Genomic DNA, 53,517 nt, shown 5'->3' on the forward strand with positions numbered 1-53,517 from the left:
AAGCGGCCCGATGCCGCCAAGCTGCGCGTGCTGCAGGCAGTGCGTGAATTAGTGCTCTGAGCTAGTGGGCGGAAGCGCTGCAGTTGCGGCGCTGCTCTGGGTAGGCCAGCACGCGCAGGATCACGCTGCGCGGCACCTGCATGCTTTGCATATAAATCCAGGCATTGGCCGCGCCCATCTGCGCATGCAGCTCGATGCCCTTGTCGACCTGGACCGCCATTTGCTGGTCATAGCGTGTATCGCTCATGATGCTCGCTCCTGCCGGATTGTTATTGGGTCATTATCGAACAACGGGATCAGGCGAGCAAGCGCTGGTTTTCCAGGAAGCCAAGCAGTACCTGGTTGACGTCGGCCGCGTGGGTGATCGGCGCCATATGGCCGCCGGCAGTCAGCGTGAACTGCCCTTGCGGCAGGGCGGCAGCCAAGGTTTCGGCTACGCGGCGGGTGGATACCGGGCCTTTGGCGCCGGCCATCACCAGCGCCGGCAGGTCCAGTTGCACCATGTCGGCCACGCGCGCCGGTTCGCCCAGCAGGGCAACGAAATCCAGCTTGACCTTGGCGATACCGTTGGTGAAGCGGTGGCGCTGCACTTCCGGCAGGGAGTCGAAGGCGCCGGCGCGGTTCCAGTAATCGATGAAGGCGCGGGTCGCGTCTTCCGCGGTCGTTGCAGCGTTGATCTTGGCTACCACGGCCTCGATTTCCTGGCGGCCCGCATCGCTGGCCGGCAGCAGGTGGAAGGCGACCGGTTCGAACATGGACAATGACAGTACCCGTTCACGCATCTGGCGCGCCAGGCGCAAGGCGGTGGCGCCGCCGTAGGAGTGGCCGATCAGATGGAATTGCTCGCCGGCATCAAGGTGCGAGGCAAGGGCAGCGGCCACGGCGTCGGCTTCGTGCGCCAGGGTATAGCCGGCGGCAGCCGCTTCGGTCGGGAAGGCGGATTTGCCATAGCCCAACAGATCGATTGCGATGAAACGGTAGTTGGCTTCTTGCTCGGCCATCAGGGTGGTCCACTGGCTGCGCGAGCTAAGCGAACTGTGCAGCAGTACAACGGCGGGGCGGGTGTCTGGCGTAGTGTGCATCTTCTTCTCTGAAACCGATATCCAAAAGGCAAGCCCGCTATTATACCGCGCCGCAGCATTCGCCCTTCCGCTTCAACCGTTCGATGTCGAAATTCCTTACAGAAATCTACAAATTCCTCAACGCATGGGCGCGTTCCCCTTGACACATAAGCGTGGCACAGAACCTGCTTAGTTACTGTTAGTGACGATGGAGGCTAAAAGTGATCATGGAACGCTCTGCCTTGCCCGCGCTTCTGCTGACGCTATTGCTCGGGTTGCTTATGCAAGGGATGCTCGCGGGGGTGCATTTTTCCAGCGTGCGTTCCGAATGGGTGTACCGCACCCTTTATTTGGTGGCGTTGCTGCTGAACTTGCTGGCGGTGCGTCGCCTGAATCCTGCCACCGTGTCGGCGGCAGTACTGCCGCTGGCACCTATTGTGATGGCGGTAGCTATCACTTACTTTTCTGTCAGCGACCCGGATGCTCCGGCGCAGGTTACCCTGCTGCTGCTGCCGATCGTGCATGGTGCAGCGGCAGCCTGCATGCTCTTGCTTCCGCTGGAAGACGGGGACGGCCCGGCTTAGGCCCGAAGCTAGCGTGCGCTGGCGACTTTGTCGCGCAGCTCGAGGGCCTGGCGCGCCATGCGCAAGGTTTGCACATCGATTTTTGGCGATACATGGACCGGCGGCTTATTGACGAACTGGCTGCGCGCCTGTTCGGATGCCGGCAGCACGAAGTGCTCCTTTTCCATGACCGGCCGTGCACCGTTCGGCAGGTTCTCACAAGGACGGTCGGTCAGCATGACCACGCCTTGGCTGTCGACGCAGCGGAAAAAATTCTCCTCGGCGGTTGCCGGCAGCGCCATCGCGCACAAGGCGCAAGAGATCAGTAAGTGCCGCATGGCCCACCTCCTTTCGCTTGGTGGAGCCAGTATGCCGCGGACCCTGCTTATGGTCTGTGCGGCGCCTCACCGTGGGCGCACAGCACCGCTGCCCACGCAGGTATCGCCGCGCGCCAGAAAGCATCGATACTGTCGGCCCTGACCTCGAGCCCAAGGAACTGCGCGGCTGGCAGCAACGCGCTGCCGAGCAGGCTTGCGGCAGGGGCGCCACTGTCGAACGCCTGCGCACCGGTCTGCTTGGATAGTTTCTCGCCGTCGGCATTAACCACAAGTGGCAAATGAAGGTAGCGTGGCTGCGGCAAGCCAAGCAATTGTTGCAGGAAAATCTGGCGCGGAGTCGAGTCGAGCAGGTCGGCGCCGCGCACGATGTCGGTGATGCCCTGCGCGCCATCGTCCACCACGACGGCAAGCTGGTAGGCCCAGAAACCGTCGGCGCGGCGCACCACGAAGTCGCCCACGTCGGCCGTGATGTCCTGGCTGATGTCACCGGCGAAGCGGTCGTGGAAGTGGACCACGCAATGCGGTTCCTGCGGCGTGCGCAGGCGCAGTGCGCGTGCAGTGCGGCCGGGCGCCAGGCCGTTGCGGCAGGTGCCGGGATAGACCAGGCTGGGGTTGCCGGCCTGGCCCTGCCGAAGCTGGGAATCCGCAATCTCCTTGCGCGAGCAGCCGCAGGGATAGATGTTGTTGCCAAGCTGGCGCAGCGCCGCTTCGTACAGGTCTTCGCGTTTGGTTTGCCAGGTCACTTCGCCGTCCCACTGCATGCCGCAGCGCTGCAGCGACCCGAGGATGTGCTGGTCGGCGCCTTCCACGTTGCGGTCGCGGTCGACATCCTCCACGCGCACCAGCCATTGGCCGCCATGGGCCTTGGCGTCGAGATAGCTGGCCATGGCTGCCACCAGGGATCCAAGGTGCAGTGGTCCGGTCGGAGAGGGCGCAAAGCGGCCGATGTAAGGCGTGTGTTTCATACGGGGCGTAGCATACCATTCCGTATGCTGCGCTGCAGCTTGGCGCGCGCGGCAAATCCGATAGAATGCCCGCGCGGCCATCAGCCGTGCCCAATGGACAATCCAAAAGACAAAGACATGACTAAATCCATCACCTTCGTAGCGTCCACCTTGGCGGCCAGCATTGCGCTGGCGCTGTCCCCGGCTCATGCCGCAGGCGTCAAAGGCGGCAAGGCAATGCAGCCGACCGTGCAGGAAGCACCGCTGCGCGCTCACCTGGCGTTCCTGTCCAGCGACCTGCTGGAAGGCCGCGGCACCGGCCAGCGTGGCGGCGACCTGACCGTCTCCTACCTGGAAAACCAGGCACTGGCCGTGGGACTGAAACCGGTCGACGGGGTCACCTACCGCCAACTGGTGAAGATCGCCGGCGTCAAGACCGATGCAGCAGCGTCCAACCTGCGCCTGGAAGCGAATGGCGTCGCGCTGCCGGCGAGCTTTGGCAAGGATTGGGTGTATGCGCCGGGTGATGCGCAGTCCGCGCACAGCTTCAACGCCGACCTGGTATTCGTCGGCTACGGCATCACGGCATCGGAAGAGGGCTGGGACGACTACAAGGGCCAGGACGTGAAAGGCAAGGTCATTGTGATGATGGTCAATGACCCGATGCCGACGGCCGAAGCGCCAAACCGTTTTGGGGGCAAGGCGCTGACCTATTACGGCCGCTGGACTTACAAATTTGAGGAAGCCAAGCGCAAAGGTGCGATCGGCGCGCTGCTGATCCACACTGATGCTTCGGCTTCGTATGGCTACAGCGTGGTGAAAAACAGCTGGGATGGCGTAGAACGCTTCCAGCTCGCACAAGGCACGCCGGGCACTGAGCTGCAAGGCTGGCTGACCAACGATACTGCCGTGGCGTTGTTCAAGGCGGCAGGCCAGGACCTGGACCAGTTGCGCGCAGCCGCCGAACGCAAGGACTTCCAGCCGGTGGCGTTGAAGGCCAAGCTGGTGGGCGACATGAAGGCGGAAGTGCGCAACGTCGAACAGTTCAACGTGGCTGGCGTGGTGCCGGGCACAGATCCGAAGCTGAAAGATGAAGTGGTGATCTACTCTGCGCACTGGGACCACCTGGGCAAGCAGGGCACCGGGGGCGACACCATCTACAACGGCGCGGTCGACAATGCATCGGGCAGCGCAGCCCTGCTGGCCATGGCGCAGGAAGCAGTCAAGGCGCCGGCCAAGCGCAGCCAGATGTTCCTGTGGGTAGCTGCGGAAGAACAAGGCCTGCTCGGTAGCGCGGCCTATGCCGAAGCGCCACTGTGGCCGCTGGCTAAAACCGCAGCGAACCTGAACCTGGATTCGTTGAACTGGATCGGCACCACGCACGATATCGGCACGGCCGGCAGCGAGCGTACCGACTTGGGCAAGATGGCTGAAGCCGCGGCCAAAGGCATGAAAATGGTGATCGCGAAACAGAAGCCGGACCTGGCGGGCGGTTACTTCCGTTCCGACCACTTCAGCTTTGCCAAGGCAGGTGTGCCGGCGTTTTCGATCACTTCGGGTAGCGACTACCTTGGTGACAAGGAGAAGGCCGAAAAGATGCGCGCGGCCTATCGCAAGAGCTATCACCAGGTCAGCGACGAATACGATCCTAACTGGTCGATGGCAGGCATGACGCAGATGGCGCAATTCACCCTTAACCTGGGCCGAATCGTGGCCGATGCGCCGAAGATGCCGGAGTGGAAAGCCGGAGATGCTTTTGGCAAGGCTCGCACCAAATAGGGAGTATCAACGTCAGGGAAGAGGGGGGACGCCCCTTCCCCAATTCGGAGGAGATTCACATGGGAATCCTGACCTTCAGCCTCAACGTCACTTTGGACGGCTGCGTCGACCATCAGGAGGGAATCGCTGACGGCGAGACGCACGCCTTCTTCACGCGCCTCATGGACGAGAATGGGGTGATGCTATGGGGGCGTACTAGCTACGAGATGATGGAGGGCTACTGGCCGGCGGTCGCGCGTGGCGATGTAACGGCTCTGCCGGCTGTGCGTGAATGGGCGGCCAAGCTGGAGATCAAGCCGAAGTACGTCGTGTCTTCAACGCGAATGGACTTCCCCTGGACTAACAGCCACCACATCGGCGGCGACTTGCGCTTGGGCGTGCAAAAACTCAAGGATGCGACCCCGGCTGGCGTTCTCCTTGGCAGTGGGAAGCTCGCGACCGAATTGGACCGGCTGGATCTCATCGATGAGTACCTGTTCCTCATTCACCCCAGGATTGCCGGTCACGGTCCGACCCTGTACCAGAGCGGGCTGTCCAGCACGCGACGGCTTGCATTGCTCTCGGCGAAACCGCTCAACAACGGTGCAGTAGCCATGCATTACCGTCGCGAGCGCGGCTAAAAACCGGATTCAGCGCGAGCGAGTACTCGACAAGGCGGAAGCCGAACTTTCTGTGATGCCGCACAAATTTGCGGTCCGCCTTCTCTGCTCAGAGGTCGGTACCCGCGCTGCCACTTACAACGAAACGCGTAACAAATACTACGGCACTCTGGCGCCGGAGAAGTCGTCCGCAAAAGGAACTCGGACGGTCTGAATTAGACCGAAGTAGACGCGGCAGGTTTTTGACACTCCTACAAGTTGGCTGACAGCCGCCGCGTCGCAGCATTGCGGCGCTCTTCGTTCTTCAGGGTTTCGCGCATGGTCTGCTGCACGAAATCCAGATGCTGGTGGGCAGCGCGTGCCGCTACATCCATCCTGCGTTCCCGTACCGCGTCCCAGATCGCGCGGTGTTGCGTTTGAAGCTGCGCCCAGAGTTCCGGCCGGGCAGTCAGGTATTCCAGGTTGCTCTGCACATGGCCTTCCATTACCTTGTGCAGGCTGGAGCTCAGATGCCCGATCAGCACATTGTGCGAAGCTTCCGCAATCGCCTGGTGGAATTCCACGTCGGTCTTGATGCACTGGTCCAGGTCCTGCGCAGCAAACGCACGCTCCAGTGCTTCATGGCAGGTGCGGATGCGCTCGAAATCTTCTTTCGTCCCGCGTTCCGCCGCCAGTTGCGCTGCCTGCCCCTCCAGCATGTGGCGGAATTCCAGCATGTCGCCGTGGATATCCGGATGGTCGTTCAGCATCTGCTGCCACGGGTCGGTGAATGCCGCCTGCATCGAATCGGTCACGAAAGTGCCGCCGCCGTGGCGCGTGATCAGCAGGCCTTTGGCTACCAGCGATTGCAAGGCACCGCGCAGGGAGGGGCGCGATACGCCCAGCTCCACCGCCAGCTCACGCTCGGAAGGCAAACGGTCGCCGGGTTTGAGCGAACCTTCGAGGATCCGGGTTTCCAGCTCGGTGGCGACGACATCTGACAAGCGTTGGGCGGATTGCATGGCGGCTGTTGGATGAGTGGTAAGACCGCCGGATGCTACCACAATTGACCTTTTGCGGCGCCGTGGTCTATATTGCAACGCATGATTGGTTTCCTGATAGTGCTGGCTGCAATGACAGCGACGCCGGACGGCATTGGCTATAGCTCCGCCCCGGCAGCGCTGGAGGCGTTGAAAGCGCGCGGCGGTGTCACGATCTCCGAGGGCGGCGGCTGGACTACCGTGGACGACAAGGTAAATGGCACCCTGTGGTCATTCACGCTGCCGGGCCATCCGGCGCATCCGGCGGCGGTGCGGCGCACAGTAGTCATGGAAAATGGCTAGCTGTCGATCAAAATGAATTCGTTGTGCGAGGCGAAAAAGGAAGCCTGCGACAGCATGCTGGAGGAATTCCGCCGCATGAATACGGCGCTGCAGCAGTCGCTGGCGCCACCCATGGCCGCTGGCCCTGCGCCATCGTGGCAGCCAAGCACTTCGCAGAAAACGCGCGTCGAGGAGTTGAGCAAGGCTTACTTTGCCGAGAAGGACGCGGCGCACTATGCCAGGGCATGGGAGCGCCTGGGCGCGGGCTTACGGCAGCAGTGGACCTTCGAGGGATGGCGCGATGCTGCAGTCGCCAGCGCTGCACGTGCAGGAGCCATGCAGCAGCGCGAACTGAAAAAAGTGACAATCTATCGTAGCTCGCAAAGCGGCACGCCGGGCACCTATGCTGCGGTGGACTTTACCGGCCGCTTTGCCAATGCCGACACCTATTGCGGCTACCTGGTCTGGAGCGAGCAGGCGGACGGCAGTTTCCTGCTGATGCGGGAAGAGGAGAACTATATCTACAACGCGACGGCTGCGCGGTTGACCGCCGGGCAGCGCGCGAACATGAAAGGCGTGTTCCGTTGCGTTGATTGATGCGCTGCCGCGCCTATTTGGCGGCTTGCGCGCGCAAGGCCTCCAGCGTGCGCGGTAGGCTGCGCTTGCTCATCATCTCGACGATCCAGCCGAAGCCGTAAGGCACCGGGCCGGGATCGGCATAGACATGGTACTCGATCAGCGTTTTGCCGCTTTCGCCTTGAATTGGCGTGAAGAGCCAGTAGCCGGAGGTGTCCGCAATGGTGTCTGCGGGTGCCACGCCGCTTGGGATCAGCTGCCAAGCCAGTTTGCATTGGGCTGCGTCAGGCTGCTGTTGCTGTTCCAGGCGCAGGCGGTATTTCTTTTGCTGTCCTAGCGGCAGGTCCAGTGTCATGTCGACCAGGACGTATCCTTCAACTTCGCCTACCGGTAGCGCGCTTTTTGTGTTCGGCATGTAGGAAGGGTAGGAAGCGTAGTCCTGCACCATCGCGCACAGGCGTGGGACGGTGGCGGGGGCCAGTGTCCAGGCGGTGAAGGCCTTGCCGGGATGGCCGGGACTGGGCGCTTCCGCCACGTGGATCGTGCCGCCGGTCAGCGAGGCCAAGTCGGGCACCGGCGGCGCAGCGGTACTCGCAGTTGCGGCGGCGGCGGCGAGAGCTGCGATCAGGGGCGACCAGCAAGCCAGGTGCGCGCGCGTTGTGGAGGGACTGAATGCGGGCTTCATCGTTTGAGCGCCAGTGTGATCACGGTACCGGTCAGGTCGATGCCGCGGATGGAGATGCTGCCGAAGGATGGTGCGCCGGCTGCCGCGCCCTGCACGCGAATGTTATTAAAGTTGATTTCCCCGATGGTGGTGGGCAGGTTCAGCGACAACGAGCCGTCGGGATTGACGGTGGTCGCTGCGCGATTCGGTGCGTACACCACATTGTGCACGCTGGCGTCCGATTCCACCACGCCGAGGATAGGATTGACCAGCTTCGCCAGGTCGCCGCTCACTTCCACCCCGTTGCGCTTCAACTGGTCGCGCACCTGCCGCACCAGGTCATCGTCGAGGCCCTGCGCGGTGACCGCGTCCAGCTCGTGCTCCGCCAGCGCCGCAAGGGAACCTTCGCGCGGCAGGATCGCTGCTTGCGCGCTGATGGCTGCAGGTGCAGCCGCCAGCGTTTCGGCCGCATAGGCCTCCAGCGGCGCGAAGATCGCCCCGATCAGCGCAGCGGCCATGCGCACACGGCGCTGCTTGAGCAGGATGTCCTGCACATGCTGGTGGGTTACCAGCTCCCATTCGGCGAAGATCTCGCCGAGGCGCTGGCCGGTCTGCCGCTGGTGTTCGATTGCGCGCTGAAGCTGCTCGTCGGTGACCAGCTTGTGCTTGACCAGCAATTGGCCAAACAGTTGCGCAGGATGCTCCGCTTTATACCATGCCATGTTTCTCTCCATGATTGGCGAGGTCGGAAGGCGTCATGCCGAACCAGCGCTTGCATGCGCGGTAAAACGCGCTCGGTTCGGAAAAGCCCAATTGGAAGCTGAGCATCTTCAGCGACAGTTCGCCAGCTTCAAGCGATTGCCGCGCCAACGCGCGCCGCGTGTCGTCCACTACGTTGGAGAAACTGGTGCCTTCCTCGGCCAGCCGGCGCTGCAAGGTGCGCTCGCTCATGGCCAGCAGACCGGCGACGGCGTCGCGGTGCGGCGGACCTTTTGGCAGCAGCGAAGCGAGGATTTCCTGCACGCGGGCGGTGAACGCCGGCGGCTGCGCTTCCGCCAGTTGCGCCAGGATCGGCTGCGGGCCACCCGGGGGCGGCATACCGCCATGGGGCAGCGCTGCCACCATGTCGGTATCGGAAAACTCCATCACGTTGTGCGGCCGGTTGAAATGCACCGGGCAGCCAAAGGTGTTTTCGAAGTACGCCGAATTGGCGGGTTCCGGAAAGGCGTATTCCACCTTGACCGGCACCGCGTCATCGCGGCCGGAGGCGCAGCGCAGGGTGCGCAGCAGCACGCACCACACAAAATCGTAGCGTTGGCGCGGCACTACGCGCTGCAAGCCGGGCAGCAGGATGCCCACGCGCGTGTGGCCGTGACAGCGCTCGATCGTGCTTTGCACGGTCGGCGACAGCAGCATGATATGCCCCATCACGCCCAGCCAGCCCAGGCGGTGCGGGGTGGAGACCTTCAGGCCGATCAGCGGATCGCCTGAATGTTCAACCACCAGCTCCCACAGGTGGCTGAGTTTGTCCGACAGCGCCAGCGCATCGCAAGCCAGGCCGTCGCCTTCATTCAGGCCGGCCTGCTCGAACAGCGCTTCCGCTTCAACGCCGGAATGGGAGAGGCGCGATTTCACACCGCGCACCAGGTGAAGAGCCGAAGAATAGCTCATGGCCTGTGCTCCCGCTTAGGGCGACACCGCGCTGCGCAGGCGCATGCCGATGCGCTGCTGCAGTTCCTGCAGCTTGGGGTCCATCACGGCACGCGTATCGGCGGCAACGCCTTCGCCCAGTTTTTTCTGCAGCTCGGGCACCATGCCTTCGAATTTCTTCTTCACCGGCGATTCGAGGATGGTGATGATCTGGCGCAGTTCTTCTTCCGTAAAGCGTTCCGCAAGCATCGGGGCCAGCGTGGTTCCCACCAGCTTATGCGCGCTGGCCTGGGCCAGCGGCTTGTTCTCGTCCATGAACTGGCGGGCATCGGCCACGATCTCCTTCAGCGCGGCATCGCGCTTCTCCGGCGACACGCGTCCCTGCAGCACGGCGCGCGCCTGTTGTACCGCATCGCCTACCGGCGCCTGCAGCATCGATTCTCCGATGCTTTCCGGGTGCCATAGTTGCAGCACGCGGTTGACCAATTCCTGTTTCGCGGCCGGAACCGGCGCTGCATGCACTGAGCCCCCGATGGCCAGGGCGGCGATCATTGTCGCGAGTTTTTTCATCTCAAGCGCTCCTAGAAATGTTCAACAAGACTGAATCCGGCGTACCGGACTTTGATATCGCCGGCCACGTCCTGGCCGGCATAAGGGTTGTAAATAATGTTGAGGAATTTGCTGCTGTTCATATTGTCCGACGATTCGGCTGGCGCATTGAACTTGCCCCGCATGTAGGAAGCAGCCAGGTTCAGCTCATACTTCTTGTTGATGCGCCAGTTCATCCCGACGCTGAAAAGCTTCGTGTCCGGCAGCGGCGCGATCAGGTCGATCTTGTTGGCCGGGACCGACGTCTTGCGCGGCTCGTAGCCAAAGCGCAGCGCCAAGCGTTCAAACGGGAATAATTGCAGGCCGTAGCCCATATTCAGCACGCTCTTGTAGCCGCGCGGTATCTTCAGCTTGCCGGAGTCGGGAACGCCATACAGGCGCGCCACTTCCAGCAGCTTGATGCTCTGGTCGAATTCGAACACGAGCTGGTTCCAGTCGCTCCAGCGCGTATAGCTGGCATCCACATTCAACTGCACGTAGCGCATCGGTTTGAACTTCACGCCGACCTGCAGGTGCGCAGGGAAGGGGATGCTGGCCGACATATTGCCATGCTGGACTTCCGGGATCGACTGCGGCAAGCCAAGGATGGCGCCTGCCACGGGACCGAACAGGCTGGAATTCAGGCCTTTGACGAAGTTGCGCAGCATCGGTTCGGTTTCGAAGGTGTAATGCCCGGTATAGCGGGTCTTCGAGCCGCCCTGGTAGACCACGCCCAGCGCGAACCATGGTTTTGGTTCCCACAGCACGCCAAGGTTCAGCGTTGGATCGACCGGCGCAGTCATTTCCAGACGCATCGCGGCAGCCTTCTTGAAGGGATTGACCATGCCGGCCTTGCCGCCGCCGCACAGGCCAAAGCCGAAGGTATCGATGATGTTGCCCCCTTCTTCCGGGCACCAGCCTTCCTGCAGTTTGCCGAAGATGCCCAGCAACTGGTTGGGGAAGCGCATATGCGTGTCGACGACGAAGGCCGAGTGGGCGATCGGCACGGCGGCGCCGAAGCGCAGCGTGTCCGAAAACTTGTAGCCGACGGCAGGCGAGGCCCACACCAGCCTTTGCAGCTGGATCTGGCGGCCGTCGAAGCGGCCCGGGTCGTCCGGATCCTTGGTGCGGTCAAGGCTGATCGCCTGCGCCATATAGGAATTGGTGGCGAAGGTCCACGGCGAACCGGGATTGTTCCAGGCGAAACCGAAGGTAGGCACGATCACGCCAGGCAGGCGCCACCCCGGCATGCCGTAACCGGGCACGTACATGGCTTGCCGCATCGGTCCGGTGTGGGTGCCGCTGAGCGGGTCGTCCTTCCAGCCGCCGATATCGAAGCCGGCCGGCGCGGAAAAACCGGCACGCGCGCGGATCGACGCGCCGAACGCGGTGTGCTGCATGCTGTCGCCCTGCAGGCGAGCCAGGCCGGCAGGGTTGAAATGCACCGAGTCGATGCCGGGCGGGTCGGCCGTGACGGCGTTCCCGAGCGACATGGCCACCACGCTGGTGGTCAGGTTTTCCACCAGCGCGGCGTGCGCGGGCAGAACATGGGCAAGCGCGGCGGCACATGCCGCCAGGCGGAACGGGGCTCGCATTGCTGCCTCGTCAGAAAGCCAGCGGCAGGTTCAGGCCCACCGAGAAGTTCGGCGAGTCGCTGGTGAGGCCAATGCCAACCGACATGTTGACCGTGTTCTTAGGCGACATGCGGTAACCCATGCCGAAGTTCAGGATCGCTGAAGTCTGGGTGTTGGTGCGCACGTTCAGGCCGTCGGCAAAACGCAACTTCGCGCCCTGCGCAATCGCACCCTGGAAGGACATCGTTGTAGAAATGCCATACGACAGGGCATAGGCGAAGCCCATGCCGAAGCCAAACTGTGTGCCCGGCGCTACACGGGTCAGCACGCGCGTGCCGTTGACCTGGTGCAGGCCGGTGGCCTGGGTGCTGGCCGTCAGCGACAGGGAGCCGAACAGCGCTACCGGATCGACGATGCGGTTGACGTTCATGCCGAGCGAGAGCGCAGCGACGCCACTGCCGGTTGCTTCGCCGCTGCCTGCGATGATCTTGAACGGGCTGCGGCCGGTGGGCAGGCGCAGGTTGCTGGTGGCGGTGAAGTTGGCGCGGTCGCGGCGCGCTTCCCATGGCTGGTAACGGGCGCCGATGGCGACGTCGCCCAGCGAGAACGAGGTGTTGTTGCCGTTGCGCGACTCGGCGAACTTGCCGATCACGGGCAGGGTCACGTTGGCGGTCAGGTTGTCCCACACGCCGTAGTCGACCGACAGGGTGTTGGTGACGACGTGGGCCGACACGTTTTCGATTTCAAACAGGGTCAGGCCTTCGGCCGTAATATCGGTGACGAGCTTTTCCTGGCCGATGTAGGTGTAATTCAAGTCGTAGGTGTACTGCGATTTGCCTTTGCGGATCAGGGAATACTGCTTGTCGACTGCGGTCAGGGTTTCTTTCAGCAGGGCGCTCTGGTCGCCTTCGCCCTCTTTTTTCGCCAGCGCATCGCGTGCCGCGGCGGTACTGGTGGCTGCCGTGCTTTCCTGCGCGCCGGCGGTCGAATGCACCAGCAGGGCGGTGGCAAGCATGAATGGCAGGTACTGATATTTCATTCGCGTTTCCTTATTGACGGTGCATCCAGGTGCGGGCCGGGCCGGAGTTGACGGCACGTTCCAGCAGTTGCGTGGTGTTGTTGAAGGGATCGAGCTGGCCATGGTTAGTGACGCGGTCCATGTCGACCACGCCCAGTTCCTGGTCATTCAGCGCCAGTTGTGCCGGTGCTTTCTGCCCGGCCGGTGCGGACAGGATGAATAAGGTGTTCTTGTCCCACAGCGTGGCGAATTCCTGTACCGAGAAGGCCAGGTTGCCGGCTGAGGGATCGGCGATGTAGACCACGCCGTTGCGTATGCCGCGCAGCACCACGAAGTGCTTGGCGCCGGCGTAGTCGATCGGCACGATGGCCGGTTCTTCCAGCGTCAGCAAGTCCTTCACTTCGGCCTTGTAGCCGGCGGCGGGCACGTTGAGCGAAGCGGCGTAGCGCTTCATGTCCAGCAGCGAAAAGCCGCGGCGCTCGATGATCTTTTCCTTTTCGCCCTTATCCAGCATGCCTTCCATGGCTTGCTGTTCGGTGACGTCGAGGCCGAGGTGGAATTTGAGGATGGTGACCAGCGCCGCCGAACCGCAGCTGTAGTCGTAAGCCTGGCGCACGATGTGGCGGTATTTGAGCTCGGAGAACGGCTCCATGCTCACGGCCTGCGAGTAGCTGCCGCCGCCGAGCATGGTTTGCGGCATCTCGTACTGGTCTTTGGGACGCTCCTGCACGTCGTGGCGCGAGAGGGCGGCGGAACCGCCAATCAGGGCTGCCAGGACCCCCATTAACAGCATCAGCATGGCAGCTCCCGATCGTTGGGGTAAGCGCTGCCCTTGCGCTTCGCGCGCGCGTCGAATTCTGCACCCATGGCGTCTCCGTTATTAATTTGGACGAACGTTCGTCCTTGCTCTTTTGTTATTTATTTACGCACGTTTCACGCAGCGCACGTTGCATAAAAATTAGATGCACACCTCTAGTTCGCACACGAAAACTTATGCTAATGCAGGCAACATGCGGCGAACGGCGCTCTTCCTCTGGCTGGCTCCCCAGGACAAGCGTTTGGCCTGTGCGGTCAGTGTGAAACGCTAGACCCTTTCCGGTGGCGCCACCTATCATAAATTTAATTAATATTGCGACAATATTAAGACGGTGCCTCGCTGCACCGGGCCCACCAGGCCCGCGACCGGCAAGGAGGCATACAGGAGCAAGACCAAACGACAATTCTTATTCGAACGGAGATCAACGATATGAAACGCATTACCACCGCTGTAGCAATCGCCCTGTCCACCCTGGCCCTGTCGGCATCGGCCATGACCCCGATCAAAGACGCAGAACTGAGCGCCGTTACCGGCCAGGACGGCGTGTCGATCGGCGCCAACCTGAACGTCAAAGTCGAATCCTTCGTCTACACCGACACCGACGCAGTGGATGCCAACGGCCTGGGCGGCGGTTCGGTGAGCTTCAACGGCATCAAGGTCAATGGCCTGATCGCTGCGACCATCGACATCCTGTCGCGCAATTCGTTCCTGCAGGCTGCCGGCGCTGCCGGCGTGACCAACCCAGGCACCTTCTACAACCCGGCAACCGGCGGCGACGTGGTGCAAATCGCGATCCCGGCCGACGTGCAGGTGGCAGCAGGCAAACTGCTGAACATCTCCGTTGACGCAATCAAGATGGGCGGCAGCAATGCTTCCTACGGTTCGATGGCCATGAACCAGCTTGACCTGCGTGGCACCCAAGTGTGGATCTGGGCACACTAATCGCAGTTGCGGCCGTGGGAGCGGCCGCTCTGCGACTTTCCTGATGATGGAATCCCGTCTCTTTGCGGCCGCCCTGGCGGCCGTCTTTTTCTGCGCACCGGCTTCTGCGCAGCTGCGGCCCATGAGCGACGACGACTTGTCGCGCGCACGCGGGCAGGGCTTGCTGGCAGTGAGCAACAGCACGCTTGGCGGCTTTGATTTCACGCGCATCGCGCTGGATGCGGACGTGGAATTGAATGCCAGCCTGCGACATATCCGCCTGGGCGATTACCGCTTTCCTTCGCGTGAAGGGACCGGCGCCGATATCGACATGCCCTCGCTGCAGTTCGGGCAGAACGGCAGCAAGGTCTCGATTACCGATCCGTACTTCGAAGTCGTGTACCGCAACACCGGTGATACCGCTGCACCGCGCGAAGTGGTGGGCATGCGCATGGGCTTCGACAGCATCAAGGGCGATGTGGGCCTGAAGGTGAACGGTCTTTCCGGTTCGCTGCTGGTGAGCGGCGTCGACGCGAACGGCCAGCCGGCAACCATCGATTCGCATGCCGATGCGGGCGGCGGCAAGCGCTGGGATGGCGCCAGCTCCCTGGTCGGCGTGCGCGCGGGCGATGCCTCCGGGCCGAGCCGGGATTTCTGGATCTCCGTACTGAAGTCGGGTGTGCAGTTCCAGGCGCCGAGCGGCACGACGCAGATGCCCGATGCAGCCCAGTCGGGCGTATGGCTGAACTGGCGCGACAAGCTGGTGTCGCTTACCAACCTGCCTGCGGCACCGGTTCCGGCACCGGTAGCACCGCTCATGCCGGGGGGGCGCTGATGCTGGGCGCGCGCAGCTCCCTGCTGGCCGCGTGCATCGCGCTGGCGTCACCGCTGGCGCTGGCCGGCGGCCTGCGCCCACTGAACGACAGCGCCCTTTCCGACGTGCGGGGGCGCGACGGCGTCAGCTTCGACCTGAATGGCTTTTCGATGAATGGCGACCTGCGCGTGACGTATACGCGCCCGGACGGCGCCAGCATCTGGGCTGGTAACCCCAGTGCATCGCGCAGCGACAGCGCGACACCATTCTCGGATCCCTACCGCTTCGACATCTTACGCAGCAATAACGGCCTGGCCGACGTCGCGCAATTCAGCCTGCCGCAAAACGTCAACGGCGAGCAGAAATGGCAGCTTGCCCACGACTTCGGCGTCAACGCCGATGGCATCGACCGCGATGGCGGCGCAATTGTGGTGAGCGACCTGGCCTTGTACGGGGGCGGCTGGCAGTTCTCCACGCCGCGCACCCAGGACGGCCTGGCCCTGGGCGTGGCGATGCGCATGGAAATCGGCCAGTGGGCGCTGCGCCCGAACGGACGCGCCAATACGGTAGGCCAGCTGGCGCTCGACAACATCCGCATTGGAGCCACCGACGAAAACGGCAACTTCACCGGACAGCCATGGGTAATCGCCGACGTCGCGCGCCAGCCGGCGCTGGTCAATGCCCTGGCCGACGAAAATGGTCCGCGCCTGCACATCGGCATCGGCGCGCCGGACGCGCAGTACGGCACCGGCCAGGCAGCCAGCGGCGGCATTGAGATCGGCAAGATCAGCTTCACAGCGCCAAGTGGCAATATGGACCTGGGTTCTTCCCGCATCGGCAATATCCAGATCAACTACCTTGATATCAAATTCCGCCAATGACGAGACTCGCCGCACTGTTGCTGCTGCTTCCGGCCATGCTGCAGGCCGCGCCGCCCAAGCCGCTTGAAGACAGCGAACTTTCCGGCGTCAGCGCCCGCGACGGCATCAGCTTCGCGGCCCACGTGGTGGTGAACGATCCGACCCTGGTCGGCGCCGTAACCGACAGCCGCCTCTCGCTTGGCTTCCATGATGGCGCGCAGCCGCGCTACATCGTGCTGCGCAATGTGCGCGGCACGGTCGACATGTTTGCCGTCGGCCTCAATGTGCAGGCAAGGCCCGACGGTAACGGCGACTACATCGCCATTACGCTGCCGTCGCAAATGCGCTACACAAATTTCGGCTTCGAATCAATGAGTGTGCAAAACGACCCCAATGCCGCCGTCACCGGCAATCTTGGCAGCGTCAATATCAACGGCAGCCTGCAGATGCAGGGCGAGTTCCGGATGTGGGCGCATTAATCGCGACGTTCGGTGGCAAACAGCGCCAGCGCCAGCAGCGGGAACGACAGGCCTGCCAGCAGCACGCCATTCCAGCCATGATGCGCCCAGGTCCAGCCGCCGAGCCACGAGCCGAAGGCTCCCCCGGCGAAGAAGATCGAGATATACAGGCCATTGAGGCGGCTGCGCATTTCCGCGCCCAGGGCAAAGATGGCGCGCTGTCCCAGCACCAGGTTGCCCGAAGCTCCCATGTCCAGCACGATCCCGCAAAACACCAGCAGCACCAGCGTGAAGTCGCGGCTGCCGTGCAGCAGCAGCGGCGCGGCAAACGCCGCCGCGGCGGCCAGCAGCGCCATCAGGGTCGTCGAACGGGACTTGCCCTGGTCGGCGCGCCGGCCGGCGATCGGCGATGCAATCGCACCGGCTACGCCCAGCAGAGCAAAGACCGCGATGCCGGTTTGCGAAAGGTTGAAGGCGGGGCTGGCCAGCACCAGCGGCACCGTGGTCCAGAACAGGCTGAAGGCGCCGAACATGCAGGCCTGGTAGGCGGCGCGGCGGCGCAGGACCGGCGTGGTGCGCAACAGTGTCCACATGGAGGCCAGCAGCGCACCGTAGCGATAACCGCCCTCGGGCCGGCGCTGCGGCAGGCGCAGTTGCAGCACCACTGCCAGTGCGGCGATGGCCGCTGTGGAGATGAAGAAGATCGCATGCCATCCCAGTGCATCGGTCACCAGGCTGGAAACGGGCCGCGCCAGCATGATCCCCAGCAGCAGCCCGCTCATCACCGTGCCGACCGTCTGCCCACGGCGCTCCGGCGCCGACATGTGCGCGGCAAACGGCACCAGTACCTGCGCCGCTGCCGAACAAAGCCCGATGAAGAAGGCGGCGGCAAGGAAGGTCGCCGCATTGCCCGCCAGCGCCGCGCCCAGCAGCGCCAGCGAGGTTGCGCCTAGCAGCGTCACGATCAGCCGGCGGTTTTCCAGCAGGTCGCCGAGGGGCACGATAAAAGCCAGGCCAAGGCAATAGCCGACCTGGGTCAGGGTGACGATCAGGCCTGCCGCGCCGGGATCGATCCCGGTGGCGCGACTGATCGGGCCCACCAGCGGCTGGGCGTAATACAGGTTGGCGACTATCAGGCCGCTGGCAACAGCCAGCAGCAAGATCATGGCGGGGGTGATCTGGTGCGCTTGTTTCATGCGGGTGCAGGATAGCACTGAAACAAAAAGGCTGCTGGTGGGTTAATATTTCTAAATGAAAGCCATTTCCGCCATCACGCTCGCCCTTTTGACTGCCGCTTCGGCACGTGCCGAAAAAGTCATCATACTGGTCGACACCGGCACTGAAATGCCGATGGCAGATATCCGCAACGGCGAAGTGGTGGGCGGCATCCACAAGGACCTGGCGCTGGCGCTGGCGCAAAAAATGGGTCGCACACCGGTCACGCTTTCGATGCCTCGCAAGCGCATCTCGATGGCGCTCGAAGCGGGGCTGGGCGACGTACTGTGCATGTATCTGCCGGAGTGGCTGCCGGGGCGTTTCGGCTGGACGCAAGCGTTCATGCCGCAGACCGAAACAGTCATCACTTCACTGACAGTGGCGCAGCCCCAAAGCCTGCTCGACCTGTGGGGCCAGCCGATCGGCACCGTGCTTGGCTTCCAGTATCCGGAAATGGAGAAAGCCATGGGCACCGGCTTCGTGCGCACCGATGCCCATTCCAACCTGGCCAACTTGCGCAAGCTGGCAGCCGGCCGCCTGCGCCACGTCGCCACCATCAAATCGTTTTACGACTACCAGTTGCACAAGGGCGAAAAAGTCAACGTCCATGAACCGCTGGTAGTGCGCAGCTACCATACGCGCTGCGCCGTTTCGGAAAAGGGCCGCGTGGCCCTGGCGGAAGTCGATGCCGCCATCACCCAGTTGCTGCGCGAAGGCGCCATCAACAAAATCCTGTCCAACTACCAATAGCATAATGATCAAGAGACTTGCACTAGCCACTACGCTAGCTTTTGCCACAGCCCATGCCGCTCCCCTCAGCAGCGATGCCACCGCAACCGCGCGCTACGCCCGCCAGACCTATGGCGAGAAGGTGATCGAGAGCCTGGCGAACATGGTCAGCTTCAACACCGTCGCCGACCAGAAGGTGCCGTTCGAGAAGAACCCCCAGCACATCGGCTTCAAGCGCTTCATCAAGCAGGAAGCATCGCGCCTGGGGCTGGACTTTACCGACCATGGCTACATCATGGTGGTTGGCCTGGGCGAAGGCAAGGAACGCGTTGGCGTGATCACCCACGGCGACGTGCAGCCGGTTGACCCGGGCAAGTGGAAGCAGTCGCCGTTCAAGCTCGATCGCAGCAGCGAACCGGGCCTGCTGCTGGGGCGCGGCACCGAAGACGACAAGGGCCCGATCGCCACCGCCATGTATGCGATGAAGGCGATCAAGGACCGCAATGTGCTGCTGAAAAAGCGCATCGAGCTGTATATCTACATGGCAGAGGAATCGGACTGGGTGCCGCTGGAAGCCTTCCTCAAGACTCATACGCCGCCGCAAACCAATATCACCATCGACGCCGAATATCCCGCAGTGACGGCGGAAAAAGGCTGGGGCGCGGTACGCGTCACCTTGCCGGACATGGCGCCGGCGCCGGGTAGCGGTGCGGTCATCCAAAGCTTCACCGGCGGCTTCTTCGACAGCCAGATTCCGGAAGATGCGCGGGCCGTCATCGACAACGCCGACCCGGCGCTGGAACTGGCGATCCGCACCCGCGCCGCGCAGCAGAAGGGCATGAGCTACCAGTACGCATGGCAGGGCACGCGCCTGACCGTCACCGGCAAGGGCCTTGCCGCCCACTCCTCGAAACCGGAAGACGGCGTCAACGCCATCGCCATGCTGGCCGATGCGCTGGACGTGCAGCACTGGGGCGCCAGCCAGGCCGGCATGATGGTCGATTTCGTCAACGACATGATCGGCACCGGCCTGCAAGGTGAGCGGTTCGGCAAGATTGCCTACAGCGATGACTTTATGGGTCCGATGACCGTGTCGCCAACCACCTTGAAGGCGAGCGACACGGGACTGGTGTTGGGCATCAACCTGCGCCGTCCGCGCGGAAAAACAACAGCCCAGCTGACTTCGGAAATCAACCAGGCATTCGATGCGTGGAAGGCGGAAAACCAGCCGCGCGCCACCCTGGCCGCGCAGATCGGCGAGCCCTGGATACAGGACAAGGCGCCGCAGTTGCCGACCCTGATGAAGGTGTTTTCGCACTACACCGGCGTCAAGGATCCACAGCCGGTTTCAGTCGGCGGCGGCACCAATTCACGCCTGTTCCCGCGTGCCGTCAGCTTCGGCCCGACCATGCCTGGCAAGGTCTATACCGGCCACTCCGAGCACGAGCATATGACGGAAAAGCAATTACTTCTCAACCTGGAAATGTACACCGCGGTGCTGGTGGAATTGGCGAAGTAATTGTCGACATTGTTGGTGAAATGAGTATTGCCTTACGGCAGTAAATGACATTACCATGGGCAACAAGGCTTTCGCACTGGAAGCCTACAGCCCATGCCTGGCTGCGACACAGGCATCCCATGAAAAGATGCCATGTTCCGCAAGCTTGTCTTCCTGACTGCATTGTCATTTTCCTTGTCGGCACACACCATGGATATGAGTATCCCGCCGGCGAATTCCGCCGCGTCCGCCGATGCCCTCCAGGTCAACGATGTGCCGCGCCGCGGCTCGCTGTACCGTGTGCATCACGAAGGCAAAACTTCTTACCTGTTCGGCACCATCCACGTGGGCAAGCAGGATTTTTTCCCGCTCGAGCCTGAAGTGACCGAAGCGCTGGCCAAGTCCAGTTCGCTGGTGCTGGAAATCGATGTGCGCGCCAGTGCGCCTTACTATCGGGCGCTGGAACGCCACGGCCAATATCCGGCCGGGCAATCGATCCGCGACCATCTGTCGCCGGCTGCACTGGCCAGGCTGCAGGTAGCGCTCGACAAGGTCAAGCTGCCGCTGTCGAGCGTCCAGCATTACCGCCCCTGGGTGGTGGCGAATATCCTGGTCGGGCAGGAGATCGAAAAGAGCGGTTTCAACCGCGGCCTGGGTGTGGAAGGCTATTTGCTGAGCAACGCCACGCAGCAGAAGAAACCCTTGCAGGAGCTGGAGACCGCGGACTACCAGCTCGGCCTGTTCGCCTCATTGAGCGACGCGCAACAGGAAGCCTACCTGCTGGAAAATATCGCCGATATCGACAGCGGTGCGGCGCTGCGCAAATCGGCTGGCCTGGTGGAGGCATGGGGCGCTGCAGATGCGTCGCGCATCGCGACGCTGACGCGCGAGTTGACCACGGGCGACTCGGTGTCCGCCCGCTTCATGGACCGCACTTTGCTGGGCAAGCGCAATCCGGAAATGGCAGCGAATATTGAAGCGATCATGCGCAAGGGCGACGCCTTCATAGGCATCGGCCTGTTGCACCTGGTCGGCGACAAAGGCGTGCCGGCTTTGCTGCGCCAGCACGGCTACCAGGTCGAAAAGGTCTACTAGTATTTCGGGCTGGTGCTCAGCGAACCGCTCGAATAGCGGACATTGTCGCCCACGCGATAGCTGGGCATGCTGTCCACATTCAAGGTTTCGATTGAACCATCCGCCTTTTTCACAGTGACGCGGTAACCACCGGCGCTGCCGGCCGCAGCTGCGCCAACCGCGCCGCCGGCCGACATCGCGCCTGCCGGATCGATCGACTGTACCACGCCATCCCAATTGGCGGCCACCGAGCTGTTGCTGCCTTCATCCACACTGGCGGTTTTCTTGCTGCTGTCATGGGCGCAGCCCGCCAGGGCCAGGCTCACCAGCATGATTACGGAAAGTTTCATACATCCTCCATAAGAAGCCACGTAAGGTCCGCGCGTCCGGGAAGTGTACGCCGTTCCGAAAACGGCCGACGCACTTCAAGCAGCAGGATGCTTACGCAAGCTCCACAAGGCCCACATCACGGTCGAGGCAATGATCGCGGCTGCCATGTCGACCAGCCAGTCGTCGACTGAGCCATGGCGGTAGGGGAAGAAGGATTGAACGATCTCATCGATGGCGCCCATGATGGCGATGCCGGATACGGCCTTCAGCGCGCGCTGCGCCGGCTCGCCTTGGCAGCCGGTAAACAGCAAGAAAGCCAGCACCGAATAGCCAAAGCTGTGCAGCACCAGGCCGCTGGCGTATTCTGCCGCTTCAGCGCGGGCACCGGGGATCGATCCGATAATGCAGTTAAGCACGAACAAGGTGATGGCGCCCCAGAAACGCAAGCGTGCGTGGGCGTCGCTGAGGAACAGCAGGGTCAGGAATTTTTGCATGGGTGGGAAGATACCACGGAAGCGGTTGCGCCGGCACTAGGCCGGCGCACCTTCTGCCGCCACGCATATCGATTGCGTGTGCAGCAGATGAGTCCATTATAGGGATTGGCTGTGACAGCACCATGACATAAATCAAGCTTCGGTCAAACTTTGAAGAATGCAACAGCGTCGAGCAGGGTATCGGCCTGGCCCGTCAATTCTTCGGCGGTGGCTGCAAGCTGTTCGGCCGCGGCGGCATTGCGCTGGGTGGTGTCGCTGAGCTGGTTGATCGCTTCGCTGATCTGGCTGGCGCCGCTGCTTTGTTCGCGCGATGCCGCGTTGATTTCCTGCACCAGTTCGGAAGTCTTGCGGATGCCGGGCACGATCTCCTTCAGCAGCATGCCGGCCTGGTTGGCCACAGCGACGCTGTCCTGCGCCACCCCGCTGATCTCCTGGGCGGCGGCCTGGCTGCGCTCGGCCAGCTTGCGCACTTCCGCCGCCACCACCGCGAAGCCCTTGCCATGTTCGCCAGCGCGCGCCGCCTCGATGGCGGCGTTCAGCGCCAGCAGGTTGGTCTGGTAGGCGATGTCGTCGATGATGGCGATCTCGCGGGTGATCTGCTGCATCGCCGTGGCGGTGCGTGCCACGGCATCGCCGCCTTCCACCGCATAGACGGCGACGCGTGCCGCCATGTCGTCGGTGACGCGCGAGTTCTCATGGTTCTGGAAAATCGAGGCGCTCATTTCTTCGATCGATGCGCTGGTCTGTTCCACACTGGCCGCCTGCTCGGTGGAGCTGGTGCTCAGGGCCTGTGCGGTGGCGCTGGCTTGTGCCGCCGCATTGGCCAGCGCATCTGCCGATTGGCGCACGCTGGTCACGGTGGCGTGCAGGCGCTGCGCCATGTCCTGCACCATATAGGCCAGGCTGCGGCGATCGTCCTTGTGCAAGCGCATGCGCTGCGTGAGGTCGCCTTGCGCGACCTGGTGCAGCACCTCGCATACCTCCGATGGCTCGCCGCCAATCTGGTAGACCAGGTGGTGGCTGATCGCGTAGCCGGCCAGGATCGCCAGCGAAGCAATGGCGATGATGCCTCCGGCCAGCAATTGACGGGTCTCATCCTGCGCATGCAAGCGCTGCTCGATGTGGGAAGACAGCAGGGCAAAGGCCGCATCGTCCGCGCTGAATTGCTGGTCGATGGCGCGGGTGGTGGCGCCAATGTAATCCGGCGCGGCGTATTCCAGCGTGTCGGCCATGACGATGCGCGTGCGTGCCAGCTCCGTCACTTCGGCGGCGGCGGCAGCGGCGGCGGCGACCGGGATATCGAGCTTCTGCTTCAGTACGGGATTGGCGGCATAAGCCTTGCCGATGGTGCGCTGCATGCTGGCGCTGGCATGGCGCGCCTTGCTGAGCAGGCTGTACATGATGGCGCGGCCTTCGATATCGATCTTGCGCGTGGCCAGGAATCCGGCGCCGCGCGCACGCATCTGTCCCAGGTCTTCCGCCACGCGCGGCAGGTCGAAATAGGTGGCGCGCATCAGGTAATAGGAATCGGCATCGGGATCGAGCGAGAGGCCGGACTGGTCGGCCAGTTGTTCGATGAAGAGCAGGGTAAATTCACACAGTGCGGTATGGCGTTCGTAACTTTCTACTGTAGCCAGGCTGCGCGTGCTGACGTCGCGCGCCAGCGCAGTCCATTCGTCGCGGATGCGGGCGAGCATTTTGTGCTCCTGCCCATCGCCATCGGTAAGCATTGTTGACATGCCTAGCAGCAGGCGATTGACTTCCGCTTCTTTGGCGCTGCGCTCGCTGGCCAGCTGGCCGGCGCCAACGAAGGCGGCTGACAGGCCGCGGTGCTGCTGGATGCTTTGCAGGAGGTCGAGGGCCTGGGCGCCGGGTTTGAGCCCGGTCTGTTCGAGTGTGGAAAAATGGATGCTGTGGCTGTTCTCACGCAGGAACAGATAGGACGGCGGCGCGACCAGCAGCACGCCCAACATTCCCAGCAATAGAAAACGTTGCCATAGCTTCATCCTATCGAGCAGGGTGGCCACCGCGTTCTCCCAGGATTGGCAGGTCTCGACAGTGTAGCTGGGAATTACGCGACCCGATACCGCCAGGCGCGCTATAATTCCGCGCGGAAAAAATTGCTTATTACTCAACTAATCATGAAAAATATTACTGTATTCGTAGGACTCTTGCTAGCGGTTGGGCTGGCGCAAACTGCATCGGCAGCTGGCAAAGTGCCCCTGCTCAAGCGCAGCGCTGCCATGCAATGTGCAGAGCGCAAGATTGAACTGAAGGGCGAATGTTTCCAGCAAGATGGCATTGCCGGCTTGTCCTGTACCAAGCAGAGCCTGAGCATCAGCGATATCGCCACCGGTCGCGAACTGGGTAGCCAGGTTTTCAAGCCTGCCGCGTTGCAGCCGGGCGAAGCCTATCCTGTCATTGCAGAGCGCCTGAGCGAGGTCACCTGTGCTGAGACTCCGTCCAGGGAGAAGTTCATCGTGATCATGATGAGCAATGGCGGCAACTGCGCCCAATGCGAATGGCAACAGGTGTACAGCTGGGACGGCAAAGTGCTGGGTTCGAGCCTGGATGCCAGGAAGAACCCGGCAATCAAGGCAGCATTGAAGGGGGCGACAGGCAAAGGGGCCAAGACGCTTGGCAGCGGCGACCTGTATATCTACGTGCCCGAGTAAGCAAAAAAAAGCCCGCTGGTTAAAGCGGGCTTAAACTATTTTCTTGGAGGAGAATAGTGGAGACATGTGCAATTATGGTGCGCCGCCGCATATCAGTCCAATTTTTGTTTCCGATAATCGTTATTCATATTCCGTATAACTATTCTTTAACTGGTACAACGTAATTCAGCGCCAAGCGGCCACCATCAACGAACAGCGTCTGACCGGTCATGTAGCTGGCATCGTCGCTAGCGAGGAAAGCGCATATGGAAGCGACCTCTTCCGGCTCGCCGCAACGCCCCAAAGGAGTGCGCGACAAAATGGTGCGTTTGGCTTCCGGGCTGGCCAGGACCGCCTGTTTTGCCAGTTCGGTCAGGATGGTGCCCGGGCCAATACCGTTGACGCGGATACCATAAGGCGCCAGGTTCAGCGACATCACCTTGGTCAATTGATTGACGCCGCCTTTCGACACCACGTACGGCACCTGGTCCGGGATCGCCAGTTCCGAGTTCACACTTGACATATTGATAATGCAGCCGCTTTGCTGCTTGACCATTTCGCGCGCCACGGCCTGGCCGCACAGGAACATGGACTTCAGGTTAATGCCAAGCACCCGGTCGAAATCGGCTTCCGCCAGGTCGAGGAAGCTGCATTTGTGGGTCACGCCCGCGTTGTTGACCAGGATATCGATGCGGCCGAAAGCGGCCAGCGTGGCAGCGACCAGCGCGTCGACATCGGCTTTCTGGCTGACGTCCGCGGCGAAGAAGCGGGCCTGCCCACCCAGGGCTTCGGCGGCCTGGGCGCCTTCCGGCTTGATGTCCACCAGCATGACCTTGGCCCCTTCGGTAATGAGGCGCTGGGCGCAGGCCAGGCCGATACCCTGGGTGGCGCCGGTGACGATGGCTACTTTATTCGTTAATTTCATGTTGCTTCCGCTTGTCGGTTAGGAAGCTTATTTTAGAGGATGACCGCGTCGTTGGGCAGTTGGTTGGGGCGTTTGCCGTCGGCCGGGTAGTGGCGCGCCAAGAGCGTATTGAGCTGTTCCAGCGCGGACAGGGTGGGGGAGTGGTAGTCGCCCTGGGCGAAACCGGTGGTCATGGTGCGGCAGATGGTTTGCCATTCGGTGTCTGCGACCAGTTTGCCGACGTGGCGGTCGGCGACAATATCGACCTCGCGCGCCGCCAGGTTGATGTAGATGAGGACTCCGCAGTTCTCTTCGGTATCCCACACGCCGTATTGGGCGAACAGGGCGCGGGCGCGCTGGCGGTTGCTCATGTTGTGGAAGGCCGAGCGGGCGTCCAGTCCCGGTTCCACGATCAGGCGCACTTCGGCGCGGTGGCGTTGCTCGCCCAGCGTGATGGCTTGTTCGATCGCCTGCAGCGTGGCCGGCGGGAAGGCGCGTTTGCCGGCGCCGGTGCCGCTAACCATATGGCGCCAGGCGCGTTGGCAGCGGCCGAAGAAGGAAGTTGCTTCGGTCGTCATCACCAGTCTCCCGAGGCGCCGCCGCCATCGAAGCTGCCGCCGCCACCGCTAAAGCCGCCGCCACCGAAATCGCCACCGCCGCCCCAGCTGCCGCCGCTGCTGCCGCGATTTGCGGCGGCACCCAGGGCGTTGCCCAGCGCGGCGCCAATCAGCACGCCGGTGGCATCCGATCCCCAGCCACCGCGCCGCAGGCCGCGGCGCGAACCGCCGCGCATCATGGGCAGGACGACGAAGACGCCAAACAGCAGCAGGGGAAACAGCCAACCCGCCGACCAGCTGCCACCTTCAGCGCGGCGGCCACCCTGGCCCGTGCCGTTGTCCGGGCCGCCGGGCGCGCGTGCGTTGCCGCTGCTGTCCGCCGCGCTGCGCGCCGTGCCCGCGCCGCCACTGCCGGCAATCGCGCCTGCGCCGGCCGCTTCCGCCATGCCGGCCATACCGCCACTTCCAGCGGCCGCACCGCCAGCCGCAGCGCCCGGCGCAGCAGGGAAGCGTTCCTTATCCAGCAAAGCAGCGATCGAACTCACACCGGCCGCCAGCCCGCCATAAAAGTCGCCTTGCCGAAAATGCGGTGCAATCACATCCTGCAAAACGCGTTTTGACTGGGCATCGGTCAGCGTCCCCTGGACTCCGCGGCCGGCCTCGATCCGCAGCCTGCGCAGGGCGGACGGATTATCCTTGGCCACCACCAGCAGCACGCCATCGTCAACGCCCTGACGCCCGAGCTTCCACGCATCCGCCACGCGGATGCTGTATTGCTCGATCGCTTCCGGCGCCGTGGAAGGCAGCAGCAGGATGGCAATCTGGCTGCCCGTTTTGCGCTCGTAATCGGCCAGCACGCCGTCAAGGGCCGAGCGCTGCTGCGCGGTCAGCATGCCTGCCTGGTCGGTAACGCGCGCCGCATGTGCCGGCACCGCAACGAAGCCGTCGGCCGCGCGGGCGCCGGTCATGACAAGAACCAGCAGCGCGAGGATCGCCAGCCCGGCCACCACCCTTAGCCACGGGGAGCCGGGCAGGATAGTCCAGCGCCGCGCATTCTCCGCCAGGCCGCCGGTACGGCGCGCCAGGTCGCGGTCCAGCAGCGGATCGCCCAACCGATCTTCGTCGCGGCTGGAAGCCTTGCCGCCGCCGCGCGTTTGCCGAGGTGTGGTCGCCATTGCGACTCCTTACTTCTTGTTGAAGTCCACCGTTGGAGCGTTTGAAATGGATTTCTCGTTCTCGACAGTGAAGCTGGGCTTCACGTCATAGCCGAACATCTTCGCTGTCAGGTTGGTCGGGAAGCGCCGCGCCAGGATATTGAAGTCCTGCACCGAGGCGATGTAACGCTGGCGCGCCACGGTGATGCGGTTCTCCGTGCCTTCGAGCTGCGATTGCAGGTCGCGGAAGCTGGCATCCGCCTTCAGCTCGGGATATTTTTCGGCCACCACCATCAGCCGCGACAAGGCATTGGTCAATTCACCCTGCGCCTGCTGGAATTTCTGCAGCGCGCCGGGATTATTCAGCACTTCAGGCGTCACCTGCATGCTGGTGGCAGAAGCACGCGCCTTGGTCACCGCCTCCAGCGTTTCACGCTCGTGGGAGGCGTAGCCCTTGACCGTATTGACCAGGTTCGGTATCAGGTCGGCCCGCCGCTGGTACTGGTTGACCACCTCGCCCCACTGGGCCTTGACCGCTTCGTCCTTGGCCTGGAAATCGTTGTATCCACAGCCGGACAAGAGAACCGTCGCCAGCACACCCATTGCCAGAAAGTTTCGCATTATTCGCCCCTTGGAACGTATTATCGAAATATACACGCAATCGACCGCAGGCCATGTGCGGCAGTGCACACACCCGGCCCGTTATAATGTAGGGTTTGCAACGCAAAGAATAAAGAGGCCCGCTGTGACATTTATCGAAAAATTATCCGCTGCCTGGGCAGCCAACGATTCCCTGCTGTGCGTTGGCCTGGACCCGGATATGGCGCGCCTGCCTGCGCAATTCCAAAACGACCCGCAAGGGATCTACCAGTTCTGCACCCGGATTATCGACGCCACTGCCGACCTGGCGTGTTCGTTCAAGCCGCAGATCGCATATTTCGCGGCACTGGGTGCGGAAGGCCAGCTTGAGAAGATCTGCGCCTACGCCAAGGAAAACTATCCGCACATCCCGCTGATCCTGGACGCCAAGCGCGGCGACATCGGTGCTACTGCGAAACAGTATGCGCGCGAAGCTTTCGACCGCTACGGCGCCGATGCGGTGACCGTAAATCCGTATATGGGCTCCGACTCCGTTGAACCGTACCTGGAATGGAGCGACCGCGGCGTAATCATCCTGTGCCGCACCTCGAATGCGGGCGGTTCCGACCTGCAGTTCCTGAAGGTCGACGGCAAGCCGCTGTACCAGCACGTTGCCAAGCTGGTGGCGGAAAAGTGGAACGCCAACGGACAGTGCGCGCTGGTGGTGGGCGCCACCTTCCCAGAGGAGCTGGCGCAAGTGCGCGGAATCGTGGGCGACATGCCGCTGCTGGTGCCGGGGATCGGTGCGCAAGGCGGGGATATCGAGGCGACCGTCAAGGCCGGCCGTACTTACAACGGTACCGGCATGATGATCAATTCGTCGCGCGCCATCCTGTACGCGACGCCGCAAGGCGGGGAAGATTTTGCGGCTGCCGCACGCCGCATGGCGCAGGAGACGCGCGACGCGATCAACGCGCACCGCGCTTAAGACCGGTGAGCCCGGTGTCTGACCCTGCGGGGCGGACATCGGTTTACCGGTTTCAGTAGCGCTCCGGCACAATCATCTCCACGTAGTCATACAGGGCTGCCAGCACCTCCTGTCCCCGTTCGTCGGTCTCCGCCCCCAGGCGATCCAGCTCCGAAAACAATTCATCGACAGTGCGCGCCCCGCCAGCGCCCTCAAACAGGCGCGCCGCACGATGCTGCTCCCAATGCTCATGCTCCTCCTCGGACAAAGTCTGCGGGAAGTTACGCGCGCGATAGCGGAAGAACAGCTCCCCCAAGCGGTCATCCTGGAAATGCGGTGACGCCGACGCCAGCTTGGCCGGAGGCTCGCGCCGCAGCGACTCCAGCAAGCGCTTATCGCCATTGCTGACAAAGCCGCCGTACAGATCCTCGTCCACGTCCGCCGGCTCCGCGACCGGACGCCAGAACACCTGATCCCAGACCGCCGACATATCCGGCCCCGCCGCAGCCCGCGCCGCGTTGGCACGAGCGGACTCCAGGTCCAGCCCCCAGCGCTCCGCCATTTCCGGCCGCAGCGTCTTCAGGTTCGACACCAGCATCGGCGACTTGTTCAGGTGGATGCTCTTGATCGGCAGGCGCGTCATCCCTTCCGGCATGGCATCGGCGCGGGTGAACATGCGCAGACGGATCGTCTCCGCATCCAGCGCAAACAGCTCCTGCGGGTCATGGGTGCAATCCCACACCAGCAGTTCATTCTTGTTGGACGGATGCGGCGCCAGCGGCCACACCAGCGCCAGGCAGCCGCGCTCCGCCGGGAACATGCCCGACACATGCAGGAAAGGCTGGCGCAGCTCGCGCGCCAGGTGCAGGCCGATCTCCTCGGCCACGCGGTCTTTCTTGTGCAAGGCCAGGCAGAAATCGAACAGCTTCGGATGCTTGTGCCGGATCAGGCGGGCCAGGGCGATGGTGGCGCGCACGTCGGACAGCGCATCGTGCGCCGCCTCATGGACCAGGCCATTGGCCCTGGTCAAATGCTCAAGCTTGAAGCTCGGTTTACCGCTATCATTAAGAGGCCACTCAATACCTTCGGGGCGCAGCGCATAGGTCATCCGCACCACATCCAGCAAATCCCAGCGTCCGCATTGGTTTTGCCACTCGCGCGCATACGGGTCGATCAGGTTACGCCAGAACAAGAAGCGCGTCACTTCATCGTCAAAACGGATAGTGTTGTAGCCTACGCCTATGGTGCCAGGCTCTGAAAAGGCCTTCTCGACAGTTGCGGCGAACTGATGCTCGGGCACACCCTGCTGCAAAGCTTGCTGCGGGGTAATGCCGGTAATCAGGCAGGCAACCGGGTCCGGCAGGTAATCGTTGGCCGGCTGGCAGAACAGCATGATCGGCTCGCCGATTTCGTTCAGCTCTGCATCGGTGCGGATGGCGGCAAACTGGGCGGGGCGGTCACGGCGTGGCACAGCGCCGAAGGTTTCGTAGTCATGCCACAGGAAGGTATGGTTGCTCATGGTGCAAATGTTGGTTCTCGTTATCGAATGCTGAGGCAAGGAGGACTGTTGTGTCAAATCCCATTTCCGTCAACACCCGTGCCACGCCCGCCACGGCGAGCAATGACACGGCTATTTCGGCGTCCACCCGCGCCAAGATGCAGCTAAACGTGTCGATCCTGCAGGAATCGGCCTCGGTTTCGCTGAATTCCGAGAACGACCCGCTGGCGCTGGTCTACAAATCGGCAATTACCTCGATTAATGAGCAGCTGGAGGCCGATTTCGGTCCCGATGCGATCCAGAACGCCAGCGGGCAGGACAACTCGCCCGAAGGCACGGCGGGCCGCATTGTATCGCTGTCCACGGCCTTCTTCGGCGCTTTCCAGCAACAGCATTCCGGGCTGGAAGGCGACGACGCCCTGGATCGCTTCATGGACACGATCAAGGGCGGCATCGAAAAAGGGTTCAAGGAAGCGCGCGATATCCTGAAGGGCTTGAAGGTACTGGGCGGCGACATTGCCTCGAATATCGACAAGACTTACGAGCTGGTGCAGAAAGGCCTGGACTCCTTTGTGTCGAGTCAAAGGCAGGCTTCATCGACCGACGAAGCCCAGAGCGGAAAAGTAGCATAAAAAAAGTCGGGGTCAGGTCTGGCAATCCGCCATTTTGGCGGATTTCCAGACCTGACCGCGACTTTCATTTTGCGACTTCGACGCGGTTGCGGCCGCTTTCCTTGGCGCGGTAGAGCGCTGCGTCGGCGGCGGCGATGAGGGCGGTTTCGTCCTGGGCCGGGCCCAAAGCGGCGACGCCGAAGGAGCTGGTGATGTGCGGCAGCGGCTGGCGTATGTCGCTGAAGACGACCGCTTCGCGCATGCGCTGGCACAGGCGGCCGGCGACGACTTCGGCCACCTGCAGATTCGTGTCGGGCAGCACCACCATCATTTCTTCCCCGCCGTAGCGCACCGCGAAGTCGGTCGGCCGCAGGGCGCCGGTCAGCACGTGCGCGGCGGTGCGCAGCGCTTCGTCGCCTTGCAGGTGGCCGTGGCTGTCGTTGAATTTCTTGAAGTGGTCGATGTCGAGCATGATCAGCGACAGCGGCTGGCCCGTGGCCTGGGCACTGGCGATCAGTTGCGGCAGGAAGTCGTTCAGCCAGGCGCGGTTGTACAGGCTTGTCAGGCCGTCCACCATCGACAGCTGGCGATAGAACTCGCCCAGCTTTTGCCGGCGCCGCAATTGCGCATTGGCGGCGCGAATGCGGAAGGACAGCATGCGCAGCAGGTTGCGCGCGACGCCGTTGGCGGCGTCGATCAGCTGCCACGCCAGTTCCGACTCAATCACCAGCAATTCGCTTTGCTCCAGCGCGGTCATGGCGGCCTGGTTGGCTTCTTCGTCGAGCACGGCCTGTTCGCCGACGCTTTCGCCGGGCAGCACTTTGCTGATGGTGCTGCCGTCGGACATGCCGGTGCTCATGTCCGCTGCTACCGACAGGGCGCCGCGCAGCACGATGTAGAAACGGGCGCGTTGCGGGTCTGCGACCGCTTCGCCTTGTTCGACCAGCATGATCGGGCATTCTTTCAACAGCGGTGCGATGCGCAGGCTGTCTGCGCCGCGGAACAGCTGCAAGGCCTGGATCTGATAAGCGGAAGCGCCGAAGGTGCCAATCGGTTTCAAGATGAACTTTCTTACTGCGGTATCAACAGGTGTTAATGATAGCCTAAGTGTGGTTCAATATCGCCCATGACTTTTACCGACATCCTCGGCCAGCACCATGCGGCCGCCCCGAGCGCGCGCATCGTGTCGCTGGTGCCTTCGATTACCGAGCTGCTGTGCGACCTCGGCCTGGCGCCGCAACTGGTGGGGCGTACCGGATTTTGCATCCATCCCGCGGACGTGGTGCGCGATATCCCGAAAGTGGGCGGCACCAAGGACGTCAACATCGAGAAGATCCGCAAGCTGGCGCCTACCCACCTGGTGGTAAACATCGACGAGAACGAAAAGCCTACCGTCGACAAACTGGCTGAATTCGTGCCGAACATCGTGGTGACGCATCCGATCGAACCGCGCGATAACCTGGCGCTGGTGCAGTTGATGGGCGGCGTGTTCTGCGCGCAGGAGCGCGCGGACGCCTGGTGCCGCGAGTTCGAAAGTGAGCTGGCGCAAGTGCCTGCGGGCCGTCCGCAGCGCGTGTTGTACTGCATCTGGAAAGATCCGTGGATGACAGTGTCGCGCGATACCTATATCGCGCGCATGCTGGCGCTGATCGGCTGGTCGATTCCTGAAATCGGCGACGCGCGCTATCCAAGTTTCCAATGGAGCGATGCGCTGGTGCGCGACGTGGACCGGGTGCTGTTGTCGTCCGAGCCTTACCGCTTCACGGAAGAACACGTGGACGCACTGGAGCGCCAGATCGGCAAGCCGGTACAGTTGGTCGATGGGGAAATGATGTCCTGGTACGGCAGCCGTGCCCTGCAAGGTATCCGGTACCTGAAGGGCCTGGCCGCCGCGGACTAAGGATTATTCCTCAGCCTCTTCGAAGTTGGGCTGCGAAGTGTGGCGCTTGCTATCGTTCAGGCGGCCCAATGCGCTTTCGATAGCACGTTGCAGCTTGTCTGCTGCGCCATGGATGGATTGATGCAGGGTTGCCTCGTGGTCGGTCACGGCAATCGGCTGGTAGCCGTTGACGCGCGCCTCGATCATGCAGCGGATATCGCCGTCAGAGGACTTCTGTGCATTGCCTTCGCTGAGGTGGACGTCGACGCGTCCGATGTGCTCGCCGAACCGGTGGAGTGCAGTCTGGACCACTTCTTTCACATGGTCATCCAGGCCTGCAGTACGTTCGATGGTTTTGTCGGTGTTCACACTGATTTGCATATGCTGCTCCCGTTTGTTAACCAAAACGTGTTGCCACGCGATTTAATCTTACTCCTACATTAGCGAAGCCGCCATATTCACAAATAAACCCAGGATAAGAAGATTGAAGAAGAAGCTCAGCACGGATTGGCCGAGCACCAGCTTGCGCATCGAGGACGATTGCACGGATACGTCCGAAGTCTGGGCGGCGACCGCGATCGTGAAGGAGAAGTAAAGGAAGTCCCAATAGTCCGGCTGGGCTTCTCCGCCCGGGAAGGACAGGGGGCACGGGCGTCCCTCGACGTTGTAATACAGGTGGGCGTAATGGAAGCAGAACAGGGTGCCGACCAGGAACCAGGACCCCACCAGCGTGATCACCACGAAGGCGTAATGCAGCCCGCGTTCGTTGGCCGGCATATCGCGCAGGCTGGCCAGTTCGCTGCTGATGGCGATCATGCTGGCGACCGTGGCGACGACCAGGCTGGCCAGGATGGTCGCGGCGCGTTCATCCTGGCGCGCGGCGATGCGCTTCACCTCGCGGTGGTCGGCGCGCATCATCATCCAGCCCACGGTAAGCAGGTACATCCAGACCGCGATATCCCAGGCCGTCAGCACGCGCAGCAGCGGCTTCCAGTGCGAGGGCAGGAACACGCCGGCCAGCGCGCCGACCGCGATGGCGGCGCTCAGGTGGGGGCGGCTGCGAACGATGTGGTAGCTCATGCAGCAAATCTTACTACTTGTCGTGATGGGGGAAGCGGTCCATGCGCGACAGGATAGGGAAGCGCCAGGCCCAGATAGCGGTGACCGCAAGCGTGGCGACGCCGCCGAAGATCACTGCGCGCGTGAGTCCCAGCCAGCCGGCGGTGACGCCGGATTCGAATTCACCGAGTTCGTTGGAAGCGCCGATAAAGACGGCGTTCACGGCGCTGACGCGGCCGCGGATTTCATCCGGCGTCTCGAACTGCACCAGCAGGTGGCGCACGTACACGCTGATCATGTCGCCGGCGCCGAGCACCAGCAGGCAGGCCAGGGCAATGACGAAGCTGTCCGTGAAGCCTACGATGACGGTGCAGATGCCGAAGACTGCGACACCGCCGAACATCCAGGCGCCGACACGGCGCGTGATCGGCCAGAACGCCAACGCAATCGAGGTGATGGCCGCACCTGCGCCGGGGGCGGTGCGCAGCAGGCCCAGGCCGGTTGGTCCGACATGCAGCACGTCGTGCGCCAACGCCGGCAGCAGGGCGGTCACGCCGCCAAACAAGACGGCGAACAGGTCGAGTGAAATCGCGCCCAGCATGATGGGGCGCGACCAGACGAAGCGCAGCCCTTCCAGCACGCTGTGCCAGGTGGCGGGCTCTTTGCGCGTGGCTTGCGGGGCGGGCCGGGTGAGGATCACCAGCACCACGGCTGACAGCAGCATGAGCGAGGTGACGGTGTACACGGTGCCGGGCCCATAGATGTACAGCAGGCCGCCCAGCGTTGGGCCGAGGATCACGGCAACCTGGAAAGTGGAGCTGGAGAGCGCCACGGCGCGGCTGAAATCTTCGGTCGGCACCATGTTCACCAGGACCGCTTGCGTGGCGGGGCTCATGAAAGCGCGAGCGCTACCGTACAGCACCAGCACAGCGAAGATCGGCCATACGGCGCTGAAGCCGCTGTGCGTGTAGCCAAGCAGCGCCAGCCCGCATACCAGTTGCGCGCCGAGGCAGGTGGCAATGATATTGCGGCGGTTGTAGCGGTCTGCGGCGTGGCCGGCGTACAGGATCAGCAGCAGAAAGGGCGCAAATTGCGCCAGGCCGATCATGCCGAGGTAGTACAGGTTCTTGGTTTGTGCGTAGACTTGCCAGCCGATGGCGACGTTCTGCATTTGCACGGCGATGGTGCCGAGCAGGCGGGCTGACAGGTAGAAGGCGAAGTTGCGGTGGCGAAGGACTGAGAAACCGTTGGATGACATACGTTTGCGTGCTTGGGGAAGCCGTGGGGCGCCGCGCGCCCCACGGCACGCAGCGCGGGGAAAGTCTTAAGGTTGCTGGAGGTCTGCTTCGGAAGTGAAGGCATCGGCAAAGAATTCGTCTTCCGGCAGCTTGCAATCCTTGACGAAATCGCGCTTGGCCGATTCGACGACGATCGGGGCGCCGCATGCATAGACCTGGTAGCCCGACATGTCCGGCAGGTCGTCGATCACGGCCTGGTGGACGAAACCGGTGCGGCCGCTCCAGTTTTCTTCCGGCAGGGCGTCCGAAACCACCGGTACGTACTTGAAGTTCGGCAGTTCTTGCGCCCATTGGCGGCACAGCGCATCCATGTACAGGTCTTGCGGGCGGCGGCCGCCCCAGTACAGGGTCATTGGGCGCCTGGAGCCGCTGGCGCGTTCATGTTCGACAATCGCCTTGATCGGCGCGAAGCCGGTGCCCGATGCCAGCAGCACCATCGGCTTGTCGGAATCGTCGCGCACGAAGAAGGTGCCCAGCGGGCCTTCGAAGCGCAGGATGTCGCGTTCCTTCATGGTGCTGAACACCTGGTCGGTGAACAAGCCTCCCGGCATATGGCGGATGTGCAGGGTGAGCGCGCCGCCCTCTGGTGCGGTGGCGATCGAGTAGGCGCGGCGCTTGCCGTCGCGCAGCAGGAACTCGAGGTACTGGCCGGCCTTGTACTGGAACGTCTCGTTGGCCGGCAGTTGCAGCGTCAGCACGATCACGTCCGGCGCCAATTTCTCCAGCGAGTTGACGCGGGTCGGCATTTTCTTGATCGGGAATTCGCCGCTGCCCACCACTTCGCGCGCCTGCAGCACCAGGTCGGAATGTGGAATCGCGCAGCAGAACAGCGACATGCCGGCCGCTTCTTCTTCCTCGCTCAGGGCGCGGCGCTGGTGCGATTTGTGGCTGACCGAGCCCGACACCACCTTGCCTTTGCAGGAGCTGCAGGCGCCATTCTTGCAGCCGTATGGCAGGCCGACGCCGGCGCGCATGGCTGCGGCCAACACGGTTTCGTCGTCTTCGCAGATGAATTGGTGGCCGCTAGGCTGAACAGTAATTTGGAAAGACATACAATCTTAAATATGGAAATCAGTAAAAAATTCAACAAGCCGCGCCTGCTGGTCATTGGTTGCGGCGATGTAGGCATGCGTTTGCTGCCTTTGGTGCGCGCGCATTACCGCGTATTTGCCGTGACCAGCCAGCGCGAGCGCTTTGCCGAATTGCGTGCGGCGGGCGCCGTGCCGGTGCTGGCCAACCTGGACCAGCCTGAATCGCTGCGTCGCCTGGCCGGGCTGGCGCACCAGGTCGTGCACCTGGCTCCACCGCCGGGCGAGGGCGGGCTGGATCGGCGCACCCGCAATGTGACCGCCATTTTACCTGACCGGGCGCAAGTGGTTTATGTGAGCACCAGCGGCGTGTACGGCGACCTGGCCGGGCGCTGGGCGGACGAAACCCAGCCCGTTGCGCCACGCAATGCACGGGCGCTGCGGCGGGTCGATGCGGAGAACGTATTGCGGGCATGGGCGCGCCGAGCCCAGGGTCGGCTGTCCATCCTGCGCGTGCCGGGTATCTATGCCGCGGACCGCCTGCCGCTCAAGCGCCTGCAGCAAGGTACTCCCGCGCTGCGTGCACAAGACGATGTTTACACCAACCATATCCACGCCGACGACCTGGCACGTGTTGTATTGGCGGCCTTACGCAAAGGAAGTTGTAACCGTGTGTATCACGCGGTAGATGACACGGAACTCAAAATGGGGGACTATTTCGACATGGTGGCCGATCATTTCGGCTTGCCGCGCCCACCTCGCCTGGATCGTGCAGCATTGGCGCAGGCTGTGACGCCAACCCTGTTGTCCTTCATGTCGGAATCGCGCAGGCTGGCGAACCGGCGCATGAAGGAGGAGTTGCTGGTACGGCTGCGGTTCCCGGATGTTGCAGCCGCCCTGAGTTGCATCAAGCGCCCGTGATGCTGCCGGCGCTATCTTGTGCCAATGCCTGCCAAGGAGGGCGCCATGTACAGCCATCCCACCAAGGAGCAAGTCCGTGCCTACCTGGCCCAGCGTGGCCATGCCCATCTTCCCCCGCCTTCGCCTGAGGAAATCAGGCGCCGCCTTGACTGGCGTTCGGAGTACACTCCAATGCCCGCGGCCCTGATGTACCTCCCTCCCGCCCTGGTCTGGATCACGTTTGCCTGGCTGTGTTTGCCATTTACTTTAGCAACAAACGACCAGAAGTAGTCTTTTTGTTAAACTATATGAATTCCTAGCACAGCTTTACGCGCTAGAATCTATCAAAATCTCACGGCGTTAAGCGAACGGCAATTAAACGGTGTATGATACCGTCCGTGTGCCGAAAATTGCGTCAACAACGGCTTTTTCTGGCGCTCTTTGTCGAAAATTCCGCCAATAATTTTGTTGCGACCACGCAACACACTGAAAAAGTATAGTCATGAGCTCTCTGAAAGAAATTACTGCATCGTCGTCTTACAATCCGAACCGCGTCCTGGACGCTATCATTGAAAAGCTGCAACTGAAAAATGACGCAGCCCTGTCCCGCGCGCTGGAAGTTGCCCCACCAGTGATCAGCAAGATCCGTCACAACACGCTGCCTATCGGCGCGACGATCCTGATCCGCATGCATGAAATCAGCGATTTCAGCATCCGTGAACTGCGCGACCTGATGGCGCACTAAGCTTTCGTCCGGACGAAAAAAAACGGCCGCACCTGTTATCAGGTGCGGCCGTTTTTATTTGCGTGCTCGATCAGGCTCAGGCGCCTGCCAGGCGAGGACGGGCGGAGTAGAACAGCGATTGCGATGCCGCCTGGGCCTCGGCGCTGACGCGGCCGGAGTAGGCGGTTTGGGCACCGGCGGCAACGCGGCCGGAGTAGGCGGTTTGCGCTTCAGCCGCGACACGGCCGGAGTAAGCGGTTTGTGCTTCAGTTGCGACACGGCCGGAGTACGCCGTTTTCGCTTCTGTCGTTATACGGCCGGAGTAGGCCGTCTTTGCTTCGGCTGTCACGCGGCCGGAGTAGGCGACTTGCGGTGCAGCTTCGGTAGCGACGCGGCCGGAGTAAGCCACTTGCGGCGAAGCTTCAGCCGCCACGCGGCCGGAGTAGGCAACCGCGACACGGCCGGAATAAGCAACTTTCGGTGCGGCTTCGGCTGCGACACGGCCCGAGTAAGCCACTTGCGGTGCAGCTTCCACAGCGACCCGGCCCGAGTAGGCTACTTGCGGTGCGGCTTCCATAGCCACGCGGCCCGAGTAGGCGACTTGCGCACCAGCTTCGGCGGCAACGCGACCGGAGTAGGCTACCTGCTGGCCGGTTTCGTCTGCCACGCGGCCCGAGTAGGCAACCTGGGAGCCGTCTGCAGCAGCCTCGACAGCGACGCGACCCGAGTAAGCAACGGCGCTACGGAAATAGTCTTCGCCGAAGGTTTCTTCATACAGCTCCTTCATGCGATTACCTACGCGTTCATGCGCCTCTTCGTCGTCCTCGCCGCGCAGGCCGATGTATGGGAAGTGATGCAGGTAGTAGCCGAACACATTCTCGCAGTCGATGAAGTACTTCATCGTATCGAGGATGTGATAGTGCCAGAAGATGTCGACGTCCATCAGGGGAGCGGTTTGCTCGTTAGGGAACATTTTCATCAGGTACAGGAAGCGGCGGTATTCGAATTCGGTAGCGTTGACCTTTTCCAGCGACCAGCCCTCGCCGGACTCCACGTGCATCAGTTTCACCTTGATAGGTTCCAGGTCCAGATCGGCAATAGCCTTGAAGCTTTCAGCAGAAATCATGAGTGACAATCCCTTTAAAAGTGAGCGAATTTAAGACTGACTGAGAGAGAGAAGACGCCGTTCTAGGGGGCTGGTGTTGTGGTGCCAGGCATCTGGTGTGTTCGGAGTTGGGAACACAGATGTTGATGTAGATCAACTAGCTCAAGTATAGACTTAGCCCCCGGCAATGCAAGTAACAATTTACACGTGCGCGGAATAAACAACACAGGCGAAGATCCTTTCAAATCAATAGCTTGTCGCGCCGTCAAATGTTACAAATGCATTTTTGCTGAGCTGTGGAAAGGGAGTTTGATATGGATCAACAGCGGCAGGTAAAGTCTTAGCAAGTGGTAAAAACGCCTAAGCGCTGAGGCGCATATCGTCGGCAGGCGCCACCCGGTAGCCGACCGGCACTGCAATGCTGACCGTGGTGCCGCCATGCGGCAGGCTGTTGATCGAGCAGTTCCCGCCGAGCAGGCTGATGCGCTCTTCGATGCCGACCAGGCCGAAAGAGCCGGCCTTGTGCCGGCTGGCGGTATTGATGCCGATGCCGTTGTCGCTGATGGTCATGCGCAGCATGCCGTGCATCTGTTGCAGTTCGACCCGCACCATGGTGGCCGATGCATGCTGGTGGATATTGCTTAGCGATTCCTGCAGCACGCGGAAGAAAGCGGTCGCACAATGGTCGTCGACGCCATGGTCGGCCACGGCATCTTCAATGAATTCGCACTTGATGCCGGAGCGCAGGCGGAATTGCGCGATCTGCCATTCCACCGCTGCCGACAGGCCGAGGTCCAGCACATTCGGCCGCAAGTCGTTGATGATCTGGCGGACGCTGCGGATGGTGTTGTCGATCTGGTGCAGCGTGGCGCGTGCCCGCGCATGCAGCCGCGGGTGGGTTTTCTCGGTGCGCGTGGCGAGGATATCGGCCTCAATGCGCAGGGCCAGCAGGTTCTGGCCCAGGTCATCGTGGATTTCGCGCGCGATGCGCTTGCGCTCTTCTTCCTTGATGTGGTCCGCGTGCGCAGCGAGGCGGCGCAGGCGATGGTGCGACAGTTGCAGGCGCGCCTGGCTGTCGCGCAATTCGCGCGTCATGGCGCGCGCCAGCTTCACGGCGCGGCGGCGGGAAGAAGCCAGCGTTATGAACAGCGCATAGATCAGCACACTCGCGCCGAAACCCATGCTGCCCGCCAGCGCGGGCAGAAACTGGTCGAAGCTGGAATACAAGGCGCGCTTCGGCACGCTGAACTGCGCATGCCAGGTGCGGCCATGAAACTGCACCGGCAGCTCGGTAACGAAATGGTCGCTGTCCGCCCTTGGCATATTAGGCTGGCTATCGAACAGTTGGGCAGGCGGCTTGCCAATGCTGCTGCTGTCGCGCAGCGATACGCGCACCGTGCGCACCGGCATTTCACCCAGTGCCGCATCGACCAGGCGCGGTACGCTGAACCCCAGCCCTACTGAACCAATGCAGGCCAGGCGCCGTTCTTCGATCGTGGTAATGGGCATGCTGTTGCGGTAGATGGGAATGCGCATTGCCATGCCCACATGGCTTGGCGCACTGCGCAGCGGGATGGGCTGGCCGGAGCTGCTCAAGGCGCCCTGGTCGCGCGCTGCGAACAGTGCGCCTGCCACGCCGGGGCGGGCCGCGATATCCAGGCCGTAACGGTCGCCGAACCCTTCCAGCGGTTCGATCAGGGTCAGCACCGCGTATTCGGGACGTTTTCCTTCTGGATGGAGGCGGTAGGAGGGATAAAGGTTGTCGGTAAGCTGGCGCTGGCGGGCTTCCGCCGCGGGGCGCTGGGCATCGGTGTAGTACTCGGCAAAGTTGATGTTGTCGATGGCCGGGTAATTGTGCTCGAGGTCCAGTCCCTGCACATAGCGGTGGAAGGTTTCCCGGGTGACTTCGCCGCCGGCCTGGAAATAGCTGGCGGCGGCGCGCAAGACATCGGTATATGCCTTGATGCTGGCGTTGATATTGAACTGCGTGTTGCGGGCCTGGTTGTGGAAACGGGCGCGCGCTTCACTTTCGACGGAACGCGTGGCAACCGTATGGAGTCCGAGCGCCACGGCCAGCGACAGCACAATGCCTAGCCACCACAAGGGCTTGGTGGGGGAAAACAGGCTGAGCTGTAAGCGGGTCATTGCCTGACTATAAGAATTTCCATGCTTCAAGGTCAAGTTGCAAAAACACCACTTTGATTGAAATCAAACGAACAATAAAAAACCGCCCGCAGGCGGCTTTTTTGTCACAGTTCGGGTCAGTTATTTGGCCCAGCTGTCTTTCAATGTGACGATGCGGTTGAATACCGGCTTGCCGGGCTGCGACAGCACGCGGTCGGCCACAAAATAGCCATGGCGCTCGAACTGGTAACGCTGTTCCGCGGGGGCATCCTTCAAGCCCGGCTCCAGGTAAGCCTTCACGATTTCCAGTGCTTTCGGATTCAGGAATTCCTTGAAGTCCTTGCCGCCGGCATCCGGTTTCTCTTCGGTGAAGAGGCGGTCGTACAGGCGCACTTCCGCTTCCAGGGCCGCTTCGGCGCTGACCCAGGTGATATTGCCTTTCACCTTGTAGGTGTCGGCGCCCGGGGTGCCGGACTTGGAATCTTCGAAGTATTTCACGCGCACCGCAGTGACCTTGCCGTTCTCATCCTTGTCGAAGCCGGTGCATTCGGCCACGTAGCCGTATTTCAGGCGCACGCGGGCGCCAGGCTGGTCGCCGGCAGGAGGGGTGAAGCGGAAGTAGCCTTTGGTCGGCACTTCCATGAAGTCTTCTTCTTCGATCCAGAGTTCGCGGGTGAACGGGAAGGTGCGATGTCCCAGTTCAGGGTGGTGCGGGTGAACCGGCGAGGTGCACTCGACCGACTGGCCTTGCGGGAAGTTTTCGACGATCAGCTTCAGTGGGCGCAGCACGGCGATGGCGCGCGGTGCTTTTGGGTCAAGGTCTTCACGCACGGCGCCTTCCAGCACGCCGAAGTCGATCCAGCCGTCGGATTTGGTCACGCCGGTGCGTTCGCACATCAACTGGATGCCTTCCGGGGTGAAGCCGCGGCGCCGCATGCCGGCCATGGTCGGCAGGCGCGGGTCGTCCCAGCCGTCGACGATGCCTTCTTCCACCATCTGGCGCAGCTTGCGCTTGGAGGTGACGATATAGGTCAGGTTCAGGCGCGCGAATTCATACTGGTGCGGCACCGGCTTGGCGAAGAAGCCGCCTTCCGACAAGGTTTCCAGCAGCCAGTCGTAGAATGGGCGGTGATCCTGGAATTCCAGGGTGCAGATCGAATGGGTGATGTTTTCCAGCGCATCCGAGATCGGGTGCGTGTAGTCGTACATCGGGTAGATGCACCAGTCGTCGCCGGTGCGGTGATGGTGGGCATGGCGGATACGGTAGATCGCCGGGTCGCGCATATTCATATTCGGCGAGGACATGGCATCTTCGCTGATCTTGGCGCGCAGTGCGTGCTCACCATCCTTGTATTTGCCCGCCTTCATGTCGCGGAACAGCTGCAGGTTTTCTTCCACCGAGCGGTTGCGGAAAGGCGAATTGGTACCGGCGGCGCCGAAACCGCCGCGGGTGCTCTTCATTTCCTCGGCGCTCTGGCTGTCGACATAGGCCTTGCCGACCTTGATCAGGTATTCGGCCATTTCATACAGCTTGTCGAAGTAGTCGGAGGCGTAATACAGGTGATCGCCGGCGCCAACCGGGCCTTTGTAGTTCCAGTCGAAACCGAGCCAGCGCACGCTGTCGATGATGGAGTCGACGTATTCCTGTTCTTCTTTTTCAGGGTTGGTGTCGTCGAAGCGCAGGTGGCAGCGGCCGCCGAAATCGCGCGCCAGGCCGAAGTTGGTATAGATGGACTTGGCGTGGCCGACGTGCAGGTAGCCGTTTGGCTCCGGCGGGAAGCGGGTAATGACCGGCGGCAGGCCTTCGCGCTTATTGACGCCGGAGGCCAGGTCGGCTTCAACGATATTGCGCAGGAAATTCGGCGCTGGGGCCGGGGCGGCAGTTTTTTTGTCGTTGCTCATGTATGTTCTTGGTTTAAAACCGGTAAACCTGGGTCAGACCCAAGGGTCTGACCCTGTCTGTGCTGTCGCCAGGGGTTCGGGTTCTTGGCCTTTGACTTTTGACGAAGATCAAAAGCCTTAAACCCAACCGCTAGCCGTTGAGTAGACTGGGTCTGACCCTTGGGTCAGACCCAGGTTTACCGGTTTTAGGGTGATATTCAGCGTAAACAGGGCATTTTATAGGATAATTTGTCCTTACGCGTTTAAAAACCGGCCCGGAGTTGCAATATGGAAAATTTATATAATGTGCTCGGTGTCGCGCCTAATGCCTCTGACGAGGAAATCAAGAAGGTCTATCGTTCCCTGGCCATGCGTTTCCACCCGGACCGCAACCAGGAACCGGGCGCAGATGCCCGCTTCAAGGCCATCGTCAAAGCTTACGAAGTGTTGTCCGACCCCGAGAAACGGGAAGAATACAACCAGAGTGTGCACCACCGCATCATCATCGACCCGGAAGCGGAAGCCTACCAACAGTGGCGATCCGTTTTCAGCGTCAACGGCGTGACGATCCCCGCCGCCTGAATCAACAGAAAGACAGCAGCAAATGAGAAAAGTACACCCAGAGTTCGCCTACCAGGCGCGCGAGCTGGAAGGGCAGATCGAGGGCATCCTCGGCGATCCGCCTGACCACAAGAACTACAAGAAGATGGTCGAAGCCCTGCGCACCGAATACCTGAACGGCGGCGGCATCGACGATTTGAACATGATGGCTTTCGCCCTGGTGGACGTGATTGAATTCCACGACCCGAAGGCCGCTTTTGCCGACGCCGAAGACTTCGAACACGGCGACCCGGCCCGCGTGTTCGGTGCAGCCACCTGCCCGAAGGCGGAAGGCTTGCTGGAAGCGCTGGAAGAGAACCACCCCGACCTGGCACGCCAGGCCATCATCACCGCGCTGCTGCACAAGCATCCGCGCATGTGGGACGACGAGGACACGTCGCTCGACCGCCTGGCTGAAGGCGACGAGGGCGATGATGAAGACGATTACTCGGATGATGTCGCAACCGACGACTTCACCGGCATCTTTGACCAGCAGGAGGATTGAGCATGACCGACAAGAATCTGCCAGCCATTCGCAAGCAGGTCACCGAACTCGTTCTGGCAGGCTCCCTGGAGCACGCCGAACGCGCCTTTGCCGAAGCAGCCGACACCCACGGCGACCTGGCCGTGGTGGAAGTGCTGCAGGAGTTGCCGCCGCACGTGACGGCGCTGCACATGTCCGGTTTCGACGGCGGCAAGATGTCGCTGGCGACGCTGCTGGTGCCGCCGAAGCAGTGGGCCGAAAGCCTGGCCTACCTGGCAGCGACCTGGCCGGACGACATGATCGAAGACGATCCTGAACGCATCGCCGAATCGCTGTTCGCGCACATCCACGGCGTTGTCTTCGGCACCGAAGACGAGGAGCGCCGCTCCGAACTGCTGAAGGAAGCCTCGGCTACCGACTGGGGCTGCACCGCATTCGCGATCCTGTTCTCGCTGGCGCCGAAAGAAGTGCTGGAAGTGGCGGGCGAGGTGATTTCGAAAGGCGCCTACCTGACCGGCCAGACCGCGTCGGACAACGACATCGTGCCGCTTGCCGTCGCCCTGGCGAAGGCCAATGAAGACGGCTGGGACCGAGCGCTGTTCGAACTGTTCCCGGAATTCCGCCACAGCGCCGACCTGGCCGATGCTGAATTCAGCGACGATCCGGACGAAGAGCCTGAGCACCTGCAGCGCTCGACCAAAGAGCTGCTGTACCGGCTGCGCAAGCAAGTGCCGACCACCCGCAGCGGCACCGGCCGTGAACGCGCACGCCGCTCGATCGGCACGGGGATCTTCGGCTGATGCTGCCCGCACTCGTCAAAGAAAACCTGCCGCGACTGACCCGCGCCATCAAACTGCTGCCCGGCGACGACCGCGAAGATGCGGCCGTCGTCCTGGCGGAAGAATTGAGCGGCATCACGGCCATGGTGGCGGACAAGTTCACCAACAACCGCACGGCGGAAGGCATCCAGAGGGCAGTCAACCTGACCGTTGGCGGCGTTTCGCTCGGCCTGGAGCAGCTGCTGACCGTCGACTCCGACGAGCTGGCGCTGGACTTCCTGGTGGAGCAGGGCGCCGAGCTGGCGTTCCAGGCCGGCTTCGTCCAGCTGAAGGACCTGGCGGCGATGCCGGAAGATACGCTGATCGGTGAGTACGACAACGACCCGATGTACGCACAGCGCCGCCTGCGCGACCTGTTCTTCGACATCTGCTTTACCGAGCCGGGCGCCAACTGGGATGGTCCATCCAAATACCAGACCCAGTTGAAGCAGCGGCAGGAAGTGCAGGCCGTGGTGCGGCTGGCGAACTGGCTGCGCCGGCATAACCTGGAAGGCGCGATCAAGGATCCTGACCTGAACGCGGAAGGCGTGATTGCGCTGGCGATCATCTTCGCGGTGGAAGGCGGCGGCCGCATTGTCGCCCGCACCGGCCAGAAAGAGTTTGAACGCTTCGTCAAGGCTGTGCGCAAAGCCAAGCCGGATTACGAGGCAGGCTGGGAGGCGCTGGTGGCAGCGGTACCGGAGCAGCATCGCGCAGTGCTGCTGAACCGGATCGACCTGTATCGCCGCACCTGCACCGTACTGCAAAAGCTGCCGGGGCGTTTCGCAATGAAGACGCTGTGGACCGAGCTGGAAAACTACGCCGGCTCCGAGCTCGACGCCGACTACGACTGAACCTTGGCTGGGGTCAGACCCAAGGGCCTGACCCGGTTTTACCGGTTCTCTTCGAGCGCCACCCGCACAAACGCCTCCACCAGCGCCCCGCCATCCGCCCGCCGCTGCGCCAGTTGCAGCGAAGTGACCGCCCCCGCATCATCCAGCGGACGAAACGCCACGCCCTCCAAATGCATCGACTGGAACGGCGACGGCAGCACCGACACCCCAATCCCCGCCGCAACCAGTCCGATAATGGTTGCCGCCTCGCCCGCCTCCATCGCCACCTGCGGCACAAAGCCTGCCGCCCGGCACATGCCCAGGATCGCGTGATTAATGCCCACGCCGGACTCCTTCGGATACATCACCCACGGAAGCTCCGCCAGGTCAGCCACTTTGATCTTGCGCTTGCGCGCCAGCGGCGAATCGCTGGCGAGGACCAGCAGCAGCGCATCCCGGCGCAGGGTAGTCAGCGCCAAGTGCTCCGGCAACGCCACCTCGGGCGGACGCACAAAACCAAGATCTATCTTGCGCGCCTCCAGCGCATCGATCTGGTGCAGCGTCGTCATCTCATGCAAGGTGAGCGCCACGTCCGGATAAAGCTGCCGGTAGCGGCGGATGGTGCGCGCAAACAGCGGGGTGAATGGCGTTGAAAACGTGAAGCCAACACGCAGTTCGCCGGCCTCGCCGCGCTGCGCCCGGCGCGCCCGTTCCGCCGCACGCTCGGACTGCGCCAGGATAGCCCGTGCGTCCTCCAGGAACAGCTTGCCGGCCTCGGTCAATCGCACCCAGCGCTTGCTGCGGTCGAACAGGCGCGCGCCCACTTCCGCCTCCAGCGCCTGGATTTGCTGGGAGAGGGGCGGCTGGCCGATATGCAGCCGTTCGGCAGCGCGAGTGAAGCTGAGCTCCTCGGCGACAGCCACGAAATAACGCAGGTGACGCAATTCCATAATATGTTGAAGCGATTAATAACGCCTCAAATATATATTGGACAGTAATACTGGGCAATCCTAAGATGGATTCACCATGAAAGCCCTGAGCCACCCCACCAATCGCGCCATGTTCTTTGGCGGCTTCTCCTGTTTCGCACTGTTGTACTGCGTACAACCGCTGATGCCGCTGCCGTCCCACGAATTTGCGCTGACGCCGGCCCAGGGCAGCCTGTCGCTCTCCCTGTCGACGGCCGCCTTGGCGGTCTCGCTTCTGGTGTCGAGCGCGATCTCCGACCGTTTCGGCCGCAAGCCCTTGATGGTTGGTGCGCTCGCGATTTCCGCCTTGATGACATTGCTGTGCGCACTGGCCGGTGGCTACGGCCAATTGCTCGCCGCACGCGTCCTGCTTGGCATTGCACTGGGCGGCATGCCCGCCGTCGCCATGGCCTACCTCGCCGAGGAAATCGAGCCCGCGTCACTGGGCCTGTCGATGGGCTTGTATATCAGCGGCAGCGCGTTCGGTGGCATGGTCGGGCGCATGGTGACTTCCGTGCTGAGCGATTTTTTCTCGTGGCGCGTCGCCCTGGTGGCGATGGGCGTGGCCGGCGTGCTGGCGGCTGCCGAGTTCTGGCGCAGCCTGCCGGAATCGCGCCGCTTCCGCCCCTCAACCGGAGGTTGGCGCGCACTGCCGGAGCAAGCGCGCCGGCACCTGGGTGACGAAGGACTGCCGTGGCTGTTCACCCTGGCTTTCCTGTTGATGGGTTGCATGGTAAGCGCCTACAACTACATCAGCTACCGCCTGCTGGCCGCGCCTTTCGATTTGCGCCAGAGTGTGGTCGGCGGGATCTCGCTGCTGTACCTGCTCGGGATTTTCAGCTCAGTCTGGGCCGGCAAGCTGGCCGACCGCTACAGGCGCAAGGGTGTGCTCTATCTGGTGCTCAGCCTGATGCTGGCCGGAATCGTACTCACCTTGTCGAGCTGGCTGCCGTTGGTCGTGGGGGGCTTGGCCTTGTTCACTTTCGCCTTCTTCGCATCGCACTCGATGACCAGCAGCTGGGTAGGCAGGCGCGCTCGCGGGGCGGCATTGGCCTCGGCACTGTACCTGTTCTTCTATTACCTTGGTTCCAGCGTGATCGGCTGGGCTGCGGGGATATTGTGGGGGAGGGCGGGCTGGACTGGAGTTGTCGCGCTGCTCGCCAGCTGTTTGGTGGGAGCTGTTGCGATTGCTATCCACTTGCGCCGGTTGACGCCCATTGCGCCAATGTTGAGCCAGATCAAAGCTGAGGCAGGGTGATTGAACCGCCGGGTGAGAATGATCTCCAAGTCCGACCGGCACGCTGGGTGCCGTTTTGAGCGAGGAGATCATCATGATGCACGATCGCGAAATCCGTATCAGGCTCAGCAACATCCAAATGGCAGTGAGCCAGGCCGCGCAAGCACTATCGGCCGAACGCCACCTGACTGGCGAGCTGCGCGACACGATCCAGAAGCTGGACCGCCGCTCCGACGACATCAGCGAAATGCTGGTGAGTGAAGACTACGCCAACGTACCCAAGTTGGTAGACGATATGGAGCTGCTCGGCGCCCGCGCCCGCCGCGTCTGCGCCAGCGAGCGCATGCAGGTCACCCCCGAGATGAAAGCCGTCGTGAACCACATGCACCGCGAACTGTTCGACTTCAAACAGCACCTGCACTAAAAGCCGCACCAGCCGAGCCCGTGTCACACCATGGGGTCACACCCTAAGTGTGACACGGGCTCTTCCTTAGCACGGTCGGGCTCGTGTCACACCTGGGGTGTGACCCCACGGTGTGACACGGGCTCGGCCGTATCGCTTTTACAGGATGCCTTTGCTGCGCAGGGTGGCGATTTCTTCTTCGCTGCGGCCGAGGACTTGGCGCAGTACTTCGTCGGTGTGCTGGCCCAGCAGGGGCGGGGCCATGTCGGTTTCGGCCGGGCTGGCGCTCAGGCGCATCGGGTTGCGCACCAGTTTTACCTTGCCAGCGGTCGGGTGGTCGGTTTCGATCATCATGCCGCGCGCTTGTACTTGCGGGTTCTTGAACACGTCATGCAGGTCGTTGATCGGGCCGCATGGCACGCCCACCGCTTCCAACTGCTCGATCCACCAGTCGCGTGGCTGCGACTTCACCATGTCGGCCAGGATCGGCACCAGCTCGTCGCGGTTCTTTACGCGCAGCGGATTGGTAGCGTAGCTTTGGTGGAAAGCCAGGTCGGCGCGGCCGCCCACTTCGACAAACTTCTGGTACTGGCCGTCGTTGCCGGTGGCGACGATGATGTAGCCGTCGGCGCAGGCGAAGGTCTGGTAGGGCACGATGTTGGCGTGGGCATTGCCCCAGCGCTTAGGCGCCTTGCCGCTATTCAGGTAGTTGGAGCCCATATTGGCCAGCATGGCCACTTGCACGTCCAGCAGCGCCATGTCGATGTATTGGCCTTCGCCGGTGCGGTCGCGGTGGGTCAATGCGGCCAGGATCGCGATGGTGGAGTACATGCCGGTCATCAGGTCGGTCAGCGCGACGCCGGCTTTTTGCGGGCCGCCGCCGGGCAGGTCGTCGCGCTCGCCGGTCACGGACATCAAACCGCCCATGCCCTGGATCAGGAAGTCGTAGCCGGCGCGGTGTGCGTACGGTCCGTCCTGGCCGAAGCCGGTCACGGAGCAGTACACCAGGTCCGGCTTGACAGCCTTCAGCGAGTCGTAGTCCAGCCCATATTTTTTCAGCTGGCCGACCTTGTAATTTTCCAGCACCACGTCGGCCTGCCTGGCCAGTTCGCGGATCAGGGCCTGCCCCTCAGGCTTGGAGATGTCGCAGGTCACGGAGCGCTTGCCGCGGTTGGCGGACAGGTAGTACGCCGCTTCGGTGGTGTCGGCGCCGGAGGCGTCCTTGGCGTATGGCGGACCCCAGGCACGCGTGTCGTCTCCGGCGCCAGGACGTTCGATCTTGATCACGTCCGCACCAAGGTCGGCCAGGTTCTGCGAGCACCAAGGCCCAGCCAGTACGCGGCTTAAGTCCAGTACGCGAATGTGTCCAAGGGCCTTCGGCGTCATGTTGTCTTCTTCCTACTGTTTTCAGGGAGCGTTAGCTTAACGCATCCAACCGTGTTAGTGTCTTAATCCTATGTGGCCCTACCCAAAAATCGTTGCGCATCGCGGAGGCGGTACGCTCGCTCCGGAAAATACTATCGCCGGCCTGCGCGCTGGCCTGGCTTATGGTTTCCGCGCGGTGGAATTCGACGTCATGCTGTCGTCCGATGCCATCGGTGTGGTGATGCACGACTCGCATTTCGGCCGCACTGTGTACGGCGACGGTTTTCTGCCTAACTTCACGGCTGCGGAATTGGCGAAGATGGATGCGGGCCGCTGGTTCGGACCTGAGTTCCGCGGCGAGCCCGTGCCCTTGTTCCTGGAATGGGTCGATTACTGCAAAGAGCACAAGATCTGGATGAACATCGAGATCAAGCCGGCGGAGGGCCATGACGAGGCGACTGGCCGCTGGGTGGCGCAAACCGCGCGTGCCCGCTTTGCCGCCGAAGTGGCGGCGGGCGATCCGGCGCAAATGCCTTTGCTGTCTTCCTTCAGCATGCCTGCTTTGGCGGCCGCGCGTGATGCGGCGCCTGACCTGCCGCGCGCTTGCCTTTTCGATAAGATTCCTGCGAATTGGCTGGCAACGGTGCGCGAGCTTGGCGCGGTGGCGATCCATACCAATCACAAATACCTCACGCCGGACCAGGCGAGGGCGGTGAAGGCGGCGGGCCTGGGCCTGTTTTGCTATACCGTGAATTCCCCTGAGCGAGCGCGGGAAATCCTCGCCCTCGGCGTGGACGCTTTTTGCACCGACCGCATCGACCTGATCGGGCCGGACTTCGACTAGCGGCTTAGAGGCCGACGCCCACCGCAACGGCGGGCTGTTCACGTATAATCAACCCTTTGCACCAGCCTGCAACCTACCTTTTACGACATGAAATCTGCTGAAATTCGCGAAAAGTTCCTGAAGTTCTTCGAATCCAAGGGTCACACGATTGTCCGTTCCAGCTCGCTGGTGCCAGGCAACGACCCGACCCTGCTGTTGACCAACTCCGGCATGGTGCAGTTCAAGGACGTGTTCCTCGGCCAGGACGTGCGCCCGTATTCCCGTGCCACCACCGTGCAGCGCTGCGTGCGCGCCGGCGGCAAGCACAATGACCTGGAAAACGTCGGCTACACCGCGCGCCACCACACTTTCTTTGAAATGCTGGGCAATTTCAGCTTCGGCGATTACTTCAAGCGCGATGCGATCCAGTACGCCTGGGAGCTGCTGACCAAGGTCTACGGCCTGCCGCCTGAAAAGCTGACCGTCACCGTCTACATCGAAGACGACGAAGCCTATGACATCTGGGCCAACGAAATCGGCGTGCCGAAAGAGCGCATCATCCGTATCGGCGACAACAAGGGTTCGCGCTACGCGTCGGATAACTTCTGGCAGATGGCCGACACCGGTCCTTGCGGTCCTTGCACCGAGATCTTCTACGACCACGGCGCCGACATCTGGGGCGGCCCTCCAGGCTCGGAGCAGGAAGACGGCGACCGCTTCATCGAAATCTGGAACCTGGTGTTCATGCAGTTCAACCGCGACGAAGCGGGCGTGATGCACAAGCTGCCGAAGCCTTGCGTGGATACCGGCATGGGCATGGAGCGCCTGGCCGCAGTGCTGCAGCACGTGCACTCCAACTATGAGATCGATTCCTTCCAGGCCCTGATCAAGGCTGCCGCCCGCGAAACCGGCGCGACCGACCTGGAAAACAAATCCCTGCGCGTGATCGCTGACCACATCCGCGCTTCTGCTTTCATGATCGTCGACGGCATCATCCCTGGTCCGGAAGGCCACGGCTACGTCCTGCGCCGCATCATCCGCCGCGCGCTGCGCCACGGCCATAAACTGGGCCAGACCAAGGCATTCTTCTACAAGCTGGTGGCAGACCTGAACACTGAAATGGGCGGTGCTTATCCGGAGCTGGCTGAGGCCAAGGACCGCGTTGCCCAGGTGCTGCAAGCGGAAGAGGAGCGTTTCGGCGAGACGCTGGAAAACGGCATGAAGATCCTGGAAGCGCAGCTGGCCAAGGATCCGAAGAACCTCGATGGCGCCACCGCTTTCACCCTGTACGACACCTACGGCTTCCCGCTGGACCTGACCGCCGATATCTGCCGCGAACGCGAAGTGACGCTGGACGAGGCAGGTTTCAACCTGGCGATGGAAGAGCAGAAGCGCAAGGCGCGCGAAGGCGGCAAGTTCAAGAACAAGATGGCGGCCAATGTTGAATACAGCGGCGAGAAGAACAAGTTCGTCGGCTACGACCAGCTGCAGCACAACTCGAAAGTGATCGCCCTGTACGCCAACGGCGCACCGGTGCAGGAACTGAAAGCAGGCGAGCAGGGCATCGTGGTCCTGGATACCACCCCGTTCTACGCCGAATCCGGCGGCCAGGTGGGCGACCAGGGCCTGATCCAGGCCGCCGGCGCAAAGTTCGAAGTGGAAGACACGCTGAAGATCCAGGCCGACGTGTTCGGCCACCACGGTGTGCTGGCATCCGGCTCGCTGAAGGTTGGCGACGCTGTCGGCGCGGAAGTGGACCAGCATGCGCGCGGCCGCACCATCCGCAACCACTCGGCAACCCACCTGATGCACAAAGCCCTGCGCGAAGTGCTGGGGGGCCACGTGGCACAGAAAGGCTCGCTGGTTGATCCGGACAAGGCGCGTTTCGACTTCTCTCACAATGCGCCGATGACCGCCGAGGAAATCGCCAAGGTGGAAGCTATCGTCAACGCCGAGATCCTGGCCAACGCTGCGACCCAGTCGCATAACATGTCCTTCGATGACGCTGTGAAGCACGGCGCCATGGCGCTGTTCGGCGAGAAGTACGGCGACGAAGTGCGCGTGATGGACATCGGTTCCTCGAAAGAGCTGTGCGGCGGCGTGCACGTGCACCGCACCGGCGATATCGGCCTGTTCAAGATCGTCTCGGAAGGCGGCGTTGCAGCCGGTATCCGCCGCGTGGAAGCCGTGACCGGCGAAGGCGCGCTGGCGCTGGTGCAGGGCATGGCGCGCAAGCTGAATGAAGCTGCCGCCGCGCTGAAGTCGAATCCTGAAGAACTGACCGCCAAGATCGGCGCCGTGCAAGAGCAGGTGAAGTTGCTGGAAAAAGAACTGGCTGCACTGAAGTCGAGGCTGGCTTCCGGCCAGGGCGACGAACTGGTGAACAAGGCAGTCGACGTCAAGGGCCTGAAAGTCCTGGCTGCGACCATGGAAGGCGCCGACGTCACCGCGCTGCGCGAAACCATGGACAAGCTGAAAGACAAGCTGAAGTCCGCCGCCATCGTGCTGGCCTCCGTCAGCGATGGCAAAGTCAGCTTGATCGCCGGCGTGACTGCTGACTCCGTCGGCAAGGTCAAGGCAGGCGAGCTGGTCAACTTCGTTGCACAACAAGTGGGCGGCAAGGGCGGTGGCCGCCCTGACATGGCGCAGGCCGGCGGCACCAATCCGGACGCACTGCCAGGTGCGCTCGGTGGCGTTGCAGCATGGGTGGAGTCGCGTATCTAAGAGCTGCTGCGGGCCCGCGCCTACTAGGGCGGGCCTTTCCGGCATGGCAATGTCGTTGTGATTTTGCAACGCAACATTAACTATTTTGGTGCAGTGCGTCAGACGCACAAAATTGGAGTAGTATGTCGGAACCAGTTGTACAGAAGCGAGATATTGATGAGCGAAACTCTTACTCTCGAGTCCGAGACCATGGAATTTCATAAGGACCTCGACGCGCGCGGCCTGAATTGCCCGCTGCCTATCCTCAAAGCCAAGAAAGCCTTGGCGGAATTGGAAAGCGGCCAGGTATTGCGTATCGTGGCGACCGATCCAGGGTCAGTGCGTGACTTCCAGGCCTTTGCCAAGCAGACTGGCAATGCATTGTTGTCCCACATCCAGCAGGGCACTGAATTTACGTTTTTGATGCGCCGCAAGTAAAAACTGCGGTATGCTACCGGTTGCTGATTTTCGGCGCCGGATTGTATTTAAAAAACGC

At 62.2% G+C, this 53,517-nt stretch carries 59 protein-coding genes (1 of these 59 cut by a window edge); 28 read left to right on the forward strand and 31 right to left on the reverse strand.

Annotated elements, in window-relative coordinates:
- On the forward strand, positions 1–60 hold the 3' end of the coding sequence (locus ASD07_RS24630; RefSeq protein WP_055936587.1) for a LysR family transcriptional regulator. The gene continues 819 nt to the left of window position 1, outside the view; only the last 60 of its 879 coding nucleotides appear in the window; its start codon lies beyond the left edge, outside the window; its stop codon occupies positions 58–60.
- A gap of 1 nt (position 61) precedes the next feature.
- Here ASD07_RS24630 and ASD07_RS24635 read toward each other — a convergent pair whose 3' ends face one another.
- Both ASD07_RS24635 and ASD07_RS24640 read right to left on the reverse strand, forming a co-directional pair.
- The gene (locus tag ASD07_RS24635; RefSeq protein ID WP_055936590.1) at positions 62–247 is read right to left on the reverse strand and encodes a hypothetical protein; all 186 of its coding nucleotides are present in this window, start codon (positions 245–247) and stop codon (positions 62–64) included.
- A gap of 49 nt (positions 248–296) precedes the next feature.
- Positions 297–1,082: an alpha/beta fold hydrolase gene (locus ASD07_RS24640; protein WP_055936593.1), complete on the reverse strand. Its 786-nt coding sequence runs from the start codon at positions 1,080–1,082 to the stop codon at positions 297–299.
- A gap of 206 nt (positions 1,083–1,288) precedes the next feature.
- On the opposite strand from ASD07_RS24640, the gene ASD07_RS24645 reads away from it, so the two are divergent.
- Positions 1,289–1,645 (forward strand): hypothetical protein, encoded by a 357-nt coding sequence (locus ASD07_RS24645; RefSeq protein ID WP_156398174.1) that lies wholly within the window; start codon positions 1,289–1,291, stop codon positions 1,643–1,645.
- Positions 1,646–1,653: 8 nt separating this feature from the next.
- Here ASD07_RS24645 and ASD07_RS24650 read toward each other — a convergent pair whose 3' ends face one another.
- Both ASD07_RS24650 and gluQRS read right to left on the reverse strand, forming a co-directional pair.
- Positions 1,654–1,962, reverse strand: a complete 309-nt coding sequence (locus tag ASD07_RS24650) for a DUF4124 domain-containing protein (protein ID WP_156398175.1) — start codon at positions 1,960–1,962, stop codon at positions 1,654–1,656.
- A 47-nt stretch (positions 1,963–2,009) separates the two neighbouring features.
- Positions 2,010–2,927 (reverse strand): tRNA glutamyl-Q(34) synthetase GluQRS, encoded by a 918-nt coding sequence (gene gluQRS, locus ASD07_RS24655; RefSeq protein WP_055936600.1) that lies wholly within the window; start codon positions 2,925–2,927, stop codon positions 2,010–2,012.
- A gap of 117 nt (positions 2,928–3,044) precedes the next feature.
- Between gluQRS and ASD07_RS24660 the strand changes: the two genes are divergently transcribed.
- A complete protein-coding gene (locus ASD07_RS24660) occupies positions 3,045–4,685 on the forward strand; it encodes a M28 family peptidase (RefSeq protein ID WP_055937507.1) in 1,641 nt (546 codons plus the stop codon).
- A gap of 59 nt (positions 4,686–4,744) precedes the next feature.
- A complete protein-coding gene (locus ASD07_RS24665) occupies positions 4,745–5,305 on the forward strand; it encodes a dihydrofolate reductase family protein (protein ID WP_055936603.1) in 561 nt (186 codons plus the stop codon).
- Positions 5,306–5,535: 230 nt separating this feature from the next.
- Here ASD07_RS24665 and ASD07_RS24670 read toward each other — a convergent pair whose 3' ends face one another.
- Positions 5,536–6,285, reverse strand: a complete 750-nt coding sequence (locus tag ASD07_RS24670; RefSeq protein ID WP_055936605.1) for an FCD domain-containing protein — start codon at positions 6,283–6,285, stop codon at positions 5,536–5,538.
- Positions 6,286–6,366: 81 nt separating this feature from the next.
- Here ASD07_RS24670 and ASD07_RS24675 point away from each other — a divergent pair, with 81 nt between their 5' ends.
- Positions 6,367–6,606 (forward strand): hypothetical protein, encoded by a 240-nt coding sequence (locus tag ASD07_RS24675; protein ID WP_055936608.1) that lies wholly within the window; start codon positions 6,367–6,369, stop codon positions 6,604–6,606.
- A 12-nt stretch (positions 6,607–6,618) separates the two neighbouring features.
- Positions 6,619–7,182, forward strand: a complete 564-nt coding sequence (locus tag ASD07_RS24680; RefSeq protein WP_055936611.1) for a DUF4019 domain-containing protein — start codon at positions 6,619–6,621, stop codon at positions 7,180–7,182.
- Between the two features lie 13 nt (positions 7,183–7,195).
- Here the strand turns inward: ASD07_RS24680 and ASD07_RS24685 are convergent, their stop codons facing one another.
- From ASD07_RS24685 to ASD07_RS24715, 7 genes are read right to left on the reverse strand one after another with little or no spacing between them, the layout of a single operon-like run.
- Positions 7,196–7,846, reverse strand: a complete 651-nt coding sequence (locus tag ASD07_RS24685; RefSeq protein ID WP_055936614.1) for a hypothetical protein — start codon at positions 7,844–7,846, stop codon at positions 7,196–7,198.
- Positions 7,843–8,547, reverse strand: coding sequence for a hypothetical protein (locus tag ASD07_RS24690; RefSeq protein WP_055936617.1), 705 nt, complete (start codon positions 8,545–8,547; stop codon positions 7,843–7,845). The genes ASD07_RS24685 and ASD07_RS24690 overlap by 4 nt, the downstream gene beginning before the upstream one ends.
- Complete coding sequence (locus ASD07_RS24695) at positions 8,534–9,496, reverse strand: AraC family transcriptional regulator (RefSeq protein WP_055936620.1); 963 nt, start codon at positions 9,494–9,496, stop codon at positions 8,534–8,536. Before ASD07_RS24695 ends, ASD07_RS24690 begins: the two co-directional genes overlap by 14 nt.
- Positions 9,497–9,511: 15 nt before the next feature.
- A complete protein-coding gene (locus ASD07_RS24700) occupies positions 9,512–10,045 on the reverse strand; it encodes a hypothetical protein (protein WP_055936623.1) in 534 nt (177 codons plus the stop codon).
- 11 nt (positions 10,046–10,056) lie between these two features.
- Positions 10,057–11,658, reverse strand: coding sequence for an OmpP1/FadL family transporter (locus ASD07_RS24705; RefSeq protein ID WP_055936626.1), 1,602 nt, complete (start codon positions 11,656–11,658; stop codon positions 10,057–10,059).
- Between the two features lie 10 nt (positions 11,659–11,668).
- A complete protein-coding gene (locus ASD07_RS24710; RefSeq protein WP_055936629.1) occupies positions 11,669–12,676 on the reverse strand; it encodes a transporter in 1,008 nt (335 codons plus the stop codon).
- A gap of 10 nt (positions 12,677–12,686) precedes the next feature.
- On the reverse strand, positions 12,687–13,454 hold the full coding sequence (locus ASD07_RS24715; protein WP_055936633.1) for a C39 family peptidase: 768 nt from the start codon (positions 13,452–13,454) through the stop codon (positions 12,687–12,689).
- A gap of 447 nt (positions 13,455–13,901) precedes the next feature.
- Here ASD07_RS24715 and ASD07_RS24720 point away from each other — a divergent pair, with 447 nt between their 5' ends.
- The 4 genes from ASD07_RS24720 (at position 13,902) to ASD07_RS24735 (ending at position 16,546) form a co-directional block, all read left to right on the forward strand.
- On the forward strand, positions 13,902–14,414 hold the full coding sequence (locus ASD07_RS24720; protein ID WP_055936636.1) for a DUF6160 family protein: 513 nt from the start codon (positions 13,902–13,904) through the stop codon (positions 14,412–14,414).
- A gap of 121 nt (positions 14,415–14,535) precedes the next feature.
- Entirely contained in the window at positions 14,536–15,228 is a 693-nt protein-coding gene (locus tag ASD07_RS24725) for a hypothetical protein (RefSeq protein ID WP_200953856.1), read from the forward strand.
- A complete protein-coding gene (locus ASD07_RS24730) occupies positions 15,132–16,088 on the forward strand; it encodes a DUF6160 family protein (RefSeq protein ID WP_229207279.1) in 957 nt (318 codons plus the stop codon). Before ASD07_RS24725 ends, ASD07_RS24730 begins: the two co-directional genes overlap by 97 nt.
- Positions 16,085–16,546, forward strand: a complete 462-nt coding sequence (locus ASD07_RS24735) for a hypothetical protein (protein WP_055936643.1) — start codon at positions 16,085–16,087, stop codon at positions 16,544–16,546. The genes ASD07_RS24730 and ASD07_RS24735 overlap by 4 nt, the downstream gene beginning before the upstream one ends.
- Here ASD07_RS24735 and ASD07_RS24740 read toward each other — a convergent pair.
- Positions 16,543–17,721, reverse strand: coding sequence for an MFS transporter (locus tag ASD07_RS24740; protein WP_055936645.1), 1,179 nt, complete (start codon positions 17,719–17,721; stop codon positions 16,543–16,545). The two genes, ASD07_RS24735 and ASD07_RS24740, sit on opposite strands and share 4 nt — an antisense overlap.
- A gap of 55 nt (positions 17,722–17,776) precedes the next feature.
- Between ASD07_RS24740 and ASD07_RS24745 the strand changes: the two genes are divergently transcribed.
- The 3 genes from ASD07_RS24745 to ASD07_RS24755 all read left to right on the forward strand — a co-directional run bounded on the left by ASD07_RS24745 (position 17,777) and on the right by ASD07_RS24755 (position 21,062).
- Complete coding sequence (locus tag ASD07_RS24745) at positions 17,777–18,490, forward strand: ABC transporter substrate-binding protein (RefSeq protein ID WP_055936648.1); 714 nt, start codon at positions 17,777–17,779, stop codon at positions 18,488–18,490.
- Between the two features lie 4 nt (positions 18,491–18,494).
- Positions 18,495–19,988 (forward strand): dipeptidase, encoded by a 1,494-nt coding sequence (locus ASD07_RS24750; protein ID WP_055936651.1) that lies wholly within the window; start codon positions 18,495–18,497, stop codon positions 19,986–19,988.
- A gap of 132 nt (positions 19,989–20,120) precedes the next feature.
- Positions 20,121–21,062, forward strand: a complete 942-nt coding sequence (locus tag ASD07_RS24755) for a TraB/GumN family protein (protein ID WP_082507554.1) — start codon at positions 20,121–20,123, stop codon at positions 21,060–21,062.
- Here the strand turns inward: ASD07_RS24755 and ASD07_RS24760 are convergent.
- The 3 genes from ASD07_RS24760 to ASD07_RS24770 form a co-directional block, all read right to left on the reverse strand.
- A complete protein-coding gene (locus tag ASD07_RS24760; protein ID WP_055936654.1) occupies positions 21,059–21,391 on the reverse strand; it encodes a hypothetical protein in 333 nt (110 codons plus the stop codon). The genes ASD07_RS24755 and ASD07_RS24760 overlap by 4 nt on opposite strands.
- Positions 21,392–21,466: 75 nt before the next feature.
- Positions 21,467–21,865, reverse strand: coding sequence for a VanZ family protein (locus ASD07_RS24765; protein WP_055936656.1), 399 nt, complete (start codon positions 21,863–21,865; stop codon positions 21,467–21,469).
- Positions 21,866–22,008: 143 nt separating this feature from the next.
- Complete coding sequence (locus ASD07_RS24770; protein WP_156398176.1) at positions 22,009–23,892, reverse strand: methyl-accepting chemotaxis protein; 1,884 nt, start codon at positions 23,890–23,892, stop codon at positions 22,009–22,011.
- 114 nt (positions 23,893–24,006) lie between these two features.
- On the opposite strand from ASD07_RS24770, the gene ASD07_RS24775 reads away from it, so the two are divergent.
- The gene (locus ASD07_RS24775; protein ID WP_057245583.1) at positions 24,007–24,540 is read left to right on the forward strand and encodes a hypothetical protein; all 534 of its coding nucleotides are present in this window, start codon (positions 24,007–24,009) and stop codon (positions 24,538–24,540) included.
- Positions 24,541–24,679: 139 nt separating this feature from the next.
- On the opposite strand, the gene ASD07_RS24780 is transcribed toward ASD07_RS24775, so the two are convergent.
- The 4 genes from ASD07_RS24780 to ASD07_RS24795 all read right to left on the reverse strand — a co-directional run bounded on the left by ASD07_RS24780 (position 24,680) and on the right by ASD07_RS24795 (position 27,755).
- Positions 24,680–25,444 (reverse strand): SDR family NAD(P)-dependent oxidoreductase, encoded by a 765-nt coding sequence (locus ASD07_RS24780; protein WP_055936665.1) that lies wholly within the window; start codon positions 25,442–25,444, stop codon positions 24,680–24,682.
- 32 nt (positions 25,445–25,476) lie between these two features.
- Positions 25,477–26,001 carry a TPM domain-containing protein gene (locus ASD07_RS24785; protein WP_055936666.1) on the reverse strand — a complete coding sequence of 175 codons (525 nt, stop codon included), beginning with the start codon at positions 25,999–26,001 and terminating at the stop codon, positions 25,477–25,479.
- Positions 26,001–26,948: a YgcG family protein gene (locus ASD07_RS24790; RefSeq protein ID WP_055937513.1), complete on the reverse strand. Its 948-nt coding sequence runs from the start codon at positions 26,946–26,948 to the stop codon at positions 26,001–26,003. Before ASD07_RS24790 ends, ASD07_RS24785 begins: the two co-directional genes overlap by 1 nt.
- 216 nt (positions 26,949–27,164) lie before the next feature.
- Positions 27,165–27,755, reverse strand: a complete 591-nt coding sequence (locus ASD07_RS24795; protein WP_055936667.1) for a LemA family protein — start codon at positions 27,753–27,755, stop codon at positions 27,165–27,167.
- A gap of 124 nt (positions 27,756–27,879) precedes the next feature.
- On the opposite strand from ASD07_RS24795, the gene pyrF reads away from it, so the two are divergent.
- Positions 27,880–28,701 carry an orotidine-5'-phosphate decarboxylase gene (gene pyrF, locus ASD07_RS24800; RefSeq protein ID WP_055936668.1) on the forward strand — a complete coding sequence of 274 codons (822 nt, stop codon included), beginning with the start codon at positions 27,880–27,882 and terminating at the stop codon, positions 28,699–28,701.
- Positions 28,702–28,753: 52 nt separating this feature from the next.
- On the opposite strand, the gene sbcB is transcribed toward pyrF, so the two are convergent.
- Positions 28,754–30,199: an exodeoxyribonuclease I gene (gene sbcB, locus ASD07_RS24805; RefSeq protein WP_055936671.1), complete on the reverse strand. Its 1,446-nt coding sequence runs from the start codon at positions 30,197–30,199 to the stop codon at positions 28,754–28,756.
- A gap of 50 nt (positions 30,200–30,249) precedes the next feature.
- Between sbcB and ASD07_RS24810 the strand changes: the two genes are divergently transcribed.
- The gene (locus ASD07_RS24810) at positions 30,250–30,810 is read left to right on the forward strand and encodes a DUF5610 domain-containing protein (protein ID WP_055936674.1); all 561 of its coding nucleotides are present in this window, start codon (positions 30,250–30,252) and stop codon (positions 30,808–30,810) included.
- A 64-nt stretch (positions 30,811–30,874) separates the two neighbouring features.
- On the opposite strand, the gene ASD07_RS24815 is transcribed toward ASD07_RS24810, so the two are convergent.
- Complete coding sequence (locus ASD07_RS24815) at positions 30,875–31,849, reverse strand: GGDEF domain-containing protein (protein ID WP_055936677.1); 975 nt, start codon at positions 31,847–31,849, stop codon at positions 30,875–30,877.
- Between the two features lie 66 nt (positions 31,850–31,915).
- Here ASD07_RS24815 and ASD07_RS24820 point away from each other — a divergent pair, with 66 nt between their 5' ends.
- Positions 31,916–32,689, forward strand: a complete 774-nt coding sequence (locus tag ASD07_RS24820) for a helical backbone metal receptor (protein WP_055936680.1) — start codon at positions 31,916–31,918, stop codon at positions 32,687–32,689.
- Between the two features lie 3 nt (positions 32,690–32,692).
- Here the strand turns inward: ASD07_RS24820 and ASD07_RS24825 are convergent, their stop codons facing one another.
- The 4 genes from ASD07_RS24825 to ASD07_RS24840 all read right to left on the reverse strand — a co-directional run bounded on the left by ASD07_RS24825 (position 32,693) and on the right by ASD07_RS24840 (position 36,077).
- Entirely contained in the window at positions 32,693–33,049 is a 357-nt protein-coding gene (locus tag ASD07_RS24825) for an HPF/RaiA family ribosome-associated protein (RefSeq protein ID WP_055936690.1), read from the reverse strand.
- A gap of 54 nt (positions 33,050–33,103) precedes the next feature.
- Positions 33,104–33,748, reverse strand: coding sequence for a DUF1345 domain-containing protein (locus ASD07_RS24830; protein ID WP_055936692.1), 645 nt, complete (start codon positions 33,746–33,748; stop codon positions 33,104–33,106).
- A gap of 13 nt (positions 33,749–33,761) precedes the next feature.
- The gene (locus ASD07_RS24835; protein WP_055936694.1) at positions 33,762–34,985 is read right to left on the reverse strand and encodes an MFS transporter; all 1,224 of its coding nucleotides are present in this window, start codon (positions 34,983–34,985) and stop codon (positions 33,762–33,764) included.
- Between the two features lie 66 nt (positions 34,986–35,051).
- The gene (locus ASD07_RS24840; RefSeq protein ID WP_055936697.1) at positions 35,052–36,077 is read right to left on the reverse strand and encodes a CDP-6-deoxy-delta-3,4-glucoseen reductase; all 1,026 of its coding nucleotides are present in this window, start codon (positions 36,075–36,077) and stop codon (positions 35,052–35,054) included.
- A 12-nt stretch (positions 36,078–36,089) separates the two neighbouring features.
- Here ASD07_RS24840 and ASD07_RS24845 point away from each other — a divergent pair, with 12 nt between their 5' ends.
- Both ASD07_RS24845 and ASD07_RS24855 read left to right on the forward strand, forming a co-directional pair.
- A complete protein-coding gene (locus tag ASD07_RS24845) occupies positions 36,090–36,974 on the forward strand; it encodes an SDR family oxidoreductase (RefSeq protein ID WP_055936700.1) in 885 nt (294 codons plus the stop codon).
- 481 nt (positions 36,975–37,455) lie between these two features.
- Positions 37,456–37,698, forward strand: a complete 243-nt coding sequence (locus ASD07_RS24855) for a hypothetical protein (protein WP_055936706.1) — start codon at positions 37,456–37,458, stop codon at positions 37,696–37,698.
- A gap of 76 nt (positions 37,699–37,774) precedes the next feature.
- Here the strand turns inward: ASD07_RS24855 and ASD07_RS24860 are convergent, their stop codons facing one another.
- From ASD07_RS24860 to ASD07_RS24870, 3 genes are all read right to left on the reverse strand, one after another.
- On the reverse strand, positions 37,775–38,803 hold the full coding sequence (locus ASD07_RS24860; protein ID WP_055936709.1) for a glycine-rich domain-containing protein-like: 1,029 nt from the start codon (positions 38,801–38,803) through the stop codon (positions 37,775–37,777).
- Between the two features lie 339 nt (positions 38,804–39,142).
- Positions 39,143–40,927, reverse strand: coding sequence for a CHASE domain-containing protein (locus tag ASD07_RS24865; RefSeq protein WP_055936712.1), 1,785 nt, complete (start codon positions 40,925–40,927; stop codon positions 39,143–39,145).
- A gap of 120 nt (positions 40,928–41,047) precedes the next feature.
- Complete coding sequence (locus ASD07_RS24870) at positions 41,048–42,808, reverse strand: glutamine--tRNA ligase/YqeY domain fusion protein (RefSeq protein ID WP_055936715.1); 1,761 nt, start codon at positions 42,806–42,808, stop codon at positions 41,048–41,050.
- Between the two features lie 267 nt (positions 42,809–43,075).
- On the opposite strand from ASD07_RS24870, the gene ASD07_RS24875 reads away from it, so the two are divergent.
- The 4 genes from ASD07_RS24875 to ASD07_RS24890 are packed head-to-tail and all read left to right on the forward strand — an operon-like array spanning position 43,076 to position 45,543.
- Positions 43,076–43,369, forward strand: coding sequence for a DnaJ domain-containing protein (locus tag ASD07_RS24875; RefSeq protein ID WP_055936718.1), 294 nt, complete (start codon positions 43,076–43,078; stop codon positions 43,367–43,369).
- 22 nt (positions 43,370–43,391) lie between these two features.
- Positions 43,392–43,892 carry a hypothetical protein gene (locus ASD07_RS24880; RefSeq protein ID WP_055936721.1) on the forward strand — a complete coding sequence of 167 codons (501 nt, stop codon included), beginning with the start codon at positions 43,392–43,394 and terminating at the stop codon, positions 43,890–43,892.
- 2 nt (positions 43,893–43,894) lie between these two features.
- Entirely contained in the window at positions 43,895–44,671 is a 777-nt protein-coding gene (locus tag ASD07_RS24885; RefSeq protein WP_055936724.1) for a hypothetical protein, read from the forward strand.
- Positions 44,671–45,543, forward strand: coding sequence for a hypothetical protein (locus ASD07_RS24890; protein ID WP_055936726.1), 873 nt, complete (start codon positions 44,671–44,673; stop codon positions 45,541–45,543). The genes ASD07_RS24885 and ASD07_RS24890 overlap by 1 nt, the downstream gene beginning before the upstream one ends.
- A 38-nt stretch (positions 45,544–45,581) precedes the next feature.
- Here the strand turns inward: ASD07_RS24890 and ASD07_RS24895 are convergent, their stop codons facing one another.
- A complete protein-coding gene (locus ASD07_RS24895; protein ID WP_055936729.1) occupies positions 45,582–46,472 on the reverse strand; it encodes a LysR family transcriptional regulator in 891 nt (296 codons plus the stop codon).
- A gap of 76 nt (positions 46,473–46,548) precedes the next feature.
- On the opposite strand from ASD07_RS24895, the gene ASD07_RS24900 reads away from it, so the two are divergent.
- Both ASD07_RS24900 and ASD07_RS24905 read left to right on the forward strand, forming a co-directional pair.
- Positions 46,549–47,748, forward strand: a complete 1,200-nt coding sequence (locus tag ASD07_RS24900) for an MFS transporter (RefSeq protein ID WP_055936732.1) — start codon at positions 46,549–46,551, stop codon at positions 47,746–47,748.
- 73 nt (positions 47,749–47,821) lie between these two features.
- Positions 47,822–48,151, forward strand: a complete 330-nt coding sequence (locus tag ASD07_RS24905) for a hypothetical protein (protein WP_055936735.1) — start codon at positions 47,822–47,824, stop codon at positions 48,149–48,151.
- A gap of 138 nt (positions 48,152–48,289) precedes the next feature.
- Here the strand turns inward: ASD07_RS24905 and ASD07_RS24910 are convergent, their stop codons facing one another.
- The gene (locus ASD07_RS24910) at positions 48,290–49,516 is read right to left on the reverse strand and encodes a CaiB/BaiF CoA-transferase family protein (protein WP_055936738.1); all 1,227 of its coding nucleotides are present in this window, start codon (positions 49,514–49,516) and stop codon (positions 48,290–48,292) included.
- A 70-nt stretch (positions 49,517–49,586) separates the two neighbouring features.
- Here ASD07_RS24910 and ugpQ point away from each other — a divergent pair, with 70 nt between their 5' ends.
- The 3 genes from ugpQ to ASD07_RS24925 all read left to right on the forward strand — a co-directional run bounded on the left by ugpQ (position 49,587) and on the right by ASD07_RS24925 (position 53,459).
- Positions 49,587–50,339, forward strand: coding sequence for a glycerophosphodiester phosphodiesterase (ugpQ, locus tag ASD07_RS24915; protein WP_055936740.1), 753 nt, complete (start codon positions 49,587–49,589; stop codon positions 50,337–50,339).
- An 87-nt stretch (positions 50,340–50,426) separates the two neighbouring features.
- Complete coding sequence (gene alaS / locus ASD07_RS24920; protein WP_055936743.1) at positions 50,427–53,042, forward strand: alanine--tRNA ligase; 2,616 nt, start codon at positions 50,427–50,429, stop codon at positions 53,040–53,042.
- Between the two features lie 189 nt (positions 53,043–53,231).
- Positions 53,232–53,459: a sulfurtransferase TusA family protein gene (locus ASD07_RS24925; RefSeq protein WP_055936746.1), complete on the forward strand. Its 228-nt coding sequence runs from the start codon at positions 53,232–53,234 to the stop codon at positions 53,457–53,459.
- Positions 53,460–53,517: the final 58 nt, after the last annotated feature.

Origin of the sequence: Duganella sp. Root336D2 (assembly GCF_001425005.1) — a bacterium.
Classification (GTDB): Bacteria; Pseudomonadota; Gammaproteobacteria; order Burkholderiales; family Burkholderiaceae_D; genus Rugamonas.

What these genes read in the sequence shown, in the direction of transcription:
- ASD07_RS24635 (WP_055936590.1), bottom strand. Translation starts at nt 247, where the DNA reads ATGAGCGATACACGCTATGACCAGCAAATGGCGGTCCAGGTCGACAAG.
- ASD07_RS24640 (WP_055936593.1), bottom strand. Translation starts at nt 1,082, where the DNA reads ATGCACACTACGCCAGACACCCGCCCCGCCGTTGTACTGCTGCACAGT.
- ASD07_RS24645 (WP_156398174.1), top strand. Translation starts at nt 1,289, where the DNA reads ATGGAACGCTCTGCCTTGCCCGCGCTTCTGCTGACGCTATTGCTCGGG.
- ASD07_RS24650 (WP_156398175.1), bottom strand. Translation starts at nt 1,962, where the DNA reads ATGCGGCACTTACTGATCTCTTGCGCCTTGTGCGCGATGGCGCTGCCG.
- gluQRS (WP_055936600.1), bottom strand. Translation starts at nt 2,927, where the DNA reads ATGAAACACACGCCTTACATCGGCCGCTTTGCGCCCTCTCCGACCGGA.
- ASD07_RS24660 (WP_055937507.1), top strand. Translation starts at nt 3,045, where the DNA reads ATGACTAAATCCATCACCTTCGTAGCGTCCACCTTGGCGGCCAGCATT.
- ASD07_RS24665 (WP_055936603.1), top strand. Translation starts at nt 4,745, where the DNA reads ATGGGAATCCTGACCTTCAGCCTCAACGTCACTTTGGACGGCTGCGTC.
- ASD07_RS24670 (WP_055936605.1), bottom strand. Translation starts at nt 6,285, where the DNA reads ATGCAATCCGCCCAACGCTTGTCAGATGTCGTCGCCACCGAGCTGGAA.
- ASD07_RS24675 (WP_055936608.1), top strand. Translation starts at nt 6,367, where the DNA reads ATGATTGGTTTCCTGATAGTGCTGGCTGCAATGACAGCGACGCCGGAC.
- ASD07_RS24680 (WP_055936611.1), top strand. Translation starts at nt 6,619, where the DNA reads ATGAATTCGTTGTGCGAGGCGAAAAAGGAAGCCTGCGACAGCATGCTG.
- ASD07_RS24685 (WP_055936614.1), bottom strand. Translation starts at nt 7,846, where the DNA reads ATGAAGCCCGCATTCAGTCCCTCCACAACGCGCGCGCACCTGGCTTGC.
- ASD07_RS24690 (WP_055936617.1), bottom strand. Translation starts at nt 8,547, where the DNA reads ATGGCATGGTATAAAGCGGAGCATCCTGCGCAACTGTTTGGCCAATTG.
- ASD07_RS24695 (WP_055936620.1), bottom strand. Translation starts at nt 9,496, where the DNA reads ATGAGCTATTCTTCGGCTCTTCACCTGGTGCGCGGTGTGAAATCGCGC.
- ASD07_RS24700 (WP_055936623.1), bottom strand. Translation starts at nt 10,045, where the DNA reads ATGAAAAAACTCGCGACAATGATCGCCGCCCTGGCCATCGGGGGCTCA.
- ASD07_RS24705 (WP_055936626.1), bottom strand. Translation starts at nt 11,658, where the DNA reads ATGCGAGCCCCGTTCCGCCTGGCGGCATGTGCCGCCGCGCTTGCCCAT.
- ASD07_RS24710 (WP_055936629.1), bottom strand. Translation starts at nt 12,676, where the DNA reads ATGAAATATCAGTACCTGCCATTCATGCTTGCCACCGCCCTGCTGGTG.
- ASD07_RS24715 (WP_055936633.1), bottom strand. Translation starts at nt 13,454, where the DNA reads ATGCTGATGCTGTTAATGGGGGTCCTGGCAGCCCTGATTGGCGGTTCC.
- ASD07_RS24720 (WP_055936636.1), top strand. Translation starts at nt 13,902, where the DNA reads ATGAAACGCATTACCACCGCTGTAGCAATCGCCCTGTCCACCCTGGCC.
- ASD07_RS24725 (WP_200953856.1), top strand. Translation starts at nt 14,536, where the DNA reads ATGAGCGACGACGACTTGTCGCGCGCACGCGGGCAGGGCTTGCTGGCA.
- ASD07_RS24730 (WP_229207279.1), top strand. Translation starts at nt 15,132, where the DNA reads ATGGCTGAACTGGCGCGACAAGCTGGTGTCGCTTACCAACCTGCCTGC.
- ASD07_RS24735 (WP_055936643.1), top strand. Translation starts at nt 16,085, where the DNA reads ATGACGAGACTCGCCGCACTGTTGCTGCTGCTTCCGGCCATGCTGCAG.
- ASD07_RS24740 (WP_055936645.1), bottom strand. Translation starts at nt 17,721, where the DNA reads ATGAAACAAGCGCACCAGATCACCCCCGCCATGATCTTGCTGCTGGCT.
- ASD07_RS24745 (WP_055936648.1), top strand. Translation starts at nt 17,777, where the DNA reads ATGAAAGCCATTTCCGCCATCACGCTCGCCCTTTTGACTGCCGCTTCG.
- ASD07_RS24750 (WP_055936651.1), top strand. Translation starts at nt 18,495, where the DNA reads ATGATCAAGAGACTTGCACTAGCCACTACGCTAGCTTTTGCCACAGCC.
- ASD07_RS24755 (WP_082507554.1), top strand. Translation starts at nt 20,121, where the DNA reads ATGTTCCGCAAGCTTGTCTTCCTGACTGCATTGTCATTTTCCTTGTCG.
- ASD07_RS24760 (WP_055936654.1), bottom strand. Translation starts at nt 21,391, where the DNA reads ATGAAACTTTCCGTAATCATGCTGGTGAGCCTGGCCCTGGCGGGCTGC.
- ASD07_RS24765 (WP_055936656.1), bottom strand. Translation starts at nt 21,865, where the DNA reads ATGCAAAAATTCCTGACCCTGCTGTTCCTCAGCGACGCCCACGCACGC.
- ASD07_RS24775 (WP_057245583.1), top strand. Translation starts at nt 24,007, where the DNA reads ATGAAAAATATTACTGTATTCGTAGGACTCTTGCTAGCGGTTGGGCTG.
- ASD07_RS24780 (WP_055936665.1), bottom strand. Translation starts at nt 25,444, where the DNA reads ATGAAATTAACGAATAAAGTAGCCATCGTCACCGGCGCCACCCAGGGT.
- ASD07_RS24785 (WP_055936666.1), bottom strand. Translation starts at nt 26,001, where the DNA reads ATGACGACCGAAGCAACTTCCTTCTTCGGCCGCTGCCAACGCGCCTGG.
- ASD07_RS24790 (WP_055937513.1), bottom strand. Translation starts at nt 26,948, where the DNA reads ATGACCGGCGCCCGCGCGGCCGACGGCTTCGTTGCGGTGCCGGCACAT.
- ASD07_RS24795 (WP_055936667.1), bottom strand. Translation starts at nt 27,755, where the DNA reads ATGCGAAACTTTCTGGCAATGGGTGTGCTGGCGACGGTTCTCTTGTCC.
- sbcB (WP_055936671.1), bottom strand. Translation starts at nt 30,199, where the DNA reads ATGAGCAACCATACCTTCCTGTGGCATGACTACGAAACCTTCGGCGCT.
- ASD07_RS24820 (WP_055936680.1), top strand. Translation starts at nt 31,916, where the DNA reads ATGACTTTTACCGACATCCTCGGCCAGCACCATGCGGCCGCCCCGAGC.
- ASD07_RS24825 (WP_055936690.1), bottom strand. Translation starts at nt 33,049, where the DNA reads ATGCAAATCAGTGTGAACACCGACAAAACCATCGAACGTACTGCAGGC.
- ASD07_RS24830 (WP_055936692.1), bottom strand. Translation starts at nt 33,748, where the DNA reads ATGAGCTACCACATCGTTCGCAGCCGCCCCCACCTGAGCGCCGCCATC.
- ASD07_RS24835 (WP_055936694.1), bottom strand. Translation starts at nt 34,985, where the DNA reads ATGTCATCCAACGGTTTCTCAGTCCTTCGCCACCGCAACTTCGCCTTC.
- ASD07_RS24840 (WP_055936697.1), bottom strand. Translation starts at nt 36,077, where the DNA reads ATGTCTTTCCAAATTACTGTTCAGCCTAGCGGCCACCAATTCATCTGC.
- ASD07_RS24845 (WP_055936700.1), top strand. Translation starts at nt 36,090, where the DNA reads ATGGAAATCAGTAAAAAATTCAACAAGCCGCGCCTGCTGGTCATTGGT.
- ASD07_RS24855 (WP_055936706.1), top strand. Translation starts at nt 37,456, where the DNA reads ATGAGCTCTCTGAAAGAAATTACTGCATCGTCGTCTTACAATCCGAAC.
- ASD07_RS24860 (WP_055936709.1), bottom strand. Translation starts at nt 38,803, where the DNA reads ATGATTTCTGCTGAAAGCTTCAAGGCTATTGCCGATCTGGACCTGGAA.
- ASD07_RS24865 (WP_055936712.1), bottom strand. Translation starts at nt 40,927, where the DNA reads ATGACCCGCTTACAGCTCAGCCTGTTTTCCCCCACCAAGCCCTTGTGG.
- ASD07_RS24870 (WP_055936715.1), bottom strand. Translation starts at nt 42,808, where the DNA reads ATGAGCAACGACAAAAAAACTGCCGCCCCGGCCCCAGCGCCGAATTTC.
- ASD07_RS24875 (WP_055936718.1), top strand. Translation starts at nt 43,076, where the DNA reads ATGGAAAATTTATATAATGTGCTCGGTGTCGCGCCTAATGCCTCTGAC.
- ASD07_RS24880 (WP_055936721.1), top strand. Translation starts at nt 43,392, where the DNA reads ATGAGAAAAGTACACCCAGAGTTCGCCTACCAGGCGCGCGAGCTGGAA.
- ASD07_RS24885 (WP_055936724.1), top strand. Translation starts at nt 43,895, where the DNA reads ATGACCGACAAGAATCTGCCAGCCATTCGCAAGCAGGTCACCGAACTC.
- ASD07_RS24890 (WP_055936726.1), top strand. Translation starts at nt 44,671, where the DNA reads ATGCTGCCCGCACTCGTCAAAGAAAACCTGCCGCGACTGACCCGCGCC.
- ASD07_RS24895 (WP_055936729.1), bottom strand. Translation starts at nt 46,472, where the DNA reads ATGGAATTGCGTCACCTGCGTTATTTCGTGGCTGTCGCCGAGGAGCTC.
- ASD07_RS24900 (WP_055936732.1), top strand. Translation starts at nt 46,549, where the DNA reads ATGAAAGCCCTGAGCCACCCCACCAATCGCGCCATGTTCTTTGGCGGC.
- ASD07_RS24905 (WP_055936735.1), top strand. Translation starts at nt 47,822, where the DNA reads ATGATGCACGATCGCGAAATCCGTATCAGGCTCAGCAACATCCAAATG.
- ASD07_RS24910 (WP_055936738.1), bottom strand. Translation starts at nt 49,516, where the DNA reads ATGACGCCGAAGGCCCTTGGACACATTCGCGTACTGGACTTAAGCCGC.
- ugpQ (WP_055936740.1), top strand. Translation starts at nt 49,587, where the DNA reads ATGTGGCCCTACCCAAAAATCGTTGCGCATCGCGGAGGCGGTACGCTC.
- alaS (WP_055936743.1), top strand. Translation starts at nt 50,427, where the DNA reads ATGAAATCTGCTGAAATTCGCGAAAAGTTCCTGAAGTTCTTCGAATCC.
- ASD07_RS24925 (WP_055936746.1), top strand. Translation starts at nt 53,232, where the DNA reads ATGGAATTTCATAAGGACCTCGACGCGCGCGGCCTGAATTGCCCGCTG.